Genomic DNA, 56,318 nt, shown 5'->3' on the forward strand with positions numbered 1-56,318 from the left:
GAAGAACGCCCATTGCCACAACGGCGGGAGGTCGTCGCCCTCGGCCGGCACCGGACCGCCCAGGGTGGCGGCGATACGCGCGGCGTGGCCGGGATCCATGGCGTCCGCCTTGCGTTCGCCGCTGCCGATCCACGCGGCCGGATCTGTAGATGTCATGCCGAGTTCCTCTGGTGGTGTTTTTACAGCCTGAAGCATGCCCGCAAGCCGTCGGGCGTGTGAATTCGTTTTTCCTCAAGGCGGGGTTTGCTGCGCCTGAATCGGCCATCCGCGCCGGCGCCGGCCGCCGTAATATATGGCCCATGCACTTCGACCTTGCCGACCTCCGACTGTTCATCCACATCGCCGAATCCCCCAGCCTGACGCAGGCAGCCAAGCGGGCGCATCTGTCCCTGGCCGCGGTCAGCGTGCGAATCAAGGCGCTGGAGAACCAGCTCAATTCCCGCCTGCTCTACCGCGACAGCCGCGGCGTCGAAATCACGCCTGCCGGGCAGAAACTGCTGCAGCATGCGCGCGTCATCATGCGGCAGGTGGATCACCTGAAACACGACTTCCAGGAACAGGCCGACGGCGACGCCGGCCACATCCGCATCTTTGCCAACACCACGGCCGTCACGGAATTCATGCCGGACATCCTGGCGCAATTCCTGTCGGGCCATCCGGGCGTCACGGTCGACCTGCAGGAACGCCTGACGCGCGACATCGTGCGCGGCGTGCTGGATGGCACCACCGACCTGGGCATCGTCGCGGGTCCGGTGGATGCACCCGAATTGCAGACCATCCACTTCAGCACCGACCGCCTGGTGCTGGTGGTGCCCAACGGCCATCCGTTGCAGGACCAGGACAAGGTCAAACTGGTGGACGCCGTGCGCTATCCGTTCATCACCATGCACGAAGGCTCCACGCTCGTGGCCTTCCTGCGCGACCAGCTGGAACGCGTCGGCCAGCGCCTGCCGCAGCGCATCCAGCTCTACAGCTTCGACTCGATCTGCCGCATGGTGCAGGCGGGCGTGGGCGTCGGCGTCATTCCCGACTCGGCCGCGCGCCGCTACGGGGCAGACACCAAGCTGCAAGTTGTCGAGCTGGACGAGCCGTGGGTGGTGCGCGAGCGCAAGCTGCTGGTGCGCGACATCGACGCCCTGCCCGGCTGCGCGCGCGAACTCATCGACCAGATCCAGACGCCGCAAACGCCCTGACGTTGCGCCGCGTCATTTGCCGGTGAACGCCGGGGGCCGCTTTTCCGCGAAGGCGCGCATGCCCTCCAGGTAATCGTCGGTGTAGCCCAGCTCGCGCTGCAGGCTGCATTCCAGATCGAACTGCTGCGCCAGCGTGTTGCCGCTGGATGCCTGCAACGCCGCCTTGGTGGCCCCATAGGCGCGCGTGGGGCCGGCGGCCAGCGTGTCCGTCACCTGCTGGATCGTTTCCGCCAGCGCCGCGTCGGGCACCACCCGCCAGATCAGACCCCAGGCCTCCGCCTGCGCGGCCGACACCGGTTCCCCGAACAGCGCCGCGCCCATCGCGCGCGCCGACCCGACCAGGCGCGGCAGGAACCACGTTCCGCCCGCATCGGGCAACAGGCCGATCTTGCTGAACGCCTGCACGAAGCGCGCCGATTCCACCGCAAACACCACGTCGCACGCCAGCACCAGACTGGCGCCCGCGCCTGCCGCCACGCCGTTCATGATGCACACCACCGGCACCGGCAACGCGCGCAGGCGGTTGATGAGCGGGCGATAGCACTTTTCCAGCATCAGGCTCAGATCGCGGCGCGAGCCGTCTTCGGCGGGCTTGCGTTCGCCCAGGTCCTGGCCGGCGCAAAATCCGCGGCCCGCGCCGGTGATCACGAGGCCGCGCAGGTTTTTATGCCCTTCCAGCAGGTCCAGCGCGCGCGACAGCTCGCCGTGCATGACCTCGGTGAAGCTGTTCATGCGCTCAGGACGGTTCAGCGTAATGACGCCCACACCGCGGTCCAGCGTGAACTGGATCTGAGTAAAAGCTGGTACGTGCGCGCTCATGCCAACTCCTCCAGCACGGCCAGCTGCTCGGCCGTATCGCCCATCAATTGATCCACGACGGTCAGGCGCTTGAAATAATCGCCGACCTCCAGTTCGTCCGTCATGCCCATGCCGCCGTGCAACTGCACGGCCAGCTGCGCGACCAGACGGCCGGCGCGCGCGGCTTCCAGCTTGGCCGACGCGATCATGCGGCGCCGCTGCGCCGCGTCGGATTCGGTCAACGCCGCCACCGCCACATAGGCCATGGACAGCGCGAGCTCCTTGGCCACCAGCATCTCGGCCATCCGGTGCTGCAGCGCCTGGAAGGACGCCAGCGGCTGGCCGAACTGCTTGCGGGTCTTCAGGTATTCCACCGTGATTTGCAGCAGCCGCTCCATTGCGCCGGCCGCGTGCGCGCACAGCGCGGCCGTGCCCCATTGCAACGCCTGCGCCAGCGCATCGTCGGCCGCGGCGCCCGCTGCGAGCAGCGCCTCCGCGGTCAGCGTCACCGCATCGAAGTCCAGCCGCGCGCAGCGCGCGCCATCCAGCGTGGGCGTGTCCGTCACGCGCACGCCGGCCGCATCGGCCGGCACCGCCAACAGGACGGTCTGACCATCGCCACCGCGCGCGCTGACGAACCACGCATCGGCGGCCGCGCCGTGCCAGACCAGGTGCTTGGCGCCGTCCAGCCGCCAGCCTTCGGCGGTCTGCGCAGCACGGCAGTCCTGCGGATCAGCCGCATATCGCCGGCCGGGCTCCTGCCACGCCACGCTGACGATGGCCTCGCCCGAGGCAATGGCCGGCAGCCAGCGGCCGCGTGCCGCCTCACCGCAGCCGTCCGCCAACGCCGCGCCCATCACCGCGCTCGGGATGACCGGCTCGGACACCAGCCCGCGCCCCAGCTCGACGTGCACCGGCAGCAGGCTGGCCGGCACCTCGCCAAAGCCGCCGTGGTCCTGCGAAATGGTCAGGCCCAGCACGCCCAGTTCTGCCAGCGCATTCCAGGCCTGCCGGTCCAGCGTGCCCGCGGCCTGGCGGGCGCGCCGCTGGGGAAAGGTCCATGCCTGGTCCACCAGGCGGCGCAGGCTGTCGGCCAGCATGCGCTGTTCTTCCGTGTAGATGAAATCCATGCGTCGTGTTCCTGTCGGGGTTGCGCGGCGGGCCTACACGCCCAGCACGAGGCGGGCGATGATGCCCTTCTGCACTTCGGTCGTGCCGCCATAGATCGAGGTCTTGCGCATATCGGCATAGCCGGCGCCGGCGGCGGCAGCCATCTCGGGGCCGGGGCCATGGAAATCGTTGCCGGCCACCAGCCAGTCGGGGTCATAAGGCCAGGCGTCCGGGCCCGCGACTTCCATCTGCAGCATGGCCAGGTCCTGCTGGATCTCGGACCCGCGGATCTTCAGCACCGAGGCCTCCGGCCCGGGCGTGCCATCGTTGCTGGCGGCCACGCGCAGCAGCAGCATTTCCAGCGCCATGATGTCGACCTCGATACGCGAGATGCGGTCGCGCATCCGGCTGTCCTGCAGCAGCGGCCTGCCGCGCGACTGCGCACGCGCCGCCATGTCTTTCAGGATGCCCAGCTCGCGGTGGCAATGGCCCAGGCCCGCAATGCCGGTGCGCTCGTGGCCGAGCAGGTACTTGGCGTAGGTCCAGCCCTGGTTTTCCTCGCCGACAAGATTGACAACCGGCACGCGCACGTCTTCCAGCCAGACCTCGTTGACGTCATGGCCGCCGTCCAGCGTGCGGATGGGCCGCACCGTGACGCCCGGCGAGCGCATGTCCAGCAGCAGCATCGAGATGCCGCGCTGCGCGCGCGCATCGGGATCGGTGCGCACCAGGCAGAACATCCAGTCCGCATATTGGGCGAGCGTGGTCCAGGTCTTCTGGCCGTTGACCACATAGTCGTCACCATCGCGCACGGCGCGGGTTTTGAGGGACGCCAGGTCGGAACCGGAGCCCGGCTCGGAATACCCCTGGCACCACCAGTCCTCCACACGGATCATGCGCGGCAGCAACCGGGCCTTCTGCTCGGCGCTGCCGTATTTCATCAGCACGGGGCCGATCATGGACAGGCCGAACGGCAGCAGCCGCGGCGCGCCCGCCTTGAAGCATTCCACTTCGAAGATCAGGCGCTGCAAGGCGTTCCACCCCGTGCCGCCGTGCTCGACCGGCCAGTTGGGCGCGCCCCAACCCTGGTCTGCCAGGATGTTGTGCCACCGCACGTAGTCGTCGCGTTCCAGCCGCTGGTGCCGCAGCACCTTGGCGCGTATGTCTTCCGGCAGCTTCTCGGCGGCGAAGGCGCGCACGGCTTCGCGGAATTGGCGCTCTTCTGGCGTCCAGGTCAGGTTCATGGTCCACCTCCTTTGCCCGGTATCTAGCCACGGCGCGTACGGCCGGACAATCTGCCTCTCCCGAAGACGGGCTTCGCGTTGCGTGTAGGGCGTGCGGTCCACTACGGATTGGCAAAAGTCCTGCTTCAGCAATGAAGAATGGCCGAAGCCGTTGGCAGTGCGGACACTAGGCGCTGTTCAGCTTCACGCTTCAATCACTGGAATCCCATCGCACCATGACTGCTCCCGATCAGACGGATGGCGTCTCGCAAGGCGTCGAGGCGCAATACCGCCAGGCGCTCGACGACGGCCGCTTCCTCATCCAGCGCTGCGGCGGCTGCGACCGCGCCGTGTTCTATCCCCGCATGATCTGCCCGCACTGCGGCGCGGACAAGCTTTCCTTCACGGCGCCCGACGGACGCGGCACCGTCTATTCCACGACTGTCGTGCGGCGCAAGCCCGAGGCGGGTGGCGACTACAACGTCGCGCTGATCGACCTGCAGGAAGGCGTGCGGCTGATGAGCCGCGTCGACGGTGTGGCGCCGGACGCCGTTCGCATCGGCATGGGCGTGCGCGCGCAGGTGATCCAGCAGGACGGCCGCGGGCTGGTCGTCTTTGTTCCCAACAAGGAGGCGGCATGACGCTGAACGAATTGCGCGGCGCCGTGGCGGTGGCCGGCGTGGGCCACGCGGGCCTCGGACAGGCCACGGGCTTTACCGAAATGGAAATCCTGGTGCAGGCAGCGCAGCGCGCCGTGGCGGACGCGGGCCTGACGATGCGCGACATCGACGGCATCTGCACGGCCAGTGTGGCCGCGCCGATGTGGGCCATGCCGGTGATCGAACACCTGGGCATCCGCCCGACGTTCATCGACAGCACCATGCTGGGCGGCTCGAGCTTCGTGGCGCATCTGATGCCGGCGCTGCACGCGCTGGCCTCCGGCCAGTGCAATGCCGTGCTGGTCTGCTACGGCAGCACGCAGCGCACGTCCACGCTCAGCCGCGCCGAGGTGGGACGCGTGCGCAAGCAGTTCGATCCGCAACCCTACGAGTCCCCCTACGATCCGCTCAACCCGTTGTCCTCGTACGCGCTGGCAGCCGCCCGGCACATGCATCAGTACGGCACCCGGCGCGAAGATCTGGCGCGGGTGGCGCTGGCGGCCAACCAGTGGGCGCAGCTCAATCCGGAAGCGCAATTGCGCGAGCCGGCCACGCTGGATCAGATTCTGTCTGCGCGCATGGTGTCCGACCCCTTGAGCGTGCGCGATTGCTGCCTGGTCACCGACGGCGCGGGCGCCTACGTGCTGGTGCGCGCCGACCGCGCGCGCGACTTGCCGCGCCCGCCCGTCTATGTGCTGGGCAATGCGACGGCGGTGTGGAACCGGCAGATCTCTTCGATGGAAGACCTGACGGTCACCGCCGCGTCCGAGTCCGGCCGCCGGGCCTTCGCGATGGCGGGCCTTGCCCCCAAGGACATCGACGTCGTCGAACTCTACGACGCGTTCACCATCAACACGTTGCTGTTCCTGGAAGACCTGGGCTTCTGCGCCAAGGGCGAAAGCAAGGAGTTCATCGCGGACGGCGCCATCGCGCCCGGGGGCCGGCTGCCGGTCAACACCAACGGCGGCGGGCTGTGCTGCGTGCATCCCGGCATGTACGGCGTCTTCATCATGATCGAGGCAGTGCGCCAGCTTCGCGGCGAATGCGGCGAACGGCAGGTTTCGGACGCACAGCTTGCGCTGGTGCATGGCAATGGCGGTACCCTGTCCAGCCAATCGACCGCCATCCTGGGCACCCAGGCAACTCTTTGATCCTGACGTATCAACCCATGTCTCACGCAGAACCCATCACCCGCATCCACGACATCCTGGCGCTGCAGGCGCGCCGGCAGCCCGACGCCATCTGCCTGTACGAGGAAGGCGGCGGCACGGTGACCTATGCCCAGTTGTGGCAGCGGGTGCAGGACACAGCGCAATGGCTGCGCGGCCAGGGCGTGCAGCCCGGCCATCGCGTGATGATGGTGGGTGAGAACTGCACGGCGATGCTGGCGGCGCTGTTCGGGTGCGGCGTGGCAGGCGCTTGGCCGGTGGGCGTGAACGCGCGCCTGTCCGGCCGCGAGATCGACAACATCCGCCAGCACGCGCAGCCCGAGCTGGTGCTGTTCACGAGCGGCGTGTCGGCGGCGGCTGCCGCCCATGCCGCCGCGGCGGGCGCGGACGACGCGGACGCGGCCGTCTGGGGACCGGGCGTCGCTGCCGCGCGCGCGGCCGAGCCGACGCACGCCGAAACCGGCGAGCTGGCCGGCGAGGTCGCCACGGTGATCTACACGTCAGGCACCACTGGCGCGCCCAAGGGCGTGATGGTGCCGCATCGCGGGCTGATCCACTTTGCGCGGGTGTCGGCGGCGTCACGCCGGCTGACGCCGCACGATATCGGTTACGCGGCGCTGCCGATGTCGCACATCTTCGGCATCGCGACCGTGTTGATGGCCACGCTGCACGCAGGGGCCAGTCTGGTGCTGCGCAGCCGCTTCGATCCGGAAGACGTGTTCAAGGCGCTGGCGCATCCCGGCGTCAGCATCCTGCAGGGCGTGCCGACGATGTTCAGCCGCCTGATGGCGGTGGCGCCGCCCCGCGCGGAACTGCGCGCGCCGGCCTTGCGCTACCTGTACACGGGCGGCGCGGCGCTGGATCCGACACAGAAGCGCGACGCCGAACGGTACTTCGGCGTGCCGATGCACCACGGCTACGGCATCACGGAATACGCGGGGTCCATGTTCATCACGGACATCGATTCGCCGCGGGACGATTGCTCGGCGGGGCATGCGGTGGACGGCGTGGAGCTGCGTATCGGCAGCCCGGACGCGGTCCCGGCGCCGGGCACGCGCGGCGACCTGCTGATCCGCGGTCCGGGCGTGATGCTGGGCTATTACCGCAATCCGGAACAGACAGCGCAGGCACTGCTGCCGGGCGGCTGGCTCAACACGGGCGACATCGGCTTTGTCGACGCCAGCGGCGCGCTGTTCATCTCGGGGCGGTCGAAGGACCTGATCATCCGGTCGGGCTTCAACGTGTACCCGATCGAGGTCGAGTCGGTGATCAACGCGTTTCCCGGTGTGCGGCTGTCGGCCGTGGTGGGACGCGACACCGAAGATCACAACGAAGAGGTCATCGCTTTCGTCGAGCCGCTGCCGGGCGCGACGATCGACACGAATCTGCTGATGCTGCACCTGCGCGCCCAGCTTGCGCCGTACAAGCGGCCGGCGCGGATCATTCCCATCGAGACGATTCCCACCACCGTCAGCGGCAAGATCCTGAAGCAGCCGCTGAAAGAAAGGCTGGCGTAGGCGCGGACAGCTGTTCCGCTCTGACGACCGGCCACCTATGCACAAGGAGACAAGAGCGTGAACATCAAGACCCTGATCGCCGCGGCCTCGGCCGTGGCCGCGCTGGCTGGCGCGCAAACCGCGGCCGCGCAGACGTATCCCGACCGTCCCATCCGCCTGCTGGTGGGCTACGCGCCGGGCGGCCCGGTGGACACGACGGCGCGTGTCTTTGCGAAGTATCTCGGCGACAAGCTGGGACAGACCGTGGTGGTGGAGAACCGGGCGGGCGCGAGCGGCATGATCGCGTCGGACGCGACCGCCAAGGCGACGCCGGACGGCTACATGCTGGGCTTTGCCGCCAGCCCGACGCTGACGATGTCGCCGCTGGTCCAGCGCAGCACGCTGTTCGATCCGCGCAAGGATTTTTCGTTGATCGGGCTGGTGGTGGACTATGCCAACGTGCTGCTGATCGGGCCGCAGATTCCAGCGAAGAACGTGGGCGAGCTCGTTACCTATGCGCGGGAGCATCCGGAGGCGGTGTCGTTCGGGTCAGCGGGGATCGGGGCGTCGAATCATCTTTCGGCTGAATTGCTGAAGAAGCAGAGCCAGGCGTCGATGCTGCACGTGCCGTATCGGGGGAATTCACCGGCGATGATGGACGTGGTGAGCGGGAAGGTGACGTTCATGTTCGACATCACGAGCACGGCGATTCCGTTCGTGAAGAGCGGCAAGGCGCGGGCGCTGGCGGTGACGTCGAAGACGCGCAATCCGGAGCTGCCGGACGTGCCGACGATGATGGAGGCCGGCATGAAGGATTACGAGGTGGTGGGCTGGTATGCGCTGGTGGGGCCGAAGAAGCTGCCTGATGCGGTGACGGCGCGGCTGACACAGGCGCTGTCGGAGGTGTCGAAGGATCCGGCTTTCCGCCAGGCGATGACGGAAAGCGGGTACACGATCAACGCGGGCGATTCGAAGGCGCTGCAGGCGCGGATCGACCGCGAGTACGCGTTGTGGTCGGACGTGATCCAGACCGCGAAAATTCAGGCCAATTGATTTTCCCCGGAGCATGACGATGAATTCCCCGTCCGCATTGCGAGACCAGATCCGCCTGCCTGTGATTGGCGCCCCAATGTTTCTGGTGTCGGGGCCGCAACTGGTGGTCGCGCAGTGCGCGGCGGGGATCATCGGGACGTTTCCGTCGTTGAACGCGCGGCCGCAGGAGCAGTTGCACGAGTGGATCACGCGGATCGAAGATGGACTGGCGGCGCGGCGTCTCGCGGCGCCATCGCAGAAGGTGGCGCCGTATGGGGTGAACCTGATCGTGCATCCGAGCAATCCGCGCTGGCAAGGCGACTTGGCGATTTGTGCGGAACGGCGGGTGCCGTTGCTGATTACTTCTCTGCACGCGCCGGAGGCTGTCGTGAAGGCGGCGCATGCCTATGGGGGGTTGGTCTATCACGATGTGACGAACGTGCGGCATGCGAAGCGGGCGCTGGATGCGGGGGTTGACGGGTTGATCCTGGTCGCCGCAGGGGCCGGCGGACATGCGGGGCAGATGAATCCGATTGCGCTGGTGAATGAGATACGGGCCTTTTATGACGGGCCGTTGGCGTTATCTGGATGCATCAGCCATGGGAAGGATATTTTGGCTGCGCAGGTGCTTGGATGCGATTTTGCTTATATGGGGACTCGGTTTATTGCTACCCGGGAGTCGCTGGCGGGGGATGCTTATCGGGAGATGGTGCTGGCTGCGCAGGCGGGGGATGTGACTTATACGGCTTACTTTTCCGGGGTGCCGGCGAATTATTTGTCGGCCAGTATTTTGGCTGCGGGGTTGGATCCGGTTGTGTTGGGCAGCAATGGGGTGACGCCGCCTCCGAATATGGATAAGAGTTCTCGGCCTAAGGCTTGGAAGGATGTTTGGAGTGCTGGGCAGGGGGTGGGGGCTGTGCAGGAGGTATTGGCTGTTGCAGAGCTGGTGGCGCAGTTGGAGGGGGAGTATTGGGATGCTTTCAAGGGGGTTTCCCGACGCTCGGCTTAGCCGCTAGCGGGGATGGTTCTTTTGGCGCCCGGCACGTCGTCGGCCTGGGGCGCGCGGGGCTACGATTGCGGTCCGGAGCCTTCGCTCCGGACTGCCCCGTCGTCATCGTCGTTGTCGCCTTCGGCGACTGCCTTCCGATTCCCTCGGGCGCATCTACACGCCCCGCGCGCCCCAGGCCGACGCCGCACCGGGCTCGGGTGGTTTCAGCTTGGCGGGCGCTGGGGCGGGTTGAGTTCTTGAGGTTCTTGGCTGCGCTTGCGCGGGGTTGGAGCGTCTTGCGGGGCCCGCGGCCGGTTGGCCGCGCGGGCGGCCTCCGGACGCTTACGCGGTGTCTTGCGTCAGGGGATGACGCTTCGCGCTTGCCGAGGGCATTTCGCACTCTGGCGCCTGACGCCCTTGGGGCAGATTTCTGACGCCCTTGAGGTACATCCGCCGCATGACGGCAATCTTCGCAGGGTGTCCAGACACCTTCTCCGATGTGACGGCAACACCGGTAAACTGCGCGGTCATGCGGCGCCGGTCGGCGGCCGGACTTGTACATCCTCTGGAGAGCTTCACACCATGATTCGACATCTGGTCCTTTCGGCTTCGCTGGCGATGGCTGGCAGTGTTGTGGCCGCGCCCTCGTTCAATTGCGCCAAGGCTTCCACGCCGGTTGAGAAGTCTCTTTGCGGCAATTCGCGGTTGGGGGATCAGGACGCTGCCATTGCACAGCAATACAAAGCCGTGCGCGATCAACTGGATGCCGAGGCGGCCAAGGCGTTGGTTGCCGATCAGAAGTACTTTCTGGGCGTGCGCGACAGAGCGTATGCAGAGCCCTACGTGCAGAGCACGCCTTTCCAGGCGCTTACCGACACCATGCGATATCGCTTGGAGTTTCTGAAGGCGATCAATCCTAAGCCGGCTGATGGATTTGTCGGCAAGTGGAGGAACATCGAAGGCGAGATCGAGGTGACGCAGAATTCGCGTGGCGAGTTTCTGGTGGCGGCGAATTCGGCGCGGCCGTATAGCGGGAACTGGGTTTGCGATTTGAGCGGCCGGGGCATTGTGTCGGGCGACACGCTGACGGTGATCTATCAGGATGGACCGCCCTGGTCGCTGACGCTCAAGCGCCGCGGTGCAGTGCTGGTGACGGTTGAGACGCCGCCTGCCGGAGTGAAGAATGAGGGCTTTGGGCCGCCGTTTTGCGGCATGAACGGCAGTTTGTCTGGCAACTGGTTCGCGGTGCGCTGATCACCACCGCGGTTGCGCGAGTGACCTGATGCGCAATCGCGCGCTGCGTCAGGTCACTCCTCGGTTGATGTCGGCAATGCTGACCAGCCCAATTCACGCTGATCTTCACGATTCCGACTGGATTACTCCAGCTTGATGTTCGCGGTCTTGATCAGGTCGCGCCACTTTGCGATTTCGTCGCGCACGAACTTTCCAAATTCCTCGGGTGATCCCGGCTTGGGTTCCGCGCCGGCGGCGATCATTGCCTTTGCGGTGCTGTCGTTCGACAGGACCTTCACCATGTCCGCGTTGATGCGCTTGACGATGTCGGGCGGGGTGCCTTTGGGCGCCATGACGCCGCTCCACGAGTAGGCTTCGTAGCCGGGCAGGCCCGATTCGGCGATGGTGGGGATGTCGGGGACCATGCTGGATCGTGTGGGGTTGCCGACGCCCAGCGCGCGGATCTTGCCGCCTTTGAGGTGGGGGACGGCGGAGGGGCCGTCGGCGAACATGACTTGCACCTGGCCGCCGAGCAGATCTTGCATGGCGGGTGCGCTGCCGCGGTATGGGACGTGCTGGATGCGCACGCCGGCCATGGCGTTGAAGAGTTCGCCGGCCAGGTGCGTGCCGCCGCCGGTGCCGGAGGAACTGAAGGACAGTTTGCCGGGGTTCTGTTTGGCGTAGGCGATGAGTTCGCTGACGGTGTTGACGGGCAGCGCTGCGTTGACGACGAGGACGATGGGGAATACCGCGGCCATGCCTACTGGCACGAAGTCGGTGGTAATGTCGTAGCTGAGGTTGTTGCGCAGGCTGGGAAGGACTGCGTGGTGGATGGAGGCGAAGAAGAAGTTGTAGCCGTCGGGCTCTGCTTTCGCGGCGAACTGGGCGCCGACGATGCCGCCGGCGCCAGACTTGTTGTCGACGACGGTGGGCACGGACCAGAGTTGGCCAAGGGGCTGCGTGGTGAAGCGTGCGGTGGTGTCGACGGGGCCGCCGGCGGGAAAGGGAACGATGAAGGTGACGGCGTGGCCCGGCCAGGTGGCGGCGCGGGCCCAGGATGGAAGCATGGCGGCGGCGCAGGCTGCGCCCAGCCCCGCGAGGACGCGGCGGCGGTCTTGATGAATCACGGCAGTCTCCTGAGTTTTGTTCTGGTCACGGCTGGACATCGCGTGCTGCCGCCCGCCGCTGTTTTTTATTATTTGCCGAATGCGGATCGACGCCGCTACGTATTTGCAAAAGCCCCTCTTTCGCGCTGCCGGAAAGACGGACTGCACGCCCGGCGATCTCGCGGTGCGGCCGGGCTACGGCACACGGGCTAGGACATTCTGATCAGGGCAAACCCCGACCGGTGCATTCAGGTGACCGACTGCGGGCGTTTCAGCGTCGCAAGCGCACGACGACGACGCGGGCTGCCATGGGTGGCGGGCGCCTTATCTGTTGCAGGCGCGATTGGCTGCAGGCGTCCCGTCTGTTGCGGCCCCCTTACTGCCCGCGTGCGGCGCGTTGCACGTGACCGATGAAGCACTCGGCGAAGCTGGGCAGGTCGCGGCCGCGCTGGCGGCACAGCAGGCGATCGCGCAGCGCCCAGGGGTCATCCAGTTTCAACACGTGCAGGAAATCTGGGCGGCTGTAGCGCGCCGCGCACGCGCGCGGCACGACGGCGATGCCTGCGCCGGCCTCGACCATGCGGCACACGGCTTCGAAGCTGCCTACGTGGACGCGTTGGCAGATGCGCTTGCCCAGGCCGCTGGCGATGTCTTCGAGGAAGGTCTGGATCGCGCTGTCCGGGTGGATGCCGACGAACTGGTAGGCGTCCACAAGGTCGGCGAAATGCGCGGTCTTCTGTGCGGCCAGCGGATGGTCCAGCGATGTGACTACGGTGAGTTCGTCGCGGAACAGCGGCGTGACGTCCAGGCCTTCGACGTCGATGTTGCCGGCGACGAGGCCCAGGTCGCCGGCGCCCGCGCGGATCGCGATGACGATGTCGCCGGAGATTTTTTCCTCGAGCTCGACGTCGACGTCGGGGTTCTCCGCAAGGAACGTGGACAGCGCATCGGCCAGGAAGGAGTTCGTGGCGGTGGTGTTGGCCAGCAGGCGCAGGCGGCCTTTCAGGCCGCTGGCGTAGGGCTGCAGATCGGCGTTCAGGCATTCAAGCTGGCGGAAGACGGCATTGGCGTGCTTGAGCAGCACTTCGCCGGCGGGCGTGAGCGCGACGCCGGTGGCCATGCGCACCAGCAGACGGGCCTTGAATGCCTCTTCCATGTGCTTGACCCGCGCGCTTGCCGCGGGCAAGGACAGGAAAGTGCGTTCCGCAGCACGGGTCAGATTGAGTGTTTCGCCCACGTTCAAGAACAAACGCAGGTCCGTCAGATCATGTCTCATGTTCCACCACGCAGAAGGGGGGCATTTCTAATTTTGAATTCTTCGAATGCCGGGTCGAATCTACCATGAGGCCATGCCCATGAACCAGACGGGTTGATGCGGAACTGTTTTCCACAGACGGCGTGCGCGCCGCAGCACAGGAGTCAGAAGCAATGAGCGGCTTGGTATCCGGAAAGGTGGTGATCGTGACGGGCGCGGGCGGCGGCATCGGCCGCAGCGTGGCGCTGGCAATGGCCGAGGCGGGCGCGAAGGTCGTGGTGAACGACATCGGCGTGTCGCTCACGGGCGAAGGCGGCGCGGACGGCCCCGCGCAGGCGGTCGTGAAGGAAATCGTCGAAGCGGGCGGCCAAGCCGTCGCAAACACGGACAGCGTGGCCGCGTACGACAGCGCCAGCCGCGTCGTGCAGACGGCGATCGATGCATTCGGCCGGGTGGACGCCGTGATCAACAACGCGGGCAACCTGCGCGACCGGGTTTTCCACAAGATGAGCGAAGCCGAATGGCGGCAGGTGATCGACGTGCACCTGAACGGCTCGTTCTACATGAGCCGCGCGGCGGCGCCCTACTTTCGTGAACAGGAATCGGGCGCCTTCGTGCACATGACGTCCACCTCGGGGCTGATCGGCAATTTCGGCCAGGCCAACTATGCGGCCGCCAAACTGGGCATCGTCGCGTTGTCCAAGTCGATTGCGCTGGACATGGCGCGCTACAACGTGCGGTCCAACTGCATCGCGCCGTTTGCCTGGAGCCGCATGACGAGCTCCATTCCGGCGGAGACCGACGAAGAAAAGGCGCGCGTCGAGAAGCTGAAGAAGATGGAGGCCGGCAAGGTGGCGCCGATGGCCGTGTTTCTGGCCAGCGACGCGGCCAGCGAGATCACGGCGCAGATCTTTGCCGTGCGCGCGAACGAGATCATGCTGATGAGCCAGCCCCGCCCGCTGCGCACGGTGCATCACAGCGAAGGCTGGACGCCGGAGCGCATCGCCGAGATCGCCGCGCCCGCGATGCGCAAGCACTTCTACGCGTTGGAGCGTTCGCCCGACGTGATCGATTGGGATCCCATCTGAGGCCGCCACATGCCGTTGGACTATGCAACCGTGAAGGACTGGCGCTTTGACGATGTGCGTCAGCGTTATGAACAGAAGGACACGATGCTGTATGCGCTGGGCATCGGTCTGGGACAGGATCCGGAAGATGCGGGACAACTGCGCTACGTATACGAAAAGGACCTGCGCGCGTTCCCGACGATGAGCGTGATCCTCGGCTACCCGGGGTTCTGGGTGAGCGACCCGCGCTCGACGGTGGACTGGGTGAAAGTGGTGCATGGCGAGCAGCGGCTGACGTTGCACGCGCCGCTGCCGGTGTCGGGCGTCGTCACCGGCAAAACGCGCAACACGCACGTGATCGACAAGGGTGCGGACAAAGGCGCCATCATCGTCAGCGAACGCACGCTGCACGACGAAGACGGGCAATGCCTGGCCACGCTGCGCTCCAGCACGTTCTGCCGCGGGGATGGCGGATTCGGCGACGGCGATGCCAGCCCCGAAGCCCTGCCCGCCGCGCCCGATGGCGACCCGGAATTGCGCTGCGAGCTGCGCATTCCGTCCAGCGCGGCGCTGCTGTATCGCCTGAATGCCGATCGCAATCCGCTGCACGCAGACCCGGAGGTTGCGCGCCAGGCGGGTTATCCCCGGCCCATCCTGCACGGCTTGTGCTCGTACGGCGTGGCCGCGCACGCCATCGTCAAGACGTTCTGCGATTACGACGCGGCACGGCTCACCAGCCTGAATACGCGGTTCTCAGCGCCCGTCTATCCGGGAGAGACGCTGCAGTGCGACATGTGGCGTATGCCGGATGGCCAGATCCGCTTCATTGCCCGCGCGAAAGAGCGCGGCATCGTGGTCATGAGCCACGGCACCGCGACGGTGCAATCATGACGCGCCCGCCTCCGCTTGACGGCATCCGCGTGCTGGACCTGTCGCGCATCCTGGCCGGCCCGTGGTGCACGCAGAACCTGGCCGACCTGGGCGCCGACGTCATCAAGATCGAACGCCCGCGCGTCGGCGACGACACCCGCGCGTGGGGCCCGCCCTTTTTGAAGGACGGGGATGGCCAGGACACCAACGAATCGGCGTATTACCTTAGCGCCAACCGCAACAAGCGCTCGGTCGAGGCCGACATGGCCACGTCCGAAGGCGCGGCGCTGATTCGCGAACTGGCGGCGGTCAGCGACATTCTGGTCGAGAACTTCAAGGTGGGCGGACTGGCCAAGTACGGGCTGGATTATGAAAGCCTGAAAGCCATCAACCCGCGCCTCATCTATTGCTCGGTCACCGGGTTCGGCCAGGATGGTCCGTTTGCGCAGCGGCCCGGCTACGACTTCATGATCCAGGGCATGGGCGGGCTGATGAGCATCACGGGCGAGCGCGACGACCTGCCGGGCGGCGGGCCGCAGAAGGCGGGCGTGGCGGTCACCGACATCGTGACCGGCATGTACGCCACCGTAGCGGTGCTGGCGGCCCTGCAGGAGCGTCATCGCAGCGGTCAGGGCCAGCATCTGGACATTGCGCTGCTGGATAGCCACGTGGCTCTGCTGGCAAACCAGAACTCCAATTACTTCAACTCGGGCGTGGCGCCCACCCGCGCCGGCAACGCGCACCAGAACGTGGTGCCGTATCAGGTGTTTGCCGCCAGCGACGGCCACCTGATCGTGGCCACGGGCAACGAATCGCAGTACCGCGCCTACTGCCGCGCCATCGGCGTTCCGGAGCTGGGCGACGATCCGCGCTTTGCGACCAACCGGCTGCGCGTCACCAACCGCGTGGAACTGATCGGCATCCTGACGGACATCATGCGCGAAGGCCGGCGTGATGACTGGATCGCCAAGCTGGAGGCGGTGGGCGTGCCGTGCGGGCCGATCAACGACATCGCTCAGGCGTTTGCGCACCCGCAGGCGCAGGCGCGGCAGCTGCGTCGCGACATGCCGCATCCGGCGGGCGGCGTGGCGCCCGTGACGGCCAGTCCGTTGCGGTTTTCGGACTCTCCCGTCGTGTACCGCCGCGCGCCACCGATGCTGGGCGAGCATACCGAGGAAGTGCTGCGCGACGTGCTGAGCAAGTCGGCGGAGGCGATTGCGGCGTTTCGGAATTAGGCTGGGGGGAAGGCGCGGCAGAACGCTGCGGCGTCACCCCCGGGGCATCGCCGCGCGGCTCAGTGCATGCCGTCGAGCAGCCAGTGGCGCGTGTTGAACCAGCCTCGAAACACGCGCGCGCCTTGCGGGCCGGCGTCATGCTGCGGCAGCCGCTGGCCGCCTGCCGCCACGTGCAGGCCCCGAATCACGGGTTCGAAGCGATCGCGAAACGCCCTGCTCTGCGCCCGGAAATGCGCATCCATGGCGGCGATCGTCGCGGCCTGCGCCCCCTGCGGCAGCATCGACAGAAAGAACAGCACCTGCCGCCATGCGTAGGCGGTGTTCCGGGTCATCCGCACACACGCGTGCCAATCGTGGATCTTCATCTGATGGCGCGCGCAGATCCATTCGAAGCCGGCCATCGCCATGCGGCCGTACTGGTCACGCAGCCTGTCATCCAGCCCTGCGCCCTTCACCAGCACAGCAAGATTCTGCGTCGTCAGGATCTGCTGCTGCTCGATGACCATGCCGTTGGCGCCGACTTGGCCAAACCCGGGCTGCACGCCGGCGCGAGCGATGCACAGCCTGCCGAACGCATCGGCCTCGGCGTCCTCGCCGCGTGATTTGCGTGGCGTCGGCAGCGCCAGCACCTCGCGGGCGTCGATGTCGAAGTAGCGGGTGTACAGACAGTCGCCGAGCAGCGCCGCCGCGCATTGCGCCGCCTCCTGGAACTTGCGTCCGAATCGCCCCATGAAGATGTCCGCCGCCACCTCATCCACCAGCGGCAGCGACCATTGCGCGCGCTCGGCAAGCGCATGCAGTTCCTGCAGCAGCTTGTTCGGCACGGGCGCATGCGGAAATGACGCCAGCGCGAGTTCCGCGATTTCCGTCAGCGCGGCGCGCGCCGCGTCGGCGTCCTGCCGCGCGGGATGCCGCAGATTCTCCAGGGCAGCGATCCAGGGCAACCGGTCGAACGAGGCCTGCCGTTCAAGATTGACCAGGAGTAGCGATCGGCGCCGGCGGAACGCGCGATAACAAGCGCTGTAGAGCGTGCGCAATGCCGCATCGTCGAAGCCGCCGCTTTGCAGACCCGACGTGATCTGCGGGGTCAGCGTCGCCAGGAAGTCCGACGAGGTGATCAGTTCCCGCGTCACCAGGTCGGCCAGCGTGCCGCTCTGGCAGCGCTGCGCGCGCCGCGCGATGGGCGCCGGCACCTGCACGCCCGGCGGCATTTGGCGCGTTGCGGCTTCGTTCGCGCTCATCGGCGCCAGCACCGAGGCCAGGTCGCGCACGCCGGCCGTCGGCGGATGATTCCGCAAGCGAGCGGCCACCAGGCGCGCGATCTCATGGAATCCCACTGCGGAAACATCCTCGCGCTGACGTTGGCGCAGGGCCTCGTGCTCCGCTGACCCGGGCTCGCCATGCGCGGCCACGAAATCGCGGACGATGCGGCGTATGCGGCCGACCTGCCTGCCGGTCAGGCTGGCAGCGTCCTGCGCGCATTGCGCCAGGAGGCCGAAAAGTTCGCGCTTGTGGCGATGTCTGCGCGACGTGCCGATCGGCATCTGGCCACTGTCCTGGGCGGCGTTGATCTCGTTCTTCAGCGCCTGCGCGCGTTGACGCCAATCCTGCGGATAACGCCGGCACGGCCAATCGTCTTCGACCGTTTCAAGGAACAGCGCGACGGTGCGGTCGTAAACGGGCAGCAGGTTCTGAACGGCCGCGCGCTGCGCCGCGATGCGCGGCTGCGCAGGCAAGCCGGACAATCGCGCGGCAACGTCGCCCGCCGTGCTGACATGAATGTCGGCGGCCGACGCGTCATCGGCCGAGCCGGGCTCGGGGAAGAATCGCAGCCGGTCGAAGAACGGCGCCACCACCGCGACCAGTTCCCGCGCGGCGTCGCCAAGCCCTTGACCCAACAGCCACGCCACCACGGCCAGCGCAGCTTCTTCCGGCACCTCGATGCGATAGTCGCCACGCGCCAGGCGGTCTTGCAGCTGCGCGACACCGGCCTCGCTGAGAAACCAGGCGTTCAGATCCCGCCGTTCGCTGCCCGGCGTGATGCCGGAAAGCGTCGCCGCCAATTCGCGCTCGTAGGGCGTCAGGGGTCCGCTGGCCAGCAGATCGCCCGTGGCAAAGCCGCCGGTGGCGACTTCCAGCGTCACCCAGTCGGGAATGCCGGGCAGCGGCGTGGCGGAACCATAGCTGGCCGAACCGTCCAGCGCATGCGCCAGCACCTGGCGCCAGCGTTCAACGCGCACGGCCGCGCGCTCGCGCACGGCGGGGTCCGGGTGGGTCTCGAGGGTCAGGAAGGCTTTGGCGAGCATGGCCGCGGCATAGCCGCCACCCGCCCCGTGCGCATCCGGCGCGTCATCCATGCTGCGTCGCTTGGAAAAGAGGAAGGGATCCGGGAGCTGGATTCGAACCAGCGCCTATCCGGACTGGAGCCGAATGTTCTGCCGCTGAACTATCCCGGAACGACGGACGGAGTATATACATCGATTGCACCGCGCACCCGGCAAAAACACCCGTCAAAAAAATTGGCCGCTGATGTCAGCGGCCAATTCAGGCTTCATGCAGTCAAGGCGTTCAGGCAACGGCGACCGGGATCTTGCCGATCTTGGCCTGCCATTCCTTCGGGCCGGTCGTGTGGACCGAGGTGCCCTGGGCGTCGACCGCCACCGTCACCGGCATGTCCTTCACGTCGAACTCATAGATGGCTTCCATGCCCAGGTCCGCAAAGCCCAGCACCTTGGCGCCGCGGATCGCCTTGGACACCAGGTAGGCAGCGCCGCCAACGGCCATCAGGTAGGCCGAGCCGTGCTTCTTGATGGCTTCGATGGCGACGGGGCCGCGCTCGGACTTGCCGATCATCGAGATCAGGCCTGTCTTCTCGAGCATCATGTCCGTGAACTTGTCCATGCGCGTGGCGGTGGTGGGGCCTGCCGGGCCGACCACTTCATCGCCCACCGGATCCACCGGACCCACGTAGTAGATGACGCGGTTGGTGAAGTCCACGGGCAGCGGTTCGCCCTTGGCCAGCATGTCCTGGATGCGCTTGTGCGCGGCGTCGCGGCCGGTGAGCATCTTGCCCGACAACAGCAGCGTCTGGCCCGGCTTCCAGCTGGCGACTTCTTCCTTGGTCAGCGTGTTCAGGTCGACCTGCTTGGACTTGTTGTAGTCCGGCGCCCAGTGCACTTCGGGCCATTCGGACAGCGACGGCGGATCCAGGCGCGCGGGGCCCGAGCCGTCCAGCTCGAAGTGCGCATGGCGCGTGGCCGCGCAGTTCGGGATCATGGCGACGGGCTTGGAGGCCGCGTGCGTCGGGAAGGTGCTGATCTTGACGTCCAGCACGGTCGTCAGGCCGCCCAGGCCCTGGGCGCCGATGCCCAGCGCGTTGACCTTTTCGTAGAGCTCGATGCGCAGCTCTTCCAGCTTGTTCTGCGGGCCGCGGGCCAGCAGTTCATACATGTCGATGTCTTCCATCAGCGACTGCTTGGCCATCAGCATGGCCTTTTCGGCCGTGCCGCCAACGCCGATGCCCAGCATGCCGGGCGGGCACCAGCCGGCGCCCATCGACGGAACGGTCTTGAGCACCCAGTCCACCAGCGAATCGCTGGGGTTCAACATGGCGAACTTGGTCTTGTTCTCGGAACCGCCACCCTTCGAGGCGATCTGCACGTCGACCTTGTCACCCTGGACAAGCTCGACGTGCAGGATACAGGGCGTGTTGTCGCGCGTGTTCTTGCGCGCAAAGAGCGGATCGTCCAGCACGGAGGCGCGCAGCGGATTGTCCGGATTCAGATAGCCGCGGCGCACGCCTTCGTCACAGAGCTCCTGCAGGGTGCGCTTGGTGTCAAAGCGCACGCTCATGCCGATCTTCAGGAAGACGTTGACGATGCCGGTGTCCTGGCACAGCGGACGCTTGCCCTCGGCGCACATGCGCGAGTTGGTCAGGATCTGCGCCATCGCATCGCGCGCGGCCGGGCTTTCCTCGCGCTCGTAGGCGCGCGCCAGGTGGCGGATGTAATCGACGGGGTGGTAATAGCTGATGAACTGGATGCCATCGGCTATCGACTGGATCAAGTCTTCTTCTTTAATGATGACGGACATTAAATTCCCTTTAAAAACAATAGCCTACAAATTTTTTTGAAGCTGATCGCGCAGCGTGCAATGCGGCAATTTGATCGTCGAAATGCCCAAAAACGACCCAAATCCTACGCAAATCCTACGCAAGTTTTTTTTTGCGTAGGATTTGGCGGAAACCCGCGTGGATAAAGGCTTTCCAGCCAGTTGCACATATGCCGCTGCCTACGTATTCGGGGCACATTTTACGCCTCAAAAAATGTTGCGGCTTGGCACACAATCGCCCCTCGCCTCATATTGTTCTTTGAACCTGCCACCGCCTTCATAGACTTTGTATGACCACGTCTCGGTCAACGGGAGAAGCATATGGCATTGGTAAAACGGGGTTCAGTGCGGCACTGGCGAGAAACAATCAGGGGACGCATTCATGCGAGGAGCACAAAGACCGATGAGGTGTGGCAATAGACTTAGCGCTAACAGAAATATCTCTGGATATGGATGGCGATAGTAGAGGAGAGTGCTTGGGGTAACAGTAAGATCAGAAATTCCCTAGAGGAGTTTACGACTTCTTCAATCTTATGATTCATAAAGGACACCGCAAGTACTACAGCACACCTCGAGTAGTCTTGTAGATGCGAAGCAGATAAGTAGTTACGAAGTGGTGTCCTGAAGCGAAGCGCAAGGCGCTACAACTTACCCATTATTTCAAGAATGATGCCAAGGATTATTTGATGGCAGGCTCGACCTACGAGTGGCTTCACTCGAAAAGCCTTCCCGAACCGCCCTTCCCCACTTCGTGGAGTTCTGGCTCCTTCGCTGTCGCTCATACACCAGAACTGGCCGACTTCGCCACTGGACTTCGTTCCTCAGCCCAGATGGCTCGTCAGCCGTGATTTCATCACCTAATTCTGGTTGACTTCGTCGCTCCTGATCCCGCGGAAGCCAGACACTCGCGGTGCGTCAGAGCTGCTCGGGCCCCGAGGCCAAAATATGGAGCGCGCTTAGCAGACACGCCCACAATTTATGAAGGCCACGCAATTTGCAACCTCGACGGGAAGGAAAGCCACGTGCGCAGCACAATCGCGATCAGATTGCGCCAAAGCGCTGGAGAAGCTCCAATTGCTTCTGAAGCTTGTCAATATCCAGGCTCGAGTCGAGTGTGACACTCACGTTGAATACCGCTCGCGGCCCCTGCGCGACCTCTTCCTTCACCCCAGGTGACTTGATTGCGCCGGCAACGTCAGGGTTGTCCTTCGGCGAAGCACCGTCCTTCAGATCAGTACCGTTCCTCATTGCGCTGAGATCTTCGAGCTCAGAACTATCGTCTGACAAGTCTGATTCAGCGTCTTCAGCATGCACTACTGGCGGCTGCGCTGCGACGTCACTGGATGCGAGGTGTACGACCTGATCCCCGTCCATAGAGACTAGCTCGGCGGTAACCATCCCACTCAAGTACAAATCAACGCATGCGGCCGTTTCGTCCGGATGCACCTTAAGGTCGGCAGCTCGCTGCTTTAATTTCGCCTTGGAAACGGTGTCTCCGTGAAAGGTGTCGAACAATTTCTTAAAGATCGTGGGTCTCAGCACCGCCTCACGGTATAGCGCAAGCAATTCTTCGGGTGGCGCCGCAGATATCTTCTTTGCGAGGGCATCGGCAGAAAAATTCGTCTTGGCATCACCTTTGAGAAAGCCGTACTGCTTGAGCGCGGACATACGAACCCGACCAATGCCTCCCTTTGATCCGACGACACCCGATAGGATCACGTCTTGCGGCTGCGGAGCCGTGTGGGTTTTGCTAACCAATTTGCGGGCATAACCGATGCATCGCTCAGCGCCACGCGCGGAAAAACGCTCCCACCTTTCCGCCCTCCCTTGGGCATCTGCCGCACCTTCTTCTCCGGTGTTGTGTTCATACATTTCCTTTCAGAGCGCTAAGCAGTTCGTCTAGGCCGGCCTTGTACGATTTGGAGAAGTCGGCGTACTTTTTGTCGCTAATGATCAGGGGCATCGGCGTGTCATCTAGCTTCAGCGGCATGATGTGAACGTTGCGCCGCTGCACTTCCGTCATGAGTGCATGGTTCAATTCTTTTTGCACCCATGCCGAGCCGCTCGACTTCTCGCTCATGCCGATCAAGAAGTAATCGGACTCTGCCAAGCCTTGTGCAATCTTCTCGGGAATTGAGTCACCAACGCGAATTCGCTGTTCATCGAGCCAGACGCTGATTCCATTTGCGGTGAGGTCAGCCGCAAGCTGGCGAATAAACGCCTTATCAGCTGAGCTGTGAGACAAAAACGCGACTCTCTGATCCTTGTGTTCAATGTGCCGGCGCTCCTTCTTGCTCTCTGCGGCGTCAACCAAGTCCTCTGCGACGAGGCTGGGCTGCAATGCGCCTAGCGACTGCGCCCATTCAACAAGTGGGTTTAGATCCGCCGAATTGTACGGAACGATGCCTGCCACCGTGGCAGCTTTTCGCAGCGCCACCTCCATCTTGTCACCAAGCCTCAGAAATTGCCTTACGCCTGTCAATAGCGGCAATCGAACAAGCGCTTCCTTCACCACCGCCTGCTTTTGTTCCTGCGAGCCTTTGTAGGGATAGGGATGCACCAAGACATATCCCGACGCCACCAGATCAATTAGATCAATCTGAGTCGCGTTTTTCAGCAGTTTTCCGGCGGTGCGCGGATCAATTCCTGCGAACTGTGCGATTTGCCCGCCATTCGGCGCATCCAGCCACGCGATGGCGTCCAGTACAGAAAATAGCGAGTCAAGCTTTACCGGCTCAAAGCGCTGTGAGTTTGATGTGCCAAGAAGGCGCTTTTTGGGGGGTGCCTTCTTGGCTGCCGTTTTTACGACCATTCCGATTGCCTCTAACGTCAATGGATTAAGCGTCGCTCAAAGGATTGCAACATTCTACCGCGTGCTTTTTTCAATTCCATACACCGCTGCTTGCGCATTACTATGATGCTATCAATCGAAGAGCAATATATGAGCGGTGCGTGAAGAATAACCGCGCACCAAACCCTTATAGTCGCGCTGTTTCTCCGGATTCAAAAAGAAACTTGCATCAACCCCTTTGGATTGGTTGGAACTTTCGTATTGAAATGGACTGAAGATCAAGTGAGTCAACTTATCGACAGTGTGCGGATGTCGAAACGCCCCAACGACTATGGCTCGATGAAAGCTACTCAAGCTTTCGGCCGGGTGACATTGAAATCCCAGTTGCAATAAGTCGTCGCTCTGCATCGCTACGCGCACCGTGACTGACGCTATAGATTTGCTGTTGCGCGTCAATTCAATTCGCGCGATAGCACGTTTTTCCTTTTCGTGACGAAGACTGGAGTCGAAACCGCAATTGACCTCGATGTCATATGTCTCGTCTCCTAACACGACATCGCCGCGCGTAGTGAATCCGTCGGAAAAATAGCTAACCCTAGTTTTTGCAACTTGGGCATAGGCGGCTCTCCAAGAGCGCGCTTGCACCACAAAGTATCGATGCAGCCGATCGAGAGGCGCTTCCGAATGACCCAGAGCAACCAGCAAGTTCTCCCGCTCAACTCCTCTAACAAAGGAGTCGCTCCTGAATTTCTCGTAGTCTTCTTGGACTGCTGTAGGACCGGCTGTTCGCGTAAACAATGAAAATACTTCTGTGTTTTCCACGATAGTCATTGGTCTCAACTCGCCATGCAACGAAGGGGTGGCATTGGCAGCACCATAAACTCTCTTGATCCCGCCGCTAGCCGTGTAAAAGGGAAGTAATTATGCGATTAGCTTGCTTCGGAGCGCCTGAAATTCAGCGTGGCTCAACTCGCCGGACGACCTCAGTTCCGTAAGTTTTCGCAATTCGTCCGCGATGGACAACGCTGGCACGTTGGCCCTGGCACTCTGCGCCTCAATCAGCTTTTGATGCTCCGCCTCCCGCTGGGCTTGGTCGGCCCGTTTGATTAAAACGTCAAGTTGAGCATGAAACAGGCGCGCTTCTTCAATAATCCGCTTAGCCTCGGGAGAGTTGCGGGACGTTTCGCGCTGAAGCAGCGGCACGTCGTGGAGCGGATTGTTTGTGTCGTTCACCACGACTCGGACCTCGATAGAGGACACTTTACGATTCGTCTTCTTCTTGCCGGACAGGCCGCCGACAATCAACCCGACGCCGCCGAGCAGAAGTCCGCCCACTGCGGCACCTGCAATCTGGCTCGAACGCGATGTACTCGTCTCGCATTCGCCGTCGATGTAAAGCTCTGCACCCAGCACTTCGGAAATATCGAAAACTTCAGCATTAATCCAGTTGCCGCCTGCCAAGCACACCGATTTCGCGTCGCGGCTGATGGCAATACCTGCGCGTCTATTGAAGCTCAGCAGGACGTGCGCAGACTCCTCACCGTTCACAGTCGAGAGTGATCGCACGAGCGCCTCTTCCGCCCGACGACGTGCTTGGGCTTTCAGGTACATGTAGAGCGCAATAGCGCAAACGAGCAGAATGAGAAATTGATCGCCGGTCATGCAAGTATCCTTGTTTACCGTGCAAGGATACGTCACATCCCCAAATGCGTGTTTACATTTACAAATGCCTGTGGCAGTGCCGCCACTCGCCGCCGCCCACAAAATTGAGGGTCAAAGCTCCCACGTGCTGCGCGCCGACGGGGGCTTGGGCCTCGTGGTACGCGTTTGGGATCATGCGGCTGCAGTCGGTGCTGAAATGCTTGAGCCCCGGGAAGTTCAGGAATGGGATGGCGCCCCGCTGAGGGGCTGCACGAGCCAGTCCAAGGCACTCTCCGAACGCCTGTGGGACGGTAAATGCAGTGCAGCAGCGTCTCGAGTCGCGCTGGTTTCGTGAGCCACCCATTAACGGCGTAGGGCAAAGGAAGGTGATCAGCTCCCTGCACGCTTCCACTGAAGATGATGATGCGGGGCACGTGCCCTGGGAAAATCGCCTTTACTGCAGGGCAAGTTCCATACCCGACGCGTCCGGAAGGTGGACATCCAACAAGACCACATCGGGTCGGAACTCGGCCCCGGTGCGCAGCGCAGTCGCGCCGTCGCCAGCGACCCGAGCTGAAACGGCAGGATCCTTCATCAAACATTCCGAGGTCAGTTCGGCAGTCGTTGAATCGTCGTCAACGATGAGAACTCGCATACTCCCTCTCCGAAAAATCAAGCGTGACGCTGGTCGGAAGGCGGCGCTGAATCGTTGTGGGACGAACAGGCTCGTAGGCCCGTTGGCGTGACGACAGGCTGCCAAAGTGGACGTTAAGCGGGCTTCTGGTCTTTGAAAGTGCCCGTCATTTTCCAGGTTGTCGCGACGTGTTCACAGAACGTGCCCCCGATCTCGAGACCCGCCTTCTCGAGCTTCACCTTAAGGCGAGCGTTGATGTTGTGGTCTTCGTGGTAGGAGATCGCCATAGAGAAGCTACGCATCCCGCGTTTTAGTCGCCCCTCGGCCACCTCTTGCCAAAGCTGCTCATGTTGATACCAATGCAGTTTTTCAGGCAGTGACGGTGGAATGTCGCCGTTGAAGGTAGATGCGAAGTGCACGTTCGATGCCGAAGTCGAAGCGCGACCAGCTTCGGCACCTACATCGACGCCATTAAAACGGCCGGTGGCATTGACATTAAAGTTCTGGTCCCAGCCGTGTACGTGTTCAATAGTGATGTCCGTCGCGCCCAAACTGCTCAGGAGCCTGTGAGCCTCAGCCACCTTGTCCTGAAAGACGGAGAGGTGAAAGGAAGCGACGGGATAGAAGCGAGTGTTGACGCATGGATGGGCGGCGTAGACCGTTCGCAAGATAGGATGACCCGGAGGCATTTGCAAGGCACGAGCCTCAGCAGCATTGATCGGCTTAAGGTTCAGATCGTCTGTGCGCCCCGCCTTCCATGAATCTATAAAGGTAAACGCAGCGGATCTCTGCCCCTTCATGATTAGGCTCTGGGGATACAGGAATCCGAGTGCCGCCTTGCCAAGGGTTGCCGGACTTTTGGAAGCAAGCTCTGAGAGGGAGGAGTACAGCCTCTTGCGAGCAGCGGCCACGACCTCATCCGTTTCGACAATAATGAGCCTGCTGTAGCCAATCTCATCGACAAACGAATTGCCGTGATCATTTTTTGTTGATGACACTTCCGGACTCCAATAATTCGGCAATCGCCAATGTATCGGAAGTTTACATGTCGTGCAGGCCGCCCCCTGCGGCCGATCTCCGAAGACAAGAATCGAAAGGCGAGGGGCAAAAGAGCCTGTACAGGCGGTCTGTACGGGCCCGGTGAGTCGGTTAAAACGACAAGCTAGTACTCGCTCGGAAGCATAATTGTTCGATTGGTGAAGTAGAACTTCCACTCACCTTCTGGGCAATCCGTGAACTCGATACGGCGCAAATACACGGGCGGATTGCCTCTTCCGTCATCCACCGTGATCGTTGCTTTCGAGCCCTCCATTTAAGCAGCTTGATAAAGGCAAAGTCTTCGGCCTGCTTGAAAATAGCGGGCTCGGTGACAAGTATGGTCAGAAACCAGTACGCCCCATTACCGGCGTTCTGCGCAAAGTACCTGACTCCTTCCGTGTAGACGGTCTTCCACTGCATAGGTAGATGGAACACTTGCTGACTGCCCATGTAGTGTGCGAGGTGGCTTCTCAGTTCCGAAGCGCTCAAGGGGTCTTTCATTGCCAATCCTTAGAAGTAAGAAACAAAAAGCCCCTCAAAAGAGGGGCTGGTCTGGGGACTTGCTCACTGCCATCCTTCGGGCTTGCCGTCCGTGTATTCGATGGTTTCAGGCAGTTTTTCTGCGGCCACTTGCGCAATGTTGGTCTTGCTGAAGTACACCATGAACATTCCGGGCTGTGCAGGGTTGCGCTGCACTTGGCACGTTTTGCCTGCCTTCTAGTCAACTGTCTTATCCTGACCGATCACCTTGGCCGTCAGCGGCGATTTCAACTTCGCTTTTCGGGGCGCTGCGTAGCTCATCTCTATCTCCTTACTGTTAACGTGCATCACGATGGTAATTCCACCTAGGGAGCCATCAAAGAGAAGATTGACGAACTGATGTTGTACGGGCAGCACGAATGGAAAAAGCCCCTTCCAAAAAAATGGAAGGGGCTTCTTACCTTTCAGGAGCATCTTATGCGGTGTGGGCAATAGCTATTGCCCACACCGTTATTTATCATCGCTGCCGAGGTACCTATTGATGCAGCGACCGGCATCACGTATGGCACGAATCCGGTCCCTTGCAGCGTCGATGTGTAGCAGGTCTTTATCTCGATACTGCTTGCGTTCGGATACTGGCAACGCCTTCACTATGTCCTTGTACTCACGACGCCACGCCAGCAGCAGCTTTCGAGGTACGCCATGATTCTCGGCAACGCTCTTGACAGTAGCCAGGGGCTTCAATGTGAGCGCTACGAGCTGACGTTTGAATTCGTCGCTGTAGTCTTCCAATGTGGTTGGATTGTTCATAGTGGGCGAGCCTACTGCCTGCCCCTCTTGTCATCAAATATCCATCCACGCGAGCTTAAACAGCATCGCTTCCTCATCGCTATCAAATGTGGCATCCACATACCACTCTTGATGCGATAGCGTATAGAAGCACCCAGACGCTGACCTGTAGTCCTGCTCGACTGTGGAATCGACTATCGAAAAACTGACCTTGATCCCGTTGTCCTCACACCATTTGATCGAGTCGTGATCGACTATGCGCGCCGCTAGTGAATTGTCCCAAACGCTGCAGGCATGCCTACGAAGCCCAAAGTGGTCAGCAGAGATAGAGATAGTTTTCCCCTATTTATGGGGCCAACCTGGAGTGCAAAGCCTCGGTTTTGGCTGGTGTTGCTGAGACCTGCGTTCGCTTGATTTCAACGCCAATCTTGAGGTGCCCCCCAATTTATAATCTCGTGGTGAATACCTTAGGACGAATAAATGTCAACTAACCTAGTTCGTAGCTCGTTCGCCTTGCCGATTGAGGCGTTCGAGCGCGTGCGCGATGTCTCGGAACGGTTGGGCTGCACCCAAGGCGCACTGATCGAAGCGCTGCTTGAACTCGATGATGAGGCCATCGAAGCGCATTACCGAAAAGTCGCCCCGATCTTGCAAGCAAAAACTAAAGAGCGAAAGCAAAAGCGCCGTCAGGCACGCAAGGCACTCGAATCGCTGAGCAAGGAAGAGATCGACGCGATCCTAGCGGCAAGAAAGGCGGGGTGAAACCCGTACCTCACTTGAAGTTCCATAGAGACGGTCTAGGCTGAGTTCCACCACTTGATGTGCCTTCCACAAGGCGTGTTTTTATGTCACCAACGAAAACGAAGCCCGCCTATTGCGGGCTTCTGCTTTCTAACTGCCCTACTCACTGCTTCGCGACTTCCGGTCCACCAGCGCCGCCCTTGTCGTTCGAAGCGACATCCTCAGTCGATTTCGGCTTGCGCTTGAAAGCAGTTTCCGACAACGCCTTATCCAACTCACCGGCTTGCGCGGCCTTCTTCGCGGTATCGAAAAATTTGACCGCAGTGGCAGCATCTTTGACTTGGAAGTGGGTATGCCCCCCCACCTCCATTGATTTGTTGCCGTTCTTGAGATTCAGGACATAGGTGTCGTCCTGCTGCTTGCTGAACCAACGTCCCTTTTCAGCAGAAGCCTTGATTTGCTTGATCTGATCGTCTGCGGAAACCGCGACTTGATCCGCATACCTGCAAGCGGATCTCTGTTGGAAGGCTTGGCAACCGGCGAGGAAAATTTCGCGAGGGATTCGAGCAAGGACATAGGTTTCTCCGTGGGTTTCTGTTGATGAAGTACCAACGGTTCGGAGCCGACGAAACCGCCCGTATGGTATCAAGCCTGCCACCAAAAGATTTGTAACTCGCCCGAGGCACCCACACAAAAACGCAACTTAGACTTGCCAAAATACTCCTGCTAGATTGACGGAACAACAGGAGAAGCGACATGCAAAGTCGACAAGTCTACAAGCAAGAAGAGCTTACAGAGCAGGAATTAAAGGCCGCTAAGAATAGCTACGCTGTGAAGCGGAAATCAACAAAGCGCAGAGTTGATCGCAACGGCACATCAATTGAAATGCGCCTCACCCTTTGATGAATGGCTTTCGGTCTGGCTGGCATGTGGAAGGCTGTTGCAGCGAGGGATAGGACGAGGCCAATACTGCATGAGCCGCAAAGACGACCTGGGACACTACGAAGTCGCTAACGTTTTTATTCAGCTAGCGACGGAGAACAGTAGAGAGGGCAAGCTAGGAAGGTCTAGCTCGATTAAGGGCAGGTCCAGCCCCATGAAAGGACGAACGCACTCAACAGAAGCCAGGAACAAGATTAGCGTAGCTAGACTTGCCCTTCCCAAGAAACCATGTCCGCATTGCAAAAGAAGCTTTGAACCCTCTGCATTTGGCCGCTTTCACGGAAGCAAGTGCAGATTTGCAGCGCCCAAATCGGCCTGACTTTACGCAAAACCTACGCAGGTTGCCGTGTGCTGGCAACCCTTCAATTGGCGCGCTTCTTACGCGGGCAATGAATAGCTGATGAACTGGATGCCATCGGCTATCGACTGGATCAAGTCTTCTTCTTTAATGATGACGGACATGGCGATTTGCAGGTCTGGAGGGGGAAACGTAAAAAAGCGGCCGGCGAGCGGCCGCGAGGTGAGATTACTGAGCGCCCTATTTTCCTTGCCACACGGGCTTGCGCTTCTCGGCGAAGGCGGTGGCGCCTTCCTTGGCGTCGGCCGACGTAAAGATGTGCGCGATCAGCGGGCGCTGGCGGTCGAACATGCCTTCCTGGTCCCAGTCGCCGCCTTGCGCGACGATGCTCTTGGCGGTCTGGACGGCCAGCGGGCCGTTCTCGACGATGGCGCGGGCCAGTTTCAGCGCGCCGGCCAGGGCGCCGCCCGGTTCGGTCAGGCGGTTGACCAGGCCGAAGGCGTGGGCGCGTTCGGCGCTCAGCATTTCGCCGGTCAGGATGACTTCCATGGCGATGTGGTACGGCAGGCGGCGCGGCAGGCGCAGGAGGCCGCCGGCGCCGGCCACCAGGCCGCGCTTGACCTCGGGCAGGCCGAACTTGGCGTTGCTGGCGGCCACGATCAGGTCGGAAGCCAGCGCCATTTCGCAACCGCCCGCCAGGGCGTAGCCCTCGACGGCGGCGATCAGCGGCTTCTTGGGCGGGCGTTCGTTCAGGCCGGCAAAACCGCGGCCTTCGACGTATGGACGCTGCCCGGACGCGGCGAACGCCTTCAGGTCCATGCCCGACGAGAACGTGCCGCCGCCACCCGTCAGGATGCCGATGCGCACGTCGTCACGGCTGTCCAGCTGGTCCAGCGCGGCGGCCATGGCCACGGCGGTTTCCAGGTTGATGGCGTTCTTGGCCTCGGGACGGTTGATCGTGATGATCTGGATGCCGTCGGTGACTTCCACCGTGATCAGGTCAGACATGGGACTGCTCCTTTTTCGCGAATTTCTCGGAATCGGGTTCCGGGTTTTATATAAGACTCAGGCTCAACCCGGAATCATACGACCATTGGTTTGCGGGCGCAGGCAAAGGCCGGCGCGTGTCCACCAGGGGCACATTCGGGGACGCCCTCAGCCTCAGATGTAACGGCTACGGCCCCACCGGGGACCGCTGCGGCCGCAGGCCAGTTAAAATGCCGGGTTTCCCACGCGCAGGGCAGTTTTTGCCCGGCGGCCGAATTCCAAGAATCCTATGCTCACCTTTCAGCAAATCATCCTTACGCTCCAGGAATACTGGGACAAACAGGGTTGCGCCCTGCTGCAGCCCTACGACATGGAAGTCGGCGCCGGCACCTCGCACACGGCCACGTTCCTGCGCGCGATCGGTCCGGAGCCCTGGCGCGCCGCCTATGTGCAGCCGTCCCGCCGTCCGAAGGATGGCCGCTACGGCGAGAACCCCAACCGCCTGCAGCACTACTACCAGTACCAGGTCGTGCTCAAGCCCGCGCCCCCGGAAATCCTGGATCTGTATATCGGTTCGCTGAAGGCGCTGGGCATCGATCCCACGCAGCACGACATCCGCTTCGTCGAGGACGACTGGGAAAACCCCACGCTCGGCGCCTGGGGCCTGGGCTGGGAAGTCTGGCTGAACGGCATGGAAGTGACGCAGTTCACGTATTTCCAGCAGGTCGGCGGCCTGGACTGCACGCCCACCACCGGTGAAATCACCTACGGCCTGGAACGCCTGGCCATGTACCTGCAGGACGTGCAAAGCGTGTACGACCTGGTCTGGACGGAAGGCGCCAACGGCAACCGCGTGCTGTACCGCGACGTGTTCCACCAGAACGAAGTCGAGCAATCCACCTACAACTTCGAACACTCGTCGGCCGAGATGCTGTTTGCGCATTTCAACGACTACGAAGCCGAGGCCAAGCGCCTGATGGACGTGCCGCTGGCGCTGCCGGCCTACGAGGCCGCGCTGAAAGCCGCGCACACCTTCAACATGCTGGACGCGCGCGGCGCGATCAGCGTGACCGAGCGCGCCGCCTACATCGGCCGCATCCGCAACCTGTCGCGCGCCGTCGCGCAGGCCTACTACGATTCCCGCGAACGACTGGGCTTTCCCATGCTGGGCCGCGACAAGGCCGCCGGGGAGGCTGCATAAATGACGACGAACATCCGCCCGCTGCTGGTCGAACTGCTGACCGAAGAACTCCCGCCCAAGGCCCTGCAGAAGCTGGGCCAGGCCTTTGCCGAAGGCGTGCGCGCCACGCTGGACCGCCACGGCCTGCTGGCCGAAGGCTGCGCCGTGACGCCCTATTCGACGCCGCGCCGCCTGGCCGTCCACCTGTCCGCCGTGCTGGCGCAGGCGCCCGACCAGGCCTATGCCGAAAAGCTGATGCCCGTGAAGATCGGCCTGACCGAAGACGGCAAGGCCACGCCTGCACTGCAAAAGAAGCTGGCCGCCAAGGGCCTTGAAAACATCGACCTCGCCACGCTGGACCGTGAATCCGACGGCAAGCAGGACTACCTGGTGGCGCGCGGCACGGCCGCGGGTGCGCAACTGGCCGCCGGCCTGCAGGAAGGCATCGAAGCCGCCATCGACGGCCTGCCCATCCCCAAGGTGATGCGTTACCAATTGGCCGACGGCGTCTCCACCGTCAAGTTCGTGCGCCCGGCGCACGGCCTGATCGCCCTGTTCGGCGCGGACGTGGTGCCGGTGTCGGCGCTGGGCCTGGCCGCCGGCCGCGAAACGCTGGGCCACCGCTTCATGAGCGAAGGCGCCGTTGTCATCGCCGATGCCGACGCCTACGTTGCCGCGCTGGCGGAAAAGGGCCATGTCGTGGCGTCGTTCGAGGCGCGCCGCGCCGAGATCCAGCGCCAGTTGCAAGAAGAAGCGACCCGCCTGTCCGCCACGCTGGGCGACGACCCCGAAGTGGCCGCCCTGCTGGATGAAGTGACCGCGCTGGTCGAACACCCCACCGTCTACGTGGGCCAGTTCGAGGAACAGTTCCTTCAGGTGCCGCAGGAATGCCTGATCCTGACCATGCGGCTGAACCAGAAATACTTCCCGCTGTTCGACCCGGCAACCGGCCGTCTCACGCACCGCTTCCTGATCGTGAGCAACATGCGCACGGACAACCCGGTGAACATCGTCGAAGGCAACCAGCGCGTGGTGCGCCCCCGTCTGGCCGACGCGCAGTTCTTCTTTGAAACCGACCGCAAGACGCCGCTGGCCGCGCGTGTCGAACAGTTGGGCTCCATCGTCTATCACAACAAGCTGGGCACCCAGCTCGACCGCGTCGAGCGCGTGCGCGCGATCGCCCGCGGCATCGCCGGCGAACTGGGCGGCGACGTGTCCGCCGCCGACCGCGCCGCCATGCTGGCCAAGGCCGACCTCGGTTCGAACATGGTCGGTGAATTCCCCGAGCTGCAAGGCATCATGGGCGCGTATTACGCCGCCGGCGACGGCGAACCTGCCAGCGTCGTCGAAGCCCTGCGCACGCAGTACCGCAACCGCTACGACGCGCCGGTGACGCAGGACACCCTGACCGCCGCCACGCTGTTCATCGCCGAACGCGTCGAAACGCTGGTCGGCATCTGGGCCATCGGCCTGGCCCCCACCGGCGAACGCGACCCCTTCGGCCTGCGCCGCGCCGCGTTGGGCCTGATCAGCGCCTTCGAACAACTGGCCGCGGGCGGCTGGCTGAAGATCAGCCAGAACGGTCCGCTGACGCTGGACGGCCTGCTGCAGCTGGCCGCCGGCACGTTCCCGGCGGACAAGATTCCGGGCGACACGCTGGCCGAGGTCCGCACCTTCATTTATGAGCGCTATCGCAATCAGCTCATCAACGACTTCGACCGCAACGCCGTCGAGGCCGTGATCGCGCTGACCCCGCCGCTGCACCAGGTGGCCGAGCGCGTGCGCGCCGCCGCCGCGTTTGCGCAGTTGCCCGAGGCCGCCAGCCTGGCCGCCGCCAACAAGCGCATCGGCAACCTGCTCAAGAAGGCCGAAGGCGAGATCGGCGCGGTAAACGACGCCGCGCTGGTGGAGCCGGCCGAAAAGGCCCTGGCCACCGCCGTGGCCGCCTTGCGTCCCAAGGCCGAGGCGCAGCTTGCCGACGGCGACTTCGCCGGCAGCCTGTCCACGCTGGCCCAGGCCCGCGAACCGGTCGACGCGTTCTTTGCCGACGTCATGGTCATGGCCGAAGACCCGGCCGTGCGCGCCAACCGGCTCGCCCTCCTGGCCCAACTGCATGGCCTGATGAACCAGGTCGCCGACATTTCCAGGCTCGCCCAGTGAAGCTCATCATCCTCGACCGCGACGGCGTCATCAATCAGGACAGCGACGCCTTCGTCAAGACGCCCGACGAATGGATCGCGCTGCCGGGCAGCCTGCAGGCCATCGCGCGCCTCACGCAGGCCGGCTGGAAGGTGGTGGTTGCCACCAACCAGTCCGGTCTCGCGCGCGGCCTGTTCGACATGGACACGCTGACGGCCATCCACACCAAGATGCGACGCGAGCTCGCCGCGGTAGGCGGCAGCGTCGATGCCATCTTCATGTGCCCGCACGGCCCCGACGACGACTGCACCTGCCGCAAGCCGCGTCCCGGCATGTTCGAGCAGATTGGTCACCGCTACGACATCGATCTGGCCGGTGTCCCGGCCGTGGGCGATTCGCTGCGCGACCTGCAGGCCTCGTCGGCCGCCGGGTGCTCGCCGTGGCTGGTGCTGACGGGCAACGGCGCCAAGACGCAAGCCAAGGGCGGACTGCCGGACAACACGCGCGTCTGCAACGACCTGTCGGCCGTGGCCGACGCCTTGCTGCAGGACGCGTGACCCGATGGCCCGGCTTCGTTCCTTCCTGTATTTCGTGTTCCTGGCCGTCACGGTCATCCCGTACGCCTTCGCCTGCATCCTGTGGGCGCCGCTGCCGCTGCACTGGCGCTACAAGCTCACGGTGGGCTGGCCCCGCCTGGCCATTTGGGGCGCCAAGACCTTCTGCGGCATCCGCTGGCAGGTCAAGGGCTGGGAAAACCTGCCCGACGGCCCCGCGGTGCTGCTGTCCAAGCACCAGTCGGCCTGGGAAACCCTGTTCTTCCCCGCCTACATGCCGCGCGAGGTCTGCTTCGTCTACAAGAAAGAGCTGCACATGGTGCCGTTCTTCGGCTGGGGCCTGGCGCTCTTGCGCATGATCGCCATTGACCGCGCCAAGGGCCGCGACGCGTTCGAACAGGTGGTCAAGCAAGGCCAGACCCGTTTGAACGAAGGCCGCTGGCCGCTGCTGTTTCCCGAAGGCACGCGCGTGCCGCCAGGCCAGGCCGGACGTTTCAAGATGGGCGGTGCGCTGCTCGCGTCGCGCACCGGCGCCGTGGTCATACCCGTGGCGCACAACGCCGGCGAATGCTGGCGCCGCAACGCTTTCGTCAAGTATCCCGGCATGGTCACCCTGTCGATCGGTCCCGCGATAGAATCCAAGGGTCTTACCCCCGAAGAACTGAACCAGAAGGTTCAGGACTGGATCGAAGGGGAAATGCGGCGTCTCAACCCCGAAAGGTATGCCCAGCACTGATCAGCTAGAACTCCTGTTTGGTACGCAGGAAGACGACGCGCCCGCGGGCGCGCCGCCGTTGATCGCCGTGCCGACGCCGACGGCCGCCCCCCGGGCGCCGTCCGGCGGGGCCCAGACTCACCGTCCTGACACTCCCCGGCCCGTCACGCCCGCCAACCTGTTTCCCGATGCCGCCAAGACGCCCGCCGCCACCGGCGAGCCGCTGCTGACGCTGTCGCCCAACGCCGCCTCACGTGTGCCCACGCCCTGCCCTGACCCGCTGCCGCCCGGCGCGCGCTGGCGCGAGGTGCCCACCGAACAGCAACCCATCGGTTTCGTGCTGCTGCGCTCGCGGCGGCGCAGCATCGGCTTCGTCATCACCGACGACGGCCTGCGCGTCACCGCCCCCAACTGGGTAACGCTGACGCAGATCGACGACGCCGTGCGCGAGAAATCCCGCTGGATCCTGACCAAGCTGCGTGAATGGCATGCCCGCAAGCAGCAGCTTGCGATGGCGCACACGCGCTGGCAGGCAGGCGGCGAACTTCCGTATCTGGGCCGTCGCATCATCATCGGCGTGGGCGGCGACAGCCGCCAGGCCAACCTGTCCGGCGACGCCGACGCGCCGCAGGACGGCGACACGCTATGGCTGGCGCTGCCATCCAATGCCGACCAGGGCCGCATCCGCGATGCGGCGCAAGCCTGGCTGCAACAGCGCGCGGGCGCCTGGTTCGGCACGCGGCTGGCCCACTTTCTGCAGATCAGCGGGTTGAAGATCCGCCGCTGGCGCCTGTCGTCGGCCGCCACGCGCTGGGGCTCCTGCACCAGCGACGGCAACATCATGCTGAACTGGCGCCTGATCCATTTCGCCCCCGCCATCATCGATTACGTCATCGCGCACGAGCTTGCCCATTTGCGCGAGATGAACCACAGTCAGGACTTCTGGCGCGAAGTGGGCCAGATCCTGCCCGACTTCGAAGACGCCAAGAACATCCTGCGGCGTCACGATCCCGCTTCGCTGCCTCAGTTCTGAGGCGCCGGGGCACACCAGCGTCTCTGCGATCCCAAGGAGAATCGAAATGTTGCTGCTGATTCCGGGCCCGGTCACGACCGATGCGCGGGTAAAGGCCGCCATGGCGCAGGACTACGCGCCGTGGGACAACGATTTCCGAACCCTGTACCGGCAGGTCTGCGACGGCGTGCTGGCCATTGCGCAGGCCAGCGCGGACGAACACGTGGCGCTGGCCCTGCCCGGCTGCGGCCATTTCGCGGTCGAAGCCGCCATCCGGACTTTCGTGCCGCCCGGCGGCCGCGTGCTGGCGCCGTCCACCGGCGCCTATGCGGCCCGTCTGCAGAAACTGGCCGGCGAGGCCGGCCGCGTCGCCGTGCCGCTTGCGGTGGGCACGACCAATCGCGTGGATCCGCAAGCGGTTGCCGACGCGCTGGAACGCGACCCGACACTCACGCACCTGGCGCTGGTCTACAGCGAAACCGGCAGCGGCATCTGCCACGACGTGCCTCATCTGGCTCGCATCGCCCATGCGCTGGGACGCCGCGTGATCGTGGACGCGGTGTCCGCCTTTGGCGCCCTGCCGCTCGAACTGCGGGCCCTGCCCGCGGTCGACGCCGTGGTGCTGACCGCGAACAAATGCCTGGAAGGCCTGCCCGGCGCCGCCTTCGTCGTCGCGCGCCGCGACAGCCTGGACGCCGCGCGCGGCAACGCCGGAAGCTGGTCGCTCGACCTGGCGGATATCTATCAGCACACGCTCGCGCCCAACGCCGGGCCCCGCTTCACGCCCGCCGCGCCCACGCTGGCGGCGCTGGCCGTGGCGCTGGAGCTGTTCCGCCAGGAAGGCCGCGAGGCGCGGCTGGCGCGCTACACCGCCAACATGCGCACGCTCTATGATGGCGTGATCGATCTTGGCCTGACCCCATACTTGCCGCCCGAGCTGCAAGGCCCCATCGTCGTCAACGTCCGCGCGCCGGACGCCCCGACTTGGCACCTGCAGCTCTTCGTGGACGCGCTCAAGCAGCGCGGCTATGTGATCAGCAACTTCACCAACACCGAAGAACCCACATTCCGGGTCGGCTGCATCGGCGCCTTTGGCGCCAGTCAGATGCGGCAGGCGGTCGACGCAATGGGCGGCGCGCTGCGCGACATCGGAATCACCCGCGAACACGCCGGAAATGCCCGGCTGTTCCCCCAACCCCTCATCGCTTAAGGAAATCTCCCATGCGTCTGCTCCACACCATGCTGCGCGTCGGCAACCTGGACAAGTCCATCGACTTCTACACCAACGTGCTCGGCATGCGCCTTCTGCGCCGCAACGACTACCCGGACGGCAAGTTCACGCTGGCCTTCGTGGGCTACCAGGATGAAGTCGATGGCGCCGTCATCGAACTGACCCACAACTGGGACACCGACAAGTACGACCTGGGCAACGGCTACGGCCACATCGCCCTGGAAGTCGACAACGCCTACGAAGCCTGTGACAAGGTCAAGGAACGCGGCGGCAAGGTCACCCGCGAAGCCGGCCCGATGAAGCACGGCAAGACGGTCATCGCCTTCGTGGAAGATCCCGACGGCTACAAGATCGAGTTCATCCAGAAGAAAGACCGCCAGGACTGACCCGGACGCCGGCAATGATCCATCCCATCCTGAAAATGGGCGACCCGCGGCTGCTGCGCGTGGCGCCGCCCGTGGATCGTTTTGACACCCCTGAACTGCACGCCCTGATCGACGACATGTTCGAGACCATGGCGGCCGCGCAGGGCGTGGGCCTGGCCGCGCCGCAGATCGGCGTGGACCTGCAACTGGTGATCTTCGGTTTCGACCGCAACGACCGCTATCCCGACGCGCCGCCGGTGCCGCAGACGATCCTGTGCAATCCGGTCATCACGCCGCTGTCGGACGAGATGGAAGACGGCTGGGAAGGCTGCCTGTCGGTGCCCGGCCTGCGCGGCCTGGTGCCGCGCTACCGCCACATCCGCTACAGCGGCCGCGATCCGTACGGCCAGCTGATCGAACGGGAAGCCGAGGGCTTCCATGCACGCGTCGTGCAACACGAGTGCGATCACCTGATCGGGCGCCTGTATCCGTCCCGGATCCAGGATTTCACGAAGTTCGGCTTCACTGAAATCCTGTTTCCGGGCATGGACCCGAACCAGGACGACTAGGCGTTATCGGCGGGCTTTGCCGCAGCGGGGGGCTCGTTCTCCTGTTGCGGCGGTTGCGGCGATTGCGGCGGTTGCTGCGGCGGTTCCGGTTGCTGCGGTGTCGGCTGCTGCGGTGTCGGTTGCTGCGGTGCCGGTTGCTGCGGCTCCGGCTGCTGCGGTTCCCGCTGCTGAGGTTCCGACGGTTCCTGCTCCTGCACTCGAACCGGCGCCCCTTCGCCCTGCGGCGTCAGCGCCTCCGGCGCAAAATCATCCACCTGCAATACCTTCAGCACGGTCGCTTCCGCGGCTTCGAGCTGCGCCGCCTGCGCGTCCGTGATCGCCCCGCGCCGATGGGCCTCGCGCCAGTCGCGCACGTTGGACTGCCGCAGACGGTCGCGGATCGGTTGTACCGCGTCGGCCAGCGCGAAGGCGCGGGTCAACAGGCCCAACGGATCATCGCCGGGCTCGCGCTGCAGGTCAGCCGCCAGCCGCACATGCGTGGGCGACGGCTTGAGCAGCAGCTCGGCGCATTCGCGCGTCAGCGCGTCGTCCGGCCCCTTGGCCAGCCGCAACGGCAGAATGGCCGCCCGCAGGCCCCAGGACAGCGCCTTGACCGGCAAGTTACGCAGCACCTGGTCCATGCTTTTCTCGATGCTGGCGTAGCCTTGCGCCATGCACCACCGCACCAGCGGCAGGTCATCGTGCTTGCGGCCTTCGTCTTCCCAGCGCTTGAGCACGGCGGACAGCAGATAGAGTTCGGACAGGATGTCGCCCAGCCGCGCAGAGATCATTTCGCGGCGCTTCAGGCCGCCGCCCAATTGCGCCAGCGTGGCGTCCGCCAGCAGCGCAAAGCCCGACGCATAGCGGCCCAGCCGGCGGTAATGGCCTGCCACCGGCCCCGAGGCCGGCGCGGGCGCCAGCACGCCGCCCGTCCAGGCGCGGCCGATCGCGCGCAGCGTGTTCATCCCCGCGTGGCGCAGATGGCGCCAGAAGACATCGTGAAAGACCTCGATGCCGCGTTCCTCGTCGGGATTGCCCAGCGCCAGGATCTCGGGCATCAGGTAGGGATGCGCGCGGATGGCGCCTTGCCCGAAGATGATCAGATTACGCGTGAGGATGTTGGCGCCCTCGACCGTGATCGCGATGGGCACGGCGCGGTACAGCGAGCCGAGGTAATTACTTGGACCATCCATGACGGCGCGGCCCGCGTGCACGTCCATCGCGTCGTTCACCGACGTGCGCATGCGCTCGGTAGCGTGGTATTTCATGATGCCGGACACGACCGCGGGCTTGACGCCCTGGTTGAGCGCGGCGCAGGTCAGGCGGCGCGCGGCCTCGACCAGATAGGCGTTGCCGGCCAGGCTGGCCAGCCGCTCCTGCACGCCTTCAAATTTGCCGATCGGTATGCCGAACTGCTCGCGCACCCGGGCGTACATGCCGGTGGTGTGCGCGCACATCGCCGCGGCGGCCGCCGACAGCGACGGCAGCGAAATGCCGCGTCCGGCGGCCAGCGCGCTCATCAGCATCTGCCAGCCCTGCCCGGCGCGCTCCACGCCGCCGATCAGCGCATCCAGCGGCACGAAGACGTCGCGCCCCGAGTTGGGCCCGTTCTGGAAAACCTGCATCGCAGGCAGGTGGCGGCGGCCGATGTCGACGCCGGGCGCATCCGTGGGGACCAGCGCCACGGAAATGCCGATGTCCTTGGGGCCGCCCAGGATGCCGTCGGGGTCCGACATCTTGAACGCCAGCCCCAGCACGGTGGCCACCGGCCCCAGCGTGATGTAGCGCTTGTGCCAGTTGAGCCGGATGCCGATGATCTCTCGGCCGTCCACGACCTGGCGGCACACGACGCCGGTATCGACCATCGAAGCCGCGTCCGATCCGGCTTCGGGACTGGTCAGGCCGAAGCACGGGACCTCACGGCCATCGGCCAGCCGCGGCAGCCAGTAATCGCGCTGCGCCTGCGTGCCGAACTGCATGAGCAGCTCACCGGGTCCCAGCGAATTCGGCACCATGACCGTGACGCCGGCTGTGATGGAATAGGCGGAAATGCGGCGCACGACCTCGGAGTGCGCGTACGGCGAAAAGCCCAGGCCGCCATGACGCCGCGGAATGATCATGCCGAAGAAGCGCTGCGCCTTCAGGAATTCCCAGACCTGCGGCGGCAGGTCGCGGCGGTTCCATGAGATGTCCCATTCGTCCAGCATGCCGCAAAGCTGCCGCACGGGGCCGTCGATGAATCGTTGCTCATCGGACGTCAACGTCGCGGGCGGCACGGCGAGGAGCTTGCGCCAGTCGGGGTTGCCCGTGAACAGGTCGGCGTCCCACCAGCTGTCGCCGGCTTCGATGGCTTCGCGTTCGGTGGCCGACATGGCCGGCAATGCATTGCGGGCCCAGCGGTATGCGGGTTCCGAAATGCGGCGCCGGCGCCAGGCGTTGAAATCCATGGGTCCCCCTGTGGTTCGCTACAAGACGTATCGGGGCAAAGTACCAGAATTGGCGCCGTGCGGCCAAGCTGCGGCTTACCGACTCTGCGACAATGAGCGTCGCCGCGCTGATGCGCAATCAACCGCTGTCCGGGCACGTCCGCATGCTGAACAAACTCTGGCTTGGCTTCTTCCTTACCGCTGCCGCGGCCGCGTTGTACCGCTGGCTGGTCATCGGAGATCCCGAGGTCTTTCGCCAGATGGTCGCCAGCCTATTCGACATGGCGCGCGTGTCCGTGGAAGTGATGGTGCTGCTGTTTGGCACGCTGACGCTGTGGCTTGGTTTCCTGCGCATCGCCGAAGGCGCGGGCCTCGTCGAAAAGCTGGCGCGGTTGCTGGGACCGCTGTTCGCGCGTCTGATGCCCGAGGTGCCGCGCAATCATCCAGCCATCGGCCTGATCACGCTGAACTTCGCGGCCAATGGCCTCGGGCTGGACAACGCCGCCACGCCCATCGGCTTGCGCGCCATGCGCGAGCTGCAATCGCTCAACCCCAAGCCCGACACCGCCACCAATGCGCAGATCCTGTTCCTGGTGCTCAATGCGTCGTCGCTGACACTCTTGCCCGTCACGTTGTTCATGTTCCGCGCGCAGCAGGGCGCGCCCGATCCCACGCTGGTGTTTCTGCCCATCCTGCTGGCCACCAGCGCGTCCACGCTGGCCGGCTTTCTGGCGGTGGCGCTGTGCCAGCGCCTGCGCCTGGCCGATCCCGTCATCATGCTGTGGCTGGGCGGCGCCGCGTTGGTGCTGGGTGGGTTCATGGCGCTGCTGGCCAGCATGTCGGCGGCCGCGATTTCCTCGCTGTCCTCGCTGATGGGCAACCTGACGCTGTTCGGCATCCTGCTGGCGTTTCTGATCGTGGGCGCCTGGAAAAAGGTGCCCGTGTACGAGGCTTTCATCGAGGGCGCCAAGGAAGGATTCGACATCGCCAAGAGCCTGCTGCCCTATCTGGTGGCAATGCTGTGCGCCGTGGGCGTGCTGCGCGCGTCGGGCGCACTGGACTTCCTGTTGGACGGCATCCGCTGGGTGGCCGCGCAGGCCAACTGGGACACGCGGTTTGTGGACGCATTGCCCACTGCACTGGTCAAACCGTTCTCGGGCAGCGCGGCGCGCGCGATGATGCTGGAAACCATGACGCACTTTGGCGTGGACAGTTTCCCGGCGCTGCTGGCTGCGGTGGTGCAAGGCAGCACCGAGACCACGTTCTACGTGCTGGCGGTGTATTTCGGATCGGTGGGGATCCTGCGCGCCCGCCATGCAGTGGGCTGCGCGCTGATCGCCGACCTGGCCGGCGTGCTGGCCGCGATCGGCGTCTGCTACTGGTTCTTTGGTTGACCGCAGGGCGCGGCGGCCGGCATTCACGCCCGCGCCGCGCCGCAACGCATCCGCTTCAATCCACCAGCAGGATCTTCATCCCGTTGGTGCCACCGCTGTCGCGGTAGAAATCGCCCTTGGTCAGGATGACCCAGTCGCCCGTCTGCACCAGATTGCGCTTGCGCAGTTCGTCGATGGCGGCGTTGGAAAGGTCCGCGGGATCGTAGTCCGACGGCGAGAACGGAATCGTGTACACGCCGCGGAACATGGTTACGCGATTCTGCGTCACGCTGTGCGGGCTGTAGCAGTAGATCGGCACGCCTGAACGGATACGCGACATGATGAGCGGGGTGTGGCCGCTTTCGGTCAACGCGATGACGGCTTTCACGCCGGGGAAATGGTTGGCCGCATACATGGCCGCCAGCGCGATGGTCTCGTCGCAGCGCGTGAAGGTTTCGCCCACGCGATGGTGCGATTTGGTCGAGGTGGGGTGCTTTTCGGCGCCGAGGCACACTCGGGCCATGGCCTGCACGGTTTCCACCGGGTACTGGCCCGACGCGCTTTCGGCCGACAGCATGACGGCATCGGTGTAGTCCAGCACTGCGTTCGCGACGTCGGAGACTTCGGCACGGGTCGGCATGGGGCTGGAGATCATCGACTCCATCATCTGCGTGGCGGTGATGACGACCTTGTTCAGCGTGCGCGCGTGCTGGATGATGCGCTTCTGGATGCCCACGAGTTCGGCGTCGCCCACTTCCACGCCCAGGTCGCCGCGCGCCACCATGACGCCGTCGCTGGCGCGGATCAGCGCGTCCAGGGCCTCGTCGTCGGCCACGGCTTCCGCGCGTTCGATCTTGGCGATGATCCACGCCTGGCTGCCGGCGGCGGCAAGCAGGGTGCGGGCCTCGTCGATGTCGCTGCCATAGCGCGGGAACGACACGGCCACGTAGTCCAGTTCCATTTCAGCGGCCAGCTTGATGTCGACGCGGTCCTTGTCAGTGAGGCTGGGCGCCGACAGGCCGCCGCCGCGGCGGTTGATGCCCTTGTTGTTGGACAGCGGGCCGCCCACCGTGACGGTGGTGTGGACCTCGTCGCCTTCGACGCGGTCGACGACCAGCACGACGCGGCCGTCATCGAGCAGCAGCTCGTCGCCCACGCGGCAATCGGTGACGAGTTCGGGGTAATCGATGCCCACGATGCTGGCGGTGCCCGCGTCCTTGGGATGCACGCGCGACAGCGTGAACGGCTGGCCCACCTGCAGATGCACCAGCTTGTCGACAAAGCGTGCGATGCGGATCTTGGGACCCTGCAGGTCGCCCATGATGGCGACGTAGCGGCCTTGCTTGGCGGCGATCTCGCGCACCATGCGCGCGCGTTCGCGGTGATCGTCCGCGCTGCCGTGCGAGAAGTTCAGCCGCGCCACGTCCAGCCCCGCGCGAATCATCGCGTCGATGCGTTCGGGCGACGAGGTCGAGGGTCCCAGGGTGGCGACAATTTTGGTGCGGCGCAATACAGGCATGGCGGTCCACTCTCGCAAAAACAACGAAAGCGCTATGGTACGCCGGCCGCGTTGCCACGGGTATCATGGGTGACATTTCCGACCCTCAACGCGCCCAACGACACCCGTGAAAATCGTCATCGCTCCCGACTCGTTCAAAGAAAGCGTTTCCGCGCCGGATGCGGCCGCCGCCATTGCGCGCGGCGTCAAGGCAGCCTTTCCCGGCGCGCATACGGTTTGCGTCCCAATGGCTGACGGCGGCGAAGGCACCGTCGAAGCCGTCCTCGCGGCCACAGGCGGCAAGGAGCGGCAGATCGCGGTCAACGACGCGCTCGGGCACAAGGTCGATGCTGTCTGGGGACTGCTGGAAGACGGCACCGCCATCATCGAGATGGCCGCTGCGGCGGGGCTTGAATTGATTGCACCGGCAAAGCGCGACCCGATGCGCGCCAGCAGCCACGGCGTGGGCGAACTGATGCGCGCGGCACTGGACGCGGGCGCCACGCGCATCATCCTCGGCCTTGGCGGATCGGCCACCAACGACGCGGGCGCCGGCATGCTGACGGCGCTGGGCCTGCGCCTGCTGGACGCGGGCGGCAACAGCCTGCCGCCGGGCGGCGGCGCGCTGGGGCAGCTTGCCTCGATCGACACACGCGGCCTGGACCCGCGGCTGGCGCACGTCCGCATCGACATCGCCTCCGACGTCGACAACCCCTTGTGCGGTCCGCAGGGCGCCTCACATGTCTTCGGTCCGCAGAAAGGCGCGACGCCGGAACAGGTGCAGAAGCTGGACTCGATGCTGGCCCACTTTGCCGACGTCTGCGCCCGGCATCTGAACGCGGATCACCGCGATGCGCCCGGCGCCGGCGCTGCGGGCGGCCTGGGTTTTGCCGCCAAGGCGTTTCTCAACGCGCACTTCCGCCCCGGGGTCGAAATCGTCGCGGAACTGGGTGGCCTAGCCGACGCGGTGGAAGGCGCAACGCTGGTTTTCACCGGCGAAGGCCGGATGGACGCCCAGACCCTGCGGGGCAAGACGCCCGCCGGCGTCGCCAGGATTGCGCAGCGCGCGGGCGTACCCGTCGTGGCGCTGGCCGGCTCGCTGGGAGAAGGCTACGAGGCCCTGCATACCTGCGGCATCAGCGCCGCATTCAGTCTGGCCCCAGGCCCCATCACGTTGCAGCAGGCTCTGGTGGACGCCGAGCGCCTGCTGACCGACCGGGCGCGGGACGTGATGCAGCTCTGGATGGCGGCGCAGAAACGCATGCTGTGATCCGTCAGCCGGCTGCCCTCGCCGTGCATGCCGGCGACGTTGCCGCCCCGCCTTAGCGCGGAAAATCAAAAAGGCCCCGAGGGGCCTTTTTGCATTGCCTTGCCATCCGAAAGGACGTCAATCGCGCGCCAACACCCCGGCTTCGACCAGCGCATCCGACAGGCGGATGTAGCGGTCCACCGAAATATCCTCGGCGCGCGCGGTGGGCGCAATTTCCAGCGCTTCCCAGGGCACTTGCGGCGCCCAGTCGGCCAGCACGCGTCGCAGCATCTTGCGGCGCTGCGAAAAGGCGCGCGCCACAACGGTTTCGAACGCACGCTCGCTGATGGGCCGCAGTCGGTCCGCCGGTAAAGGCACCATGCGCACGATGGCCGACACCACCTTGGGCGGCGGATCAAAGGCCTCGGGCGGCACGTCGAACAGCTTGTGCATGCGATAGCGCGACTGCAGCATCACGGACAAGCGGCTGAAATCGCCGGAGCCAGGCTTGGCCACCATGCGGTCGATCACTTCGCGCTGCAGCATGAAATGCTGGTCGCGGATGTGATCGGCCCACGTCATCAGGTGGAACAGCAACGGGCTGGAGATGTTGTAGGGCAGGTTGCCCACAACGCGCAGCGCGCCGCCGAACTGCGAGAAATCCACCGTCAGCGCGTCGGCCTCGACGACCGTCAGGCGCGAAGCCTCGAACTGCTTGCGCAGGCGGGCGGCCAGATCGCGGTCGATTTCGACGGCGGTGAGATGGTCCAGGCGCTCGAGCAACGGCCGCGTCAGCGCGGACAGGCCTGGGCCGATTTCGACCACGGCATCGTCGCGGGCGGGCGCAACCGCCCGGACGATGGACTCGACGACGCTGTCGTCGGTCAGGAAGTTCTGGCCAAAGCGCTTGCGCGCCTGGTGTTGAGACATGAAAAGCCCGTAATGCGTTTAGCGGTTGTTCTGCTGGATCTTCTGCTGCTTTTCGAGGCGGTTGTCGACGTACGCCTGCGCACGCAGTTGCTCGAGCCAGTCTTCAAAGGCCGGTTGGGCACGGCGCTCGAACAGCGTCTGGCGGGCGCGCATGCGGGCCAGATCGTCGGTCGCATCGTGATCGCGGCGTTCTTCGACCTCGATCAGGTGCCAACCGAACGGCGTCTGCACGGGTTGGCTGATTTCGCCAGGTTGCAGCGCGTTCATCGCGGCCTCGAACGTCGGCACGGTTTCACCCGGGTTCAGCCAACCGAGTTCACCGCCTTGCGGCGCGGTGGCGTCCTGCGAATACTGGCGCGCCATTTCCTCGAACTTGGCGCTGCCGTTCACCAGACGCTGGCGAACCTGCTCCAGGCGCTGGCGGGCCAGTTCATCGCTCATGACGGTCGACGTCTTGATCAGGATGTGGCGCGCGCGCGTTTGAACGACCTGCGTGGGACCCTGCGGCGCCTGCGCGCGCGCGGCCGGCTGCGGAGCCGGTTGCGGAGCGGCTTGGGGCGCCGGCGCGCGAGCCGTGCGGCTGGGCGCGGGCTGGGCGGTGCCGCGGTCCATCACCTTGATGATGTGGAAACCGTTGCCGCTCTGGATGAGCTGGCTGACCTGGCCCTTCTGCAGGTTGCTGATGGCCTTGACGAAGAGGTCGGGCCAGCCGTCCAGCGGACGCACGCCCATGACGCCGCCCTGCAGCGCCTCGGGACCGTCGGACGCCGCCGCGGCAAGGCTGGCGAAGTCGTCGCCACGCTTGGCTTGCGCCAGCAGGCCTTCGGCCTTCTTGCGCAGCAGCGCCAATTGTTCCGGCGACGAGCCTTCGGGCACGCGCACCAGAATCTGCGCCAGCGCGTACAGCATGGGACCGGCGGGCGCGGCGGCCTGCTCGGGCGCGGGCTGCGGTTGCGCCTGGGGTTGCGGTTGCTGGGCCTGCGGGGGAGCCGCACCGAAAGCCGGGTTGCGGCGTTGGTCCTTCAGGAAGGCGTCGACTTCAGCGTCGGAGATGACGATGGTCGAATCGACCGCGCGCTGACGCAGGCGATCCGAGCGGATCTCGTCACGCAGGGACTTGCGGTAACCGTCCCAGGACGTGCCGGCCTTCTCGAGCTCCTGGCGCAGTTGCGCCACGGTGATCTTGTTGCGCGCGGCGATGGCCTGGATGGCCGTGTCGATCTGGGCGTCATCCACGCGGATGCCGAGGCGGTCGGCTTCGTGGCGCTGCACGCGCTCCATGATGAGACGCTGCAGCACCTGGTGTTGCAGCGTCTGGTCGTCCGGCACCTGGATGCCGCGCGATTTGAGTTCGCCTGCGATGCGCTGGGAAGCGTCGCGCAGTTCGCGCAGCGTGATCACATCCTTGTCGACGATCGCGGCAATGCCGTCCACGAACTGCTCGCCCTTGGGCGCGGGCGCTTCCTTGTTCTGCGCAGCCGGAGCGGCCTTGGCGCTGTTCGCGCCGCGGGCGGTCTGCTCGGCCGCATGAGCGGCGGGCAAGCCGGCGCACAAGGCCAGCAGCAGCGCATTGCCGGAGAGGCGGCGCAAAGAGTGCAACCTACGCATCATTCATACCTTTCAAATGTGGTCCCGGCCTGCGCGGGCGGCGTGACGCGCGTGTAACCGGGGATACTTCTGTTCAGCAGGTTCATCGGGTCGGTTCCGAGGGAACCCAGGCCCGTGAGCTCAAGCTGGAAGAACAGCGCGGAGTTGGTGTCCGCCGCCGATACGGCGTAGCGCTGGTAGACCATGCGGCCCACCCAGCAGCAGTCGCCCTTGTACTCCAGGCCGGCAATGGCCTGCGTCACGCGGGGAGATTCCGTCGTGTTGGCCACCGTGCTGGAGGGACCTGAACGCAAAGAGTAGTCCACCCGGCCCACGCCGTACCAGCGCTTGCTGAACGGCCACTGGACCGCCAAGCTGACCTGGTTCTGGCCTTGGGGCTGGTAGAGCACGCCTTGCTGCGGATCGCGCTGGTAACGGTACGCCAGGGCAACGGTGGTGAGACGCTGCGGCGACCAGCGCGCGCTCACGAGCCCGCGCGACCAGTTGTTGTCGTAGGGGTTGTATTGCGCCGCAAGGTCGGTGGACAGCGTATCGGTCAGGGCCGCGCTGGCGCCCACCAGGAAGTCGGAGCGCACGTTCTCGCGCGGCGTTTCGCCGGGCAGCGTGACTTCCTGGTCCTCGAAATACAGACGTTGGGCGACGCCCAGCGACATGCGCTCGAAGCCGGTGTCGGCATCCAGCCAACGCGTGGTCAGCGCCGCGGTGAGCTGGTTGGCGTTGGCGATTCGGTCCCAGCCGCCGGTGTAGATGTTTTCCTCGAAGGCCTGCGAGAAGCTGAAATCGGCCAGCGACGTGTCGAACACGGGCAGCTTGGATTGGTCACGATACGGCACGCGCAGGTAATACAGGCGGGGTTCGAGGGTCTGTGTGGAGGACTTGCCGAAAAGCGTCGTGTCACGCTCGAAGATCAGGCCGGCATCGACGGACATGATGGGCAGTGTGCGCGACTGCGAACGCGGCAGGCCGGCTGCGTTGCCGCCGTTCAAGCCGAGCGTATCCACGCCATACCATTTGGTCTGGTAATCGGTGTAGTTGACGCCGGCCTTCGGGATGATGAACCAGCCGGGACGCACGATCGGATAGGACGCCGACAGATAGGTCTGAAGACGGTCCCCGTCGGGATACCGGCTTACGGCGCCGAACTCCGGCATTTTGAAACGCACGGCCGTCGAGGTCCAATCGACATCGAAGCCGCCCCAGTCGTACCGGGCACCTCGCAGGTACAACTCGGGTTCCTTGTTGTACGGCGGAACTAGCGGCGCATCCGGATCCTGCAGCGTCTGATACTTATAGACCTGGGCATAGGTGCTCCAATAGCGGGATGCCCAGCCTACCCGGCCACGTTGCGGCAGATAGGTGGTCGAGGCCTGGTTCAGGCCCAGCTGCGAAATATCGCGGTAGTAATTGTCGTCCGAGACCTTGGCCACGTCCCAGTCGGTATAAAAACCATGCGAGAACGTCTGTTGGTGACGCCACCAGTACATCCAGCGATCTTCGCCGGTGACATGGTCATCGGGCAAGTAGGTGCCATCGATGGTGCCTGCATAGCTCGATCCCAGATAGCGGAACTCGCCGCCCAGCTGGGTGCCGCGTTTGGAAAAGTAGCGCGGCTGCACCGTCAGGTCGTAATTGGGCGCCAGGTTGAAGTAGTACGGGATCGAAATGTCGAAGCCGCCCTGGCTGGTCGTGCCGTAGGTCGGAATCAGGAAGCCCGACTTGCGTTCGCGCTTGACCGGGAAGGTCATGTAAGGCGATGCGAGGATGGGCACGTCCTTGAAATACAGCACGCCGCCGCGGGCCACGCCTTCGTTTTCGTCGAAGTCGATATCGACCGAATTGGCCTTGATGTACCAGGACGGGTTTTCGCACGGGCAGCCGCTGTACGTCACCGTGTGCAGCCGCATCTGCGACTTGCTGAAGATGTCCGCGTGGTCGGCGACGGCAAAGCCGCCCGTGGCGCCCAGCCAGAAGTTGGGTTTTTCGACTTCGCCGGAATACCGGTCCACGTTGAACGTGGCGTTCGGGCCGGTCACCAGCGTGCCGTCGCGCATCATGCGGGCGTTGCCGCGCACGTCGACCTTGCCGGTGTCCTTGCGGTAATTGATCTCGTCGCCCTTGATCACGCCGTCGATGCGGCGCACCTGCGCGTTGCCGGACAGCGTGAGCTCGTAGTCGGGGTCGCCCGAAATGGTGTCCGCTTCCATGAAAGCGGGAATGCTCTCGTCGGGCAACCGGTGCATGCGCAGACCCGGAGACGTGCGCAGCTGGGGGGTTGACGTGACCGACGGCGCGGAAGCAGCGGTGCCCGGGCTACCTTGAGCCTGGGCGGCTCCGGCGGCGACGCTGACAACAGAGAGGATCAACCACGGAACCTTGCGCACGAATGAAAACAGCCCTTTTAGACCACGGGAGAGCCGGACAAAGGCGCCCACGGGGGGCCAATGCTGACGGAAATGAGCCGGTATTATAGAGAAGCCGCGAACAACGCCCAGCCTTATGTTCGCCAAATCGAAATTTCCGCAATTTTGCCCTTCTGACACGGATCTTCCTTGAAAAACGATCACGACCCCCGCTTGGCGCAGGTGCGCAACTGGCTGCAAGGCCTGCCCCCTGCCCTGAACCTGGCCGTGGAGACGCTGCGCCCCGCGTCGGCTGACGCAAGCTTTCGCCGGTACTTCAGGCTGGACGCCGGATCGCGCACCCTGATTGTCATGGACGCCCCGCCCCAGCACGAGGACTGCCGCCCCTTCCTGCACGTGGACAAGCTGCTGGCGGACGCCGGCCTGAACGTGCCGGCGGTGCTGGCGCAGGACCTGGACCAGGGCCTGCTCCTGCTGTCCGACCTGGGCGAACAAACCTACTATCAGCGCATCCAGGACGGTCTGGACGACGCCCAGTTGCAGACGCTGTACCGCGAGGCGCTGGCCGCCCTGGTCAAGCTGCAAAAGGCCTCGACCGCCGGCCTGGGCACCTACGACAGCGCGCGCCTGGCCGACGAGCTGAAACTGTTCCCCGAGTGGTACGTGCAGAAGCACCACGGCGTCACGCTGGACGACAAGACCGCCAATGCCCTGGAAAAGATCTTCGCCCTGCTGTCGGCCAGCAACGGCGGGCAGCCCCAGGTGCTGGTGCACCGCGATTTCCATTCGCCCAACCTGATGGTCTGCGACCAGCCGGAGTACGGCCCCAACCCGGGAGTCATCGACTTTCAGGATGCGCTGGCCGGCCCCATCACCTACGACCTGGCGTCGCTGGTGACCGACGCCCGGACCACCTGGGAAGAACCGCAACAGCTCGACTGGGCAATCCGCTACTGGGAAATGGCGCGCGCGGCCGGCCTGCCGGTCGACGCCGATTTCGCCGAATTCCACCGCGCCTATGAATGGATGGGCCTGCAGCGCAACCTGCGGATCCTGGGCGTCTTCGCGCGCCTGAACCACCGCGACGGCAAGGCGCACTACCTGGCGCACATGCCCCGCGTGAACGGCTACGTCCGCCAGGTGGCGCAGCGCTACGGCGTCTTCACGCCGCTCCTGCGCCTGCTCGATCGCCTGGACGACCGCCAGGTCAGCGTCGGATACACGTTCTGATGCGCGCCATGATCCTCGCCGCGGGCCGCGGCGAACGCATGCGCCCGCTGACCGACCACCTGCCCAAGCCCATGCTGCCGGTGGGCGGCAAGCCGCTGATCGTCTGGCACCTGGAACGGCTGGCCGCGGCCGGTATCCGCGACATCGTCATCAACCATGCCTGGCTTGGCCACGAGATCGAACGCGGGCTGGGCGATGGCGCCGCGCATGGCGTGCGCATCCGCTATTCGGCCGAAGCCACCGCGCTGGAAACCGCCGGCGGCATTGCGCAGGCGCTCCCCCTGTTGGGCGACGACCCTTTCCTCGTCATCAACGGCGACATCTGGTGCGACTGGGATCCGGCCGCCGCGCAAGACGCCGCGCGCCTTGTGGCGCGGGGCGGCGCCTGGCTGCTTTTGGTGGACAACCCCGCGCATCATCCTGCCGGCGACTTCGTCCTGACGGCTGATGGGCGTGTGCTGGCCTACGGCGAGCCGCGTTTGACCTTTGCCGGCGTGGGCGTCTACCATCCTTCGTTGTTCGCGGACGTCCCGCGCGGCGAAGCAGCGCCGCTGGCGCCGCTGCTCAGGCAGGCGATGGGCCAGGACCAGGTGCACGGCGCCCGGCATGCGGGCCGATGGACGGATGTCGGCACCCCGCAGCGGCTTGCCGACCTGGACGCGGAACTGGCTGGCACGGCCGCCTGACAGGGCTGCCTAACACCCACATATTTCACAATATCAAGGTGCGCAACGAGGCTTGTCTGCGCACCATCGCCCCCGGCTAACGGGGTATTCTCTGACGCTTTGGCATGCGCGCGCCGCTTGCCCACAGGCATAAACACAGGAAGTTTTCTAGGAATGGGGATGTTTGGAAGATCGCAACGGGCCACGTTCAAGCCCTCCGTATACCAGCCGGGGCAACGCACGCGCCGCATGCCGCGCTGGCTCGTCTTGCTGATGGTTGGCATTGCGCTTGGCGCGGGCGGTGTGCTCTTCCTGCAAACCAATTACGGCCCGCAACGCCTGACCGTCGAACAATCCGAACAGTTGCACAGCGAGCTCAGCGCCTCCAACATGGAGCGCCAGCGCCTGCAGACCCAGCTTGAAGAAGCCACCCAGCAGCGCGACGCCAACAAGGCCGGCCACGAAAAGCTGACCACCGACCTGGCGGAATCCCGCGCCAAGATCGAAACGCTGAACAAGGAACTGGTGCTGTTCCAGGACGCCATGCCGCCCGATCCTCGCGGCGGCAACATCGGCATCCGATCGGCCAGCTTCAAGCGCGCCCCCGGCCTGCTGGACTATCAGGTGCTGGTGATGCGCGAAGACCGCACGGGCGCGCCCTTCAAGGGCACGCTGACCTTCGCCATCGAAGGCTCCTACCCCAACGGCCGCGCCGCCACCGTGACCCCGGAAGGCCCCGCGCTCACGGTCGACCGCTACGACTACGCGCTGGGCCAGCTCAAGCTGCCCGACGGGTTCACCGCACGGGTCGTGGTGCTGCGTGTGCTGGACCCCAACCAGAAACAGCAGGCCATGCGCATCTACAACGTACGCAACTGAAGCGTGCGCAACTAAAAGCATGTGCCACTGAAGGCCCCCTACCGGCCTGACCTGGCCCCAAAACCCGCCCCTCGGCGGGTTTTTTATCGTCTTCAAAATTTGGTTGCGTGCGCAACATACTGGGAATATAGTTGCGCAAACAACCAATTTCTGGAGACGGCATGACGCTCCCTTCGCATGTTCCCGTCCTGATCGCCGGCGGCGGTCCGGTCGGTCTGACCCTGGCCGCCCTGCTCGCCGAGTACGGCATTGCCTCGCTCACCATCGAGGCCGATGAAGCCTACTGCAGCGGCAGCCGCGCCATCTGCATGTCGCGCCGGTCGCAGGAAATCCTGGGCTGGATCGGCGCCGACCGGCCGCTGATCGACACCGGCCTGGCCTGGACAGGCGGTCGCAGCTATTACCGCGACCGCGAAGTCCTGCACTTCCAGATGCCGCACGATCCCCTGCAGCGGTATGCCCCGATGGTGAACATCCAGCAGTACTACGTGGAGGAATTCGCGCACCAGGCCATGCAGCGCCATCCCGGCCTCGCCACCCTCGCCTGGTCAGCACGCGTCACCGCCGTGCAGCCCGGTCCGGACGGCGTATCGGTCGAGGTGGAAGCGGGCGGCGCCCGTCACACGGTGCGCGCCGACTGGCTCGTCGCCTGCGACGGCGGCCGCAGCACCGTCCGCGAATCCATGGGCCTGAAGCTCGAAGGCATGCAGTACGAAGGCCGCTACGTCATCGTCGATATCGAACAGGAATCGCAACGGCCTGTCGAGCGCCTGGCCTGGTTCGATCCCCCATCCAATCCCGGCTCCACGCTGCTGATGCACCGCCAGCCCGGCAACATCTGGCGCGTCGATTACCAGATCCGCGACGACGAAGACCCCGACGAGGCCGTCAAGCCGGAAAACGTGCTGCCGCGCGTGCAAAGCCATTTGGACATGATTGGCGAGACCGCGCCCTGGAAGCCGCTCTGGATCTCCATCTACAACGCCAAGTGCCTGACGCTGGACCGCTACCGCCACGGCCGCGTGCTGTTCGCGGGCGACGCGGGCCATCTGGTGCCGATCTTCGGCGTGCGCGGCCTGAATTCCGGGCTGGACGACGCCGGCAACCTGGCCTGGAAACTGGCGTGGGTGCTGAAAGGCCAGTCGCCCGACACCCTGCTGGACAGCTACAGCATCGAGCGCGTCCATGCCACGCGGCAGAACCTGGCCTATGGCGCCAAAAGCACGGAATTCATGGCGCCGCCGGATTTCGGCTTCCGGCTCATGCGCGACGCCGCGCTGCGCCTGGCCCTGGTGGACGACGGCGTGCGGTCGCTCATCAATCCGCGCCAGTCCGCACCTATCTCCTATGACACCTCGCCGCTGAACCGCGAGGACCGTGCGCCCGAAGCCGGCCCCGCCGCCGCGCCCGGACAGCCCGCGCCCGACGTGCTGCTGCAAGACGGCGAATCCCCGCAGTACCTGACCGCCAGCTTTGGCGCGGGCTTCGTCGCGCTGGCCATTGCGCCCGATGCGGCGTTGTCGGCGGCTTTGAACACACTGGCTGCGGACACGCAGAACGCGCCCCAGCCACTGCGGGTGCTGCGGGCAGGCGAAGGCGGACTGGCCGACCCGCACGGCCAGCTTGCCGCGCGTTACGGCAATCAGGCAGGCGCGGTCTACCTGCTCCGTCCGGACGGTTACGTGCTGGGCCGCTGGATCGCGCCCGCCGCCGCTGAACTGCGCGCCGCGCTGGCGCCCTACTACCCTCGCTGCACGTGAACGCCCCCCCGAAAGGCCAAGCATGAACAACGAATCTCTGGATCAGGTCTACACCAGCATGGCGCAGGCGCTGACGCGCGTCGGCGAATCGCGCGCGCCGCTCTTTCTGTCGATACTCGGCTTGTCGTTGCTGAGCCGCCTGCCTTCCACGCAGGACGCGCTGGCCCTGCTGGCACAGGCCGAAGCCGCCAGCCTCGAGGACGGCGCTATGGCAAACTATCCGGCCTCATCTTCCGCGGGCGCAGATCCCGCCCGCCCGACGTGAAAACGCCCCCTCTGGAACGATTCCTGACTTACCGCCTGCACGTGCTCAACAAGATCACGGACCGGGACACGAATCGGGCTTACTTGAAGGATTGCGACATTCCTCTGGGCGAGGCGCGGTGCCTGGCCGCCATCGGCCGGTTTGCGCCGCTCTCGGTCAATGACCTGGCGCGCGCCGCCAACCTGAACAAGGGCCAGGCCAGCCGATCCGCGCAGGCACTGGTGGATCGCGGGCTGGTGGAAAAAACGGTGTCGGCGTCAGACGGACGCGGCGTCGTGCTGGCGCCGACCGCCGAGGGCCTGACGCACTACCGGCGCATCATCGACCTCATCGCGCACCGCAACGAAGAGATCTTCGGCTGCCTGACCGCCGAAGAACAGCGGCAGTTCGGCGATATGCTGGACCGCCTGATCGGCCATCTGCAAGCCGAGGCTGGCGACGCCGCGGACTGAGCGCGGCGGCAGCCTCGTTCAGGGCTGTGCTTTCGGCGCCGTCGCGCCCGCGTGCTCGGCGGCTTCGTCCATGAACTGCGCCATCCGCACGTCCAGCTCGGTCACGCCGCCGGCGTCATGCGTGGTCAGCGTGACGTCCACGCGGTTGTAGACATTGGTCCATTCGGGGTGATGGTTCAGCTTTTCCGCGAACATCGCCACCCGCGCCATGAAACCGAACGCGGCATTGAAATTGGGAAAGCGGTAGCGCTTTTCGATGGCATCGCGCCCGGCCACGGCCTGCCAGCCTGTGAGCGCGGCGATCGCGATATCGGTGCCGATGCGGGCGGGGGGGAAATCGCTCATGACAGACTCCGTAAAGATAGGCGGCGGCGCATCGCGCCAGCCGCCTGTCAGCAAATGACGCGCCCGCGTTTATTGCTGGACCGCGTACAGGTAGATCTCTACGCGCCGGTTCAGCGCGCGCCCTTCGGCGGTCGCATTGTCGCCGATCGGGTCGTTCGGACCGCGGCCTTCCACCGTCAGACGCGTGCCGGCCACGCCCTGTTTGGCCAGATAATCCGTCACGCTCTTGGCGCGGTTCACCGACAGCGTCTGGTTATGCGCCAGCGCACCGGTGCTGTCGGTATGGCCGACCACCTTGGCCCGCAGTTCAGGATGCTGATTCAGCGAACGCGCCACGCTGTCCAGCACCGGCAGCAACGCCGGCTTGAGCTGCGTCTTGTCCGTATCGAACGACACGCCGCTCGGGATGTTGACCTTCAGGCTGCCGTCGGGCATTTCGACGACGTCGATGCCGAGCGATGACGCGCCGGACTTCTGCACGTCATCCTTCACGACCTTCCAGTTGTAGCCCACCAGGCCGCCCGCCACCGCGCCGATGCCGGCCCCGATCGCAGCGCCCTTGCCGTGCCCGATCAGCGCGCCGATGCCCGCGCCCAACGCCGCGCCCGCGCCCGTACCGACAGCGGTATTCGTTTGCTGTTGCGTCGCG

General features: G+C 64.6%; 54 protein-coding genes, 1 tRNA gene and 1 pseudogene (2 of these 56 running past the window's edge). 28 read left to right on the forward strand and 28 right to left on the reverse strand.

Annotation, left to right across the window (positions count from 1 at the left end):
• On the reverse strand, positions 1-156 hold the 5' end (the start) of the coding sequence (locus HV681_RS12005; RefSeq protein WP_175123276.1) for an HTD2 family dehydratase. Its footprint begins 675 nt before the window's first position; 156 of the gene's 831 nt are visible here — the first part of the coding sequence; its start codon is at positions 154-156; the stop codon falls past the left edge of the window.
• 143 nt (positions 157-299) lie between these two features.
• Here HV681_RS12005 and HV681_RS12010 point away from each other — a divergent pair, with 143 nt between their 5' ends.
• Positions 300-1,193, forward strand: coding sequence for a LysR family transcriptional regulator (locus HV681_RS12010; RefSeq protein ID WP_175123277.1), 894 nt, complete (start codon positions 300-302; stop codon positions 1,191-1,193).
• A 12-nt stretch (positions 1,194-1,205) separates the two neighbouring features.
• On the opposite strand, the gene paaG is transcribed toward HV681_RS12010, so the two are convergent.
• The 3 genes from paaG to HV681_RS12025 are packed head-to-tail and all read right to left on the reverse strand — an operon-like array spanning position 1,206 to position 4,345.
• Positions 1,206-2,012 (reverse strand): 2-(1,2-epoxy-1,2-dihydrophenyl)acetyl-CoA isomerase PaaG, encoded by an 807-nt coding sequence (paaG, locus tag HV681_RS12015; protein ID WP_175123278.1) that lies wholly within the window; start codon positions 2,010-2,012, stop codon positions 1,206-1,208.
• Entirely contained in the window at positions 2,009-3,121 is a 1,113-nt protein-coding gene (locus HV681_RS12020) for an acyl-CoA dehydrogenase family protein (protein WP_175123279.1), read from the reverse strand. The genes paaG and HV681_RS12020 overlap by 4 nt, the downstream gene beginning before the upstream one ends.
• 33 nt (positions 3,122-3,154) lie before the next feature.
• Positions 3,155-4,345, reverse strand: a complete 1,191-nt coding sequence (locus tag HV681_RS12025) for an acyl-CoA dehydrogenase family protein (RefSeq protein ID WP_175123280.1) — start codon at positions 4,343-4,345, stop codon at positions 3,155-3,157.
• 215 nt (positions 4,346-4,560) lie between these two features.
• Between HV681_RS12025 and HV681_RS12030 the strand changes: the two genes are divergently transcribed.
• The 6 genes from HV681_RS12030 to HV681_RS12055 all read left to right on the forward strand — a co-directional run bounded on the left by HV681_RS12030 (position 4,561) and on the right by HV681_RS12055 (position 10,922).
• Positions 4,561-4,965: a Zn-ribbon domain-containing OB-fold protein gene (locus tag HV681_RS12030; protein WP_175123281.1), complete on the forward strand. Its 405-nt coding sequence runs from the start codon at positions 4,561-4,563 to the stop codon at positions 4,963-4,965.
• Positions 4,962-6,134, forward strand: coding sequence for a thiolase family protein (locus tag HV681_RS12035; RefSeq protein WP_175123282.1), 1,173 nt, complete (start codon positions 4,962-4,964; stop codon positions 6,132-6,134). The genes HV681_RS12030 and HV681_RS12035 overlap by 4 nt, the downstream gene beginning before the upstream one ends.
• Before the next feature lie 17 nt (positions 6,135-6,151).
• Positions 6,152-7,669: a class I adenylate-forming enzyme family protein gene (locus tag HV681_RS12040; protein WP_175123283.1), complete on the forward strand. Its 1,518-nt coding sequence runs from the start codon at positions 6,152-6,154 to the stop codon at positions 7,667-7,669.
• 57 nt (positions 7,670-7,726) lie between these two features.
• Positions 7,727-8,701 carry a Bug family tripartite tricarboxylate transporter substrate binding protein gene (locus HV681_RS12045; RefSeq protein ID WP_175123284.1) on the forward strand — a complete coding sequence of 325 codons (975 nt, stop codon included), beginning with the start codon at positions 7,727-7,729 and terminating at the stop codon, positions 8,699-8,701.
• A 19-nt stretch (positions 8,702-8,720) separates the two neighbouring features.
• Positions 8,721-9,689, forward strand: coding sequence for an NAD(P)H-dependent flavin oxidoreductase (locus tag HV681_RS12050; protein ID WP_175123285.1), 969 nt, complete (start codon positions 8,721-8,723; stop codon positions 9,687-9,689).
• 561 nt (positions 9,690-10,250) lie between these two features.
• On the forward strand, positions 10,251-10,922 hold the full coding sequence (locus HV681_RS12055) for a lysozyme inhibitor LprI family protein (RefSeq protein WP_175123286.1): 672 nt from the start codon (positions 10,251-10,253) through the stop codon (positions 10,920-10,922).
• 122 nt (positions 10,923-11,044) lie between these two features.
• Here HV681_RS12055 and HV681_RS12060 read toward each other — a convergent pair whose 3' ends face one another.
• Both HV681_RS12060 and HV681_RS12065 read right to left on the reverse strand, forming a co-directional pair.
• Positions 11,045-12,067, reverse strand: a complete 1,023-nt coding sequence (locus HV681_RS12060) for a Bug family tripartite tricarboxylate transporter substrate binding protein (RefSeq protein WP_175123287.1) — start codon at positions 12,065-12,067, stop codon at positions 11,045-11,047.
• A gap of 316 nt (positions 12,068-12,383) precedes the next feature.
• Entirely contained in the window at positions 12,384-13,283 is a 900-nt protein-coding gene (locus tag HV681_RS12065) for a LysR substrate-binding domain-containing protein (protein WP_056569094.1), read from the reverse strand.
• A 152-nt stretch (positions 13,284-13,435) separates the two neighbouring features.
• Between HV681_RS12065 and HV681_RS12070 the strand changes: the two genes are divergently transcribed.
• From HV681_RS12070 to HV681_RS12080, 3 genes are read left to right on the forward strand one after another with little or no spacing between them, the layout of a single operon-like run.
• A complete protein-coding gene (locus HV681_RS12070) occupies positions 13,436-14,350 on the forward strand; it encodes an SDR family NAD(P)-dependent oxidoreductase (protein ID WP_175123288.1) in 915 nt (304 codons plus the stop codon).
• A 9-nt stretch (positions 14,351-14,359) separates the two neighbouring features.
• Entirely contained in the window at positions 14,360-15,220 is an 861-nt protein-coding gene (locus tag HV681_RS12075) for a MaoC/PaaZ C-terminal domain-containing protein (RefSeq protein WP_175123289.1), read from the forward strand.
• Positions 15,217-16,434, forward strand: coding sequence for a CaiB/BaiF CoA transferase family protein (locus HV681_RS12080; protein WP_175123290.1), 1,218 nt, complete (start codon positions 15,217-15,219; stop codon positions 16,432-16,434). The genes HV681_RS12075 and HV681_RS12080 overlap by 4 nt, the downstream gene beginning before the upstream one ends.
• A gap of 59 nt (positions 16,435-16,493) precedes the next feature.
• On the opposite strand, the gene HV681_RS12085 is transcribed toward HV681_RS12080, so the two are convergent.
• The 13 genes and pseudogenes from HV681_RS12085 to HV681_RS12135 form a co-directional block, all read right to left on the reverse strand.
• On the reverse strand, positions 16,494-18,791 hold the full coding sequence (locus tag HV681_RS12085; RefSeq protein WP_175123291.1) for a hypothetical protein: 2,298 nt from the start codon (positions 18,789-18,791) through the stop codon (positions 16,494-16,496).
• Between the two features lie 27 nt (positions 18,792-18,818).
• A tRNA-Trp gene (locus tag HV681_RS12090) sits at positions 18,819-18,890 on the reverse strand.
• A gap of 112 nt (positions 18,891-19,002) precedes the next feature.
• Positions 19,003-20,526 (reverse strand): fumarate hydratase, encoded by a 1,524-nt coding sequence (locus HV681_RS12095; RefSeq protein WP_105237456.1) that lies wholly within the window; start codon positions 20,524-20,526, stop codon positions 19,003-19,005.
• A 1,059-nt stretch (positions 20,527-21,585) separates the two neighbouring features.
• Positions 21,586-22,416 (reverse strand): hypothetical protein, encoded by an 831-nt coding sequence (locus HV681_RS12100; protein ID WP_175123292.1) that lies wholly within the window; start codon positions 22,414-22,416, stop codon positions 21,586-21,588.
• The gene (locus tag HV681_RS12105) at positions 22,409-23,356 is read right to left on the reverse strand and encodes a toll/interleukin-1 receptor domain-containing protein (RefSeq protein ID WP_175123293.1); all 948 of its coding nucleotides are present in this window, start codon (positions 23,354-23,356) and stop codon (positions 22,409-22,411) included. Before HV681_RS12105 ends, HV681_RS12100 begins: the two co-directional genes overlap by 8 nt.
• A 111-nt stretch (positions 23,357-23,467) precedes the next feature.
• Complete coding sequence (locus tag HV681_RS12110) at positions 23,468-24,166, reverse strand: hypothetical protein (RefSeq protein WP_175123294.1); 699 nt, start codon at positions 24,164-24,166, stop codon at positions 23,468-23,470.
• Positions 24,167-24,256: 90 nt separating this feature from the next.
• Positions 24,257-24,997 carry a hypothetical protein gene (locus tag HV681_RS12115; protein ID WP_175123295.1) on the reverse strand — a complete coding sequence of 247 codons (741 nt, stop codon included), beginning with the start codon at positions 24,995-24,997 and terminating at the stop codon, positions 24,257-24,259.
• Positions 24,998-25,430: 433 nt separating this feature from the next.
• Positions 25,431-25,631 carry a response regulator gene (locus tag HV681_RS12120; RefSeq protein WP_175123296.1) on the reverse strand — a complete coding sequence of 67 codons (201 nt, stop codon included), beginning with the start codon at positions 25,629-25,631 and terminating at the stop codon, positions 25,431-25,433.
• Positions 25,632-25,744: 113 nt separating this feature from the next.
• Positions 25,745-26,608, reverse strand: coding sequence for a hypothetical protein (locus HV681_RS12125; RefSeq protein WP_175123297.1), 864 nt, complete (start codon positions 26,606-26,608; stop codon positions 25,745-25,747).
• Positions 26,609-26,772: 164 nt separating this feature from the next.
• Positions 26,773-26,922 (reverse strand): DUF6876 family protein, encoded by a 150-nt coding sequence (locus tag HV681_RS28090; RefSeq protein WP_367647233.1) that lies wholly within the window; start codon positions 26,920-26,922, stop codon positions 26,773-26,775.
• A gap of 11 nt (positions 26,923-26,933) precedes the next feature.
• Positions 26,934-27,149 (reverse strand): annotated as a pseudogene (locus tag HV681_RS28095) (DUF6876 family protein); the annotation flags it as partial.
• Between the two features lie 216 nt (positions 27,150-27,365).
• Entirely contained in the window at positions 27,366-27,602 is a 237-nt protein-coding gene (locus HV681_RS12130; RefSeq protein WP_175123298.1) for a hypothetical protein, read from the reverse strand.
• Between the two features lie 36 nt (positions 27,603-27,638).
• Positions 27,639-27,938 carry a transposase gene (locus HV681_RS12135; RefSeq protein ID WP_175123299.1) on the reverse strand — a complete coding sequence of 100 codons (300 nt, stop codon included), beginning with the start codon at positions 27,936-27,938 and terminating at the stop codon, positions 27,639-27,641.
• Between the two features lie 459 nt (positions 27,939-28,397).
• Here HV681_RS12135 and HV681_RS12140 point away from each other — a divergent pair, with 459 nt between their 5' ends.
• Positions 28,398-28,679, forward strand: coding sequence for a hypothetical protein (locus tag HV681_RS12140; protein WP_175123300.1), 282 nt, complete (start codon positions 28,398-28,400; stop codon positions 28,677-28,679).
• A gap of 142 nt (positions 28,680-28,821) precedes the next feature.
• On the opposite strand, the gene HV681_RS12145 is transcribed toward HV681_RS12140, so the two are convergent.
• Positions 28,822-29,316, reverse strand: coding sequence for a hypothetical protein (locus HV681_RS12145; RefSeq protein ID WP_175123301.1), 495 nt, complete (start codon positions 29,314-29,316; stop codon positions 28,822-28,824).
• 98 nt (positions 29,317-29,414) lie between these two features.
• Here HV681_RS12145 and HV681_RS12150 point away from each other — a divergent pair, with 98 nt between their 5' ends.
• Entirely contained in the window at positions 29,415-29,561 is a 147-nt protein-coding gene (locus HV681_RS12150; protein WP_175123302.1) for a hypothetical protein, read from the forward strand.
• Positions 29,562-30,138: 577 nt separating this feature from the next.
• Here the strand turns inward: HV681_RS12150 and HV681_RS12160 are convergent.
• A complete protein-coding gene (locus tag HV681_RS12160; RefSeq protein ID WP_175123304.1) occupies positions 30,139-30,906 on the reverse strand; it encodes a crotonase/enoyl-CoA hydratase family protein in 768 nt (255 codons plus the stop codon).
• A 268-nt stretch (positions 30,907-31,174) separates the two neighbouring features.
• On the opposite strand from HV681_RS12160, the gene glyQ reads away from it, so the two are divergent.
• The 8 genes from glyQ to def are packed head-to-tail and all read left to right on the forward strand — an operon-like array spanning position 31,175 to position 38,650.
• Positions 31,175-32,086, forward strand: coding sequence for a glycine--tRNA ligase subunit alpha (gene glyQ, locus HV681_RS12165; protein ID WP_062683440.1), 912 nt, complete (start codon positions 31,175-31,177; stop codon positions 32,084-32,086).
• Positions 32,087-34,225: a glycine--tRNA ligase subunit beta gene (glyS, locus tag HV681_RS12170; RefSeq protein ID WP_175123305.1), complete on the forward strand. Its 2,139-nt coding sequence runs from the start codon at positions 32,087-32,089 to the stop codon at positions 34,223-34,225.
• Positions 34,222-34,761, forward strand: coding sequence for a D-glycero-beta-D-manno-heptose 1,7-bisphosphate 7-phosphatase (gmhB, locus tag HV681_RS12175; protein ID WP_175123306.1), 540 nt, complete (start codon positions 34,222-34,224; stop codon positions 34,759-34,761). The genes glyS and gmhB overlap by 4 nt, the downstream gene beginning before the upstream one ends.
• A 4-nt stretch (positions 34,762-34,765) precedes the next feature.
• A complete protein-coding gene (locus HV681_RS12180) occupies positions 34,766-35,494 on the forward strand; it encodes a lysophospholipid acyltransferase family protein (protein WP_175123307.1) in 729 nt (242 codons plus the stop codon).
• On the forward strand, positions 35,481-36,506 hold the full coding sequence (locus tag HV681_RS12185; RefSeq protein WP_175123308.1) for a M48 family metallopeptidase: 1,026 nt from the start codon (positions 35,481-35,483) through the stop codon (positions 36,504-36,506). The genes HV681_RS12180 and HV681_RS12185 overlap by 14 nt, the downstream gene beginning before the upstream one ends.
• 46 nt (positions 36,507-36,552) lie before the next feature.
• A complete protein-coding gene (locus HV681_RS12190; protein WP_175123309.1) occupies positions 36,553-37,695 on the forward strand; it encodes a 2-aminoethylphosphonate--pyruvate transaminase in 1,143 nt (380 codons plus the stop codon).
• Between the two features lie 11 nt (positions 37,696-37,706).
• Positions 37,707-38,102: a lactoylglutathione lyase gene (gene gloA / locus HV681_RS12195; protein WP_063955180.1), complete on the forward strand. Its 396-nt coding sequence runs from the start codon at positions 37,707-37,709 to the stop codon at positions 38,100-38,102.
• Between the two features lie 14 nt (positions 38,103-38,116).
• On the forward strand, positions 38,117-38,650 hold the full coding sequence (gene def / locus HV681_RS12200; protein ID WP_152383492.1) for a peptide deformylase: 534 nt from the start codon (positions 38,117-38,119) through the stop codon (positions 38,648-38,650).
• Here def and HV681_RS12205 read toward each other — a convergent pair.
• Positions 38,647-41,076, reverse strand: a complete 2,430-nt coding sequence (locus HV681_RS12205) for an acyl-CoA dehydrogenase (protein ID WP_254594947.1) — start codon at positions 41,074-41,076, stop codon at positions 38,647-38,649. The two genes, def and HV681_RS12205, sit on opposite strands and share 4 nt — an antisense overlap.
• 143 nt (positions 41,077-41,219) lie before the next feature.
• Between HV681_RS12205 and HV681_RS12210 the strand changes: the two genes are divergently transcribed.
• Positions 41,220-42,449, forward strand: coding sequence for a nucleoside recognition domain-containing protein (locus tag HV681_RS12210; RefSeq protein ID WP_175123310.1), 1,230 nt, complete (start codon positions 41,220-41,222; stop codon positions 42,447-42,449).
• Positions 42,450-42,504: 55 nt separating this feature from the next.
• Here the strand turns inward: HV681_RS12210 and pyk are convergent, their stop codons facing one another.
• On the reverse strand, positions 42,505-43,947 hold the full coding sequence (gene pyk, locus HV681_RS12215) for a pyruvate kinase (RefSeq protein WP_175123311.1): 1,443 nt from the start codon (positions 43,945-43,947) through the stop codon (positions 42,505-42,507).
• A 106-nt stretch (positions 43,948-44,053) separates the two neighbouring features.
• Between pyk and HV681_RS12220 the strand changes: the two genes are divergently transcribed.
• Positions 44,054-45,196 (forward strand): glycerate kinase, encoded by a 1,143-nt coding sequence (locus HV681_RS12220; RefSeq protein WP_175123312.1) that lies wholly within the window; start codon positions 44,054-44,056, stop codon positions 45,194-45,196.
• 117 nt (positions 45,197-45,313) lie between these two features.
• Here the strand turns inward: HV681_RS12220 and rsmA are convergent, their stop codons facing one another.
• The 3 genes from rsmA to HV681_RS12235 are packed head-to-tail and all read right to left on the reverse strand — an operon-like array spanning position 45,314 to position 50,094.
• A complete protein-coding gene (gene rsmA, locus HV681_RS12225; RefSeq protein ID WP_175123313.1) occupies positions 45,314-46,105 on the reverse strand; it encodes a 16S rRNA (adenine(1518)-N(6)/adenine(1519)-N(6))-dimethyltransferase RsmA in 792 nt (263 codons plus the stop codon).
• Positions 46,106-46,123: 18 nt separating this feature from the next.
• Positions 46,124-47,716: a peptidylprolyl isomerase gene (locus HV681_RS12230; protein WP_175123314.1), complete on the reverse strand. Its 1,593-nt coding sequence runs from the start codon at positions 47,714-47,716 to the stop codon at positions 46,124-46,126.
• The gene (locus HV681_RS12235) at positions 47,713-50,094 is read right to left on the reverse strand and encodes an LPS-assembly protein LptD (protein ID WP_175123315.1); all 2,382 of its coding nucleotides are present in this window, start codon (positions 50,092-50,094) and stop codon (positions 47,713-47,715) included. The genes HV681_RS12230 and HV681_RS12235 overlap by 4 nt, the downstream gene beginning before the upstream one ends.
• Before the next feature lie 168 nt (positions 50,095-50,262).
• Here HV681_RS12235 and HV681_RS12240 point away from each other — a divergent pair, with 168 nt between their 5' ends.
• The 6 genes from HV681_RS12240 to HV681_RS12265 all read left to right on the forward strand — a co-directional run bounded on the left by HV681_RS12240 (position 50,263) and on the right by HV681_RS12265 (position 55,324).
• Complete coding sequence (locus HV681_RS12240) at positions 50,263-51,303, forward strand: aminoglycoside phosphotransferase family protein (RefSeq protein ID WP_175123316.1); 1,041 nt, start codon at positions 50,263-50,265, stop codon at positions 51,301-51,303.
• Entirely contained in the window at positions 51,303-51,989 is a 687-nt protein-coding gene (gene murU, locus HV681_RS12245) for an N-acetylmuramate alpha-1-phosphate uridylyltransferase MurU (protein WP_175123317.1), read from the forward strand. Before HV681_RS12240 ends, murU begins: the two co-directional genes overlap by 1 nt.
• A gap of 159 nt (positions 51,990-52,148) precedes the next feature.
• Complete coding sequence (locus HV681_RS12250; RefSeq protein WP_175123318.1) at positions 52,149-52,847, forward strand: DUF6776 family protein; 699 nt, start codon at positions 52,149-52,151, stop codon at positions 52,845-52,847.
• Between the two features lie 161 nt (positions 52,848-53,008).
• Positions 53,009-54,607: an FAD-dependent oxidoreductase gene (locus HV681_RS12255; RefSeq protein ID WP_175123319.1), complete on the forward strand. Its 1,599-nt coding sequence runs from the start codon at positions 53,009-53,011 to the stop codon at positions 54,605-54,607.
• Positions 54,608-54,629: 22 nt separating this feature from the next.
• Positions 54,630-54,872 (forward strand): hypothetical protein, encoded by a 243-nt coding sequence (locus HV681_RS12260; RefSeq protein WP_175123320.1) that lies wholly within the window; start codon positions 54,630-54,632, stop codon positions 54,870-54,872.
• Positions 54,869-55,324 carry a MarR family winged helix-turn-helix transcriptional regulator gene (locus HV681_RS12265; RefSeq protein ID WP_175123321.1) on the forward strand — a complete coding sequence of 152 codons (456 nt, stop codon included), beginning with the start codon at positions 54,869-54,871 and terminating at the stop codon, positions 55,322-55,324. The genes HV681_RS12260 and HV681_RS12265 overlap by 4 nt, the downstream gene beginning before the upstream one ends.
• A gap of 18 nt (positions 55,325-55,342) precedes the next feature.
• On the opposite strand, the gene HV681_RS12270 is transcribed toward HV681_RS12265, so the two are convergent.
• Together HV681_RS12270 and HV681_RS12275 are read right to left on the reverse strand one after the other, a co-directional pair.
• Positions 55,343-55,669: a 4a-hydroxytetrahydrobiopterin dehydratase gene (locus HV681_RS12270; protein ID WP_175123322.1), complete on the reverse strand. Its 327-nt coding sequence runs from the start codon at positions 55,667-55,669 to the stop codon at positions 55,343-55,345.
• Between the two features lie 69 nt (positions 55,670-55,738).
• Positions 55,739-56,318, reverse strand: partial view of a YiaD family glycine zipper/OmpA-like lipoprotein gene (locus tag HV681_RS12275; protein WP_175123323.1) — the 3' portion only. It continues 68 nt past the right edge of the window; only the last 580 of its 648 coding nucleotides appear in the window; its start codon lies off the right edge, out of view — the gene reads right to left on this strand; it ends in the stop codon at positions 55,739-55,741.

Origin of the sequence: Achromobacter animicus (genome assembly GCF_902859585.1) — a bacterium.
GTDB classification, from domain to species: domain Bacteria; phylum Pseudomonadota; class Gammaproteobacteria; order Burkholderiales; family Burkholderiaceae_B; genus Achromobacter; species Achromobacter animicus.

Bases quoted from the DNA above. Each gene is read 5' to 3' on its own strand.
- gloA (WP_063955180.1), top strand. From the start codon at position 37,707: ATGCGTCTGCTCCACACCATGCTGCGCGTCGGCAACCTGGACAAGTCC.
- HV681_RS12050 (WP_175123285.1), top strand. From the start codon at position 8,721: ATGAATTCCCCGTCCGCATTGCGAGACCAGATCCGCCTGCCTGTGATT.
- rsmA (WP_175123313.1), bottom strand. From the start codon at position 46,105: ATGTCTCAACACCAGGCGCGCAAGCGCTTTGGCCAGAACTTCCTGACC.
- HV681_RS12255 (WP_175123319.1), top strand. From the start codon at position 53,009: ATGACGCTCCCTTCGCATGTTCCCGTCCTGATCGCCGGCGGCGGTCCG.
- HV681_RS12105 (WP_175123293.1), bottom strand. From the start codon at position 23,356: ATGGTCGTAAAAACGGCAGCCAAGAAGGCACCCCCCAAAAAGCGCCTT.
- glyS (WP_175123305.1), top strand. From the start codon at position 32,087: ATGACGACGAACATCCGCCCGCTGCTGGTCGAACTGCTGACCGAAGAA.
- HV681_RS12095 (WP_105237456.1), bottom strand. From the start codon at position 20,526: ATGTCCGTCATCATTAAAGAAGAAGACTTGATCCAGTCGATAGCCGAT.
- HV681_RS12075 (WP_175123289.1), top strand. From the start codon at position 14,360: ATGCCGTTGGACTATGCAACCGTGAAGGACTGGCGCTTTGACGATGTG.
- HV681_RS12205 (WP_254594947.1), bottom strand. From the start codon at position 41,076: ATGGATTTCAACGCCTGGCGCCGGCGCCGCATTTCGGAACCCGCATAC.
- HV681_RS28090 (WP_367647233.1), bottom strand. From the start codon at position 26,922: ATGGAGGGCTCGAAAGCAACGATCACGGTGGATGACGGAAGAGGCAAT.
- HV681_RS12055 (WP_175123286.1), top strand. From the start codon at position 10,251: ATGATTCGACATCTGGTCCTTTCGGCTTCGCTGGCGATGGCTGGCAGT.
- HV681_RS12065 (WP_056569094.1), bottom strand. From the start codon at position 13,283: ATGAGACATGATCTGACGGACCTGCGTTTGTTCTTGAACGTGGGCGAA.
- HV681_RS12210 (WP_175123310.1), top strand. From the start codon at position 41,220: ATGCTGAACAAACTCTGGCTTGGCTTCTTCCTTACCGCTGCCGCGGCC.
- HV681_RS12100 (WP_175123292.1), bottom strand. From the start codon at position 22,416: ATGTATGAACACAACACCGGAGAAGAAGGTGCGGCAGATGCCCAAGGG.
- HV681_RS12110 (WP_175123294.1), bottom strand. From the start codon at position 24,166: ATGACTATCGTGGAAAACACAGAAGTATTTTCATTGTTTACGCGAACA.
- HV681_RS12115 (WP_175123295.1), bottom strand. From the start codon at position 24,997: ATGACCGGCGATCAATTTCTCATTCTGCTCGTTTGCGCTATTGCGCTC.
- glyQ (WP_062683440.1), top strand. From the start codon at position 31,175: ATGCTCACCTTTCAGCAAATCATCCTTACGCTCCAGGAATACTGGGAC.
- HV681_RS12020 (WP_175123279.1), bottom strand. From the start codon at position 3,121: ATGGATTTCATCTACACGGAAGAACAGCGCATGCTGGCCGACAGCCTG.
- murU (WP_175123317.1), top strand. From the start codon at position 51,303: ATGCGCGCCATGATCCTCGCCGCGGGCCGCGGCGAACGCATGCGCCCG.
- HV681_RS12185 (WP_175123308.1), top strand. From the start codon at position 35,481: ATGCCCAGCACTGATCAGCTAGAACTCCTGTTTGGTACGCAGGAAGAC.
- HV681_RS12230 (WP_175123314.1), bottom strand. From the start codon at position 47,716: ATGATGCGTAGGTTGCACTCTTTGCGCCGCCTCTCCGGCAATGCGCTG.
- HV681_RS12085 (WP_175123291.1), bottom strand. From the start codon at position 18,791: ATGGATGACGCGCCGGATGCGCACGGGGCGGGTGGCGGCTATGCCGCG.
- paaG (WP_175123278.1), bottom strand. From the start codon at position 2,012: ATGAGCGCGCACGTACCAGCTTTTACTCAGATCCAGTTCACGCTGGAC.
- HV681_RS12270 (WP_175123322.1), bottom strand. From the start codon at position 55,669: ATGAGCGATTTCCCCCCCGCCCGCATCGGCACCGATATCGCGATCGCC.
- HV681_RS12040 (WP_175123283.1), top strand. From the start codon at position 6,152: ATGTCTCACGCAGAACCCATCACCCGCATCCACGACATCCTGGCGCTG.
- HV681_RS12120 (WP_175123296.1), bottom strand. From the start codon at position 25,631: ATGCGAGTTCTCATCGTTGACGACGATTCAACGACTGCCGAACTGACC.
- HV681_RS12025 (WP_175123280.1), bottom strand. From the start codon at position 4,345: ATGAACCTGACCTGGACGCCAGAAGAGCGCCAATTCCGCGAAGCCGTG.
- HV681_RS12260 (WP_175123320.1), top strand. From the start codon at position 54,630: ATGAACAACGAATCTCTGGATCAGGTCTACACCAGCATGGCGCAGGCG.
- HV681_RS12140 (WP_175123300.1), top strand. From the start codon at position 28,398: ATGTCAACTAACCTAGTTCGTAGCTCGTTCGCCTTGCCGATTGAGGCG.
- HV681_RS12190 (WP_175123309.1), top strand. From the start codon at position 36,553: ATGTTGCTGCTGATTCCGGGCCCGGTCACGACCGATGCGCGGGTAAAG.
- HV681_RS12135 (WP_175123299.1), bottom strand. From the start codon at position 27,938: ATGAACAATCCAACCACATTGGAAGACTACAGCGACGAATTCAAACGT.
- HV681_RS12010 (WP_175123277.1), top strand. From the start codon at position 300: ATGCACTTCGACCTTGCCGACCTCCGACTGTTCATCCACATCGCCGAA.
- HV681_RS12160 (WP_175123304.1), bottom strand. From the start codon at position 30,906: ATGTCTGACCTGATCACGGTGGAAGTCACCGACGGCATCCAGATCATC.
- HV681_RS12130 (WP_175123298.1), bottom strand. From the start codon at position 27,602: ATGCTCCTGAAAGGTAAGAAGCCCCTTCCATTTTTTTGGAAGGGGCTT.
- HV681_RS12060 (WP_175123287.1), bottom strand. From the start codon at position 12,067: ATGTCCAGCCGTGACCAGAACAAAACTCAGGAGACTGCCGTGATTCAT.
- HV681_RS12250 (WP_175123318.1), top strand. From the start codon at position 52,149: ATGTTTGGAAGATCGCAACGGGCCACGTTCAAGCCCTCCGTATACCAG.
- HV681_RS12035 (WP_175123282.1), top strand. From the start codon at position 4,962: ATGACGCTGAACGAATTGCGCGGCGCCGTGGCGGTGGCCGGCGTGGGC.
- HV681_RS12150 (WP_175123302.1), top strand. From the start codon at position 29,415: ATGCAAAGTCGACAAGTCTACAAGCAAGAAGAGCTTACAGAGCAGGAA.
- pyk (WP_175123311.1), bottom strand. From the start codon at position 43,947: ATGCCTGTATTGCGCCGCACCAAAATTGTCGCCACCCTGGGACCCTCG.
- def (WP_152383492.1), top strand. From the start codon at position 38,117: ATGATCCATCCCATCCTGAAAATGGGCGACCCGCGGCTGCTGCGCGTG.
- HV681_RS12070 (WP_175123288.1), top strand. From the start codon at position 13,436: ATGAGCGGCTTGGTATCCGGAAAGGTGGTGATCGTGACGGGCGCGGGC.
- HV681_RS12080 (WP_175123290.1), top strand. From the start codon at position 15,217: ATGACGCGCCCGCCTCCGCTTGACGGCATCCGCGTGCTGGACCTGTCG.
- HV681_RS12180 (WP_175123307.1), top strand. From the start codon at position 34,766: ATGGCCCGGCTTCGTTCCTTCCTGTATTTCGTGTTCCTGGCCGTCACG.
- HV681_RS12030 (WP_175123281.1), top strand. From the start codon at position 4,561: ATGACTGCTCCCGATCAGACGGATGGCGTCTCGCAAGGCGTCGAGGCG.